The 57,671-nt window shown below is 54.7% G+C and carries 51 protein-coding genes, 1 tRNA gene, 4 pseudogenes and 1 riboswitch (1 of these 57 running past the window's edge); of the genes and pseudogenes, 30 read left to right on the forward strand and 26 right to left on the reverse strand.

The genetic code is table 11. The features are described from left to right. The first annotated feature begins 684 nt into the window (after positions 1-684). Positions 685-1,832, forward strand: a pseudogene (locus AWT75_RS21260) (THUMP domain-containing class I SAM-dependent RNA methyltransferase). A 293-nt stretch (positions 1,833-2,125) separates the two neighbouring features. Further along, the gene (locus AWT75_RS10940) at positions 2,126-2,731 is read left to right on the forward strand and encodes a MarC family protein (RefSeq protein ID WP_045846629.1); all 606 of its coding nucleotides are present in this window, start codon (positions 2,126-2,128) and stop codon (positions 2,729-2,731) included. A gap of 45 nt (positions 2,732-2,776) precedes the next feature. Here the strand turns inward: AWT75_RS10940 and AWT75_RS10945 are convergent, their stop codons facing one another. Then, positions 2,777-3,664, reverse strand: a complete 888-nt coding sequence (locus AWT75_RS10945) for a DNA-binding protein (RefSeq protein WP_062789160.1) — start codon at positions 3,662-3,664, stop codon at positions 2,777-2,779. 393 nt (positions 3,665-4,057) lie between these two features. On the opposite strand from AWT75_RS10945, the gene AWT75_RS10950 reads away from it, so the two are divergent. Then, positions 4,058-5,356, forward strand: a complete 1,299-nt coding sequence (locus AWT75_RS10950) for a dicarboxylate/amino acid:cation symporter (protein WP_045846630.1) — start codon at positions 4,058-4,060, stop codon at positions 5,354-5,356. 34 nt (positions 5,357-5,390) lie between these two features. Here the strand turns inward: AWT75_RS10950 and AWT75_RS10955 are convergent, their stop codons facing one another. Then, positions 5,391-6,308 (reverse strand): LysR family transcriptional regulator, encoded by a 918-nt coding sequence (locus AWT75_RS10955; protein WP_062789161.1) that lies wholly within the window; start codon positions 6,306-6,308, stop codon positions 5,391-5,393. A 127-nt stretch (positions 6,309-6,435) separates the two neighbouring features. Between AWT75_RS10955 and AWT75_RS10960 the strand changes: the two genes are divergently transcribed. The 4 genes from AWT75_RS10960 (at position 6,436) to ptsG (ending at position 11,635) form a co-directional block, all read left to right on the forward strand. Continuing rightward, on the forward strand, positions 6,436-6,825 hold the full coding sequence (locus AWT75_RS10960) for a DoxX family protein (protein ID WP_045846632.1): 390 nt from the start codon (positions 6,436-6,438) through the stop codon (positions 6,823-6,825). A gap of 429 nt (positions 6,826-7,254) precedes the next feature. Further along, positions 7,255-8,880 (forward strand): glucose PTS transporter subunit IIA, encoded by a 1,626-nt coding sequence (locus tag AWT75_RS22160; RefSeq protein ID WP_204376977.1) that lies wholly within the window; start codon positions 7,255-7,257, stop codon positions 8,878-8,880. Further along, positions 8,832-9,764 (forward strand): phosphoenolpyruvate--protein phosphotransferase, encoded by a 933-nt coding sequence (gene ptsP / locus AWT75_RS22165; RefSeq protein WP_204376993.1) that lies wholly within the window; start codon positions 8,832-8,834, stop codon positions 9,762-9,764. The genes AWT75_RS22160 and ptsP overlap by 49 nt, the downstream gene beginning before the upstream one ends. A gap of 137 nt (positions 9,765-9,901) precedes the next feature. Then, positions 9,902-11,635: a PTS glucose transporter subunit IIBC gene (gene ptsG / locus AWT75_RS10970; protein WP_062789162.1), complete on the forward strand. Its 1,734-nt coding sequence runs from the start codon at positions 9,902-9,904 to the stop codon at positions 11,633-11,635. 268 nt (positions 11,636-11,903) lie between these two features. Here the strand turns inward: ptsG and AWT75_RS10975 are convergent, their stop codons facing one another. The 7 genes from AWT75_RS10975 to hppD all read right to left on the reverse strand — a co-directional run bounded on the left by AWT75_RS10975 (position 11,904) and on the right by hppD (position 19,085). After that, positions 11,904-12,698, reverse strand: coding sequence for a Cof-type HAD-IIB family hydrolase (locus AWT75_RS10975; protein WP_062789190.1), 795 nt, complete (start codon positions 12,696-12,698; stop codon positions 11,904-11,906). A gap of 243 nt (positions 12,699-12,941) precedes the next feature. Next, positions 12,942-14,384 carry a hypothetical protein gene (locus tag AWT75_RS21265; RefSeq protein WP_153013301.1) on the reverse strand — a complete coding sequence of 481 codons (1,443 nt, stop codon included), beginning with the start codon at positions 14,382-14,384 and terminating at the stop codon, positions 12,942-12,944. A 506-nt stretch (positions 14,385-14,890) separates the two neighbouring features. Further along, positions 14,891-14,966: transfer RNA gene (locus AWT75_RS10980), tRNA-Phe, on the reverse strand. Between the two features lie 125 nt (positions 14,967-15,091). Continuing rightward, entirely contained in the window at positions 15,092-15,742 is a 651-nt protein-coding gene (gene maiA, locus AWT75_RS10985) for a maleylacetoacetate isomerase (RefSeq protein WP_062789163.1), read from the reverse strand. Next, entirely contained in the window at positions 15,735-16,718 is a 984-nt protein-coding gene (locus AWT75_RS10990) for a fumarylacetoacetate hydrolase family protein (protein ID WP_062789164.1), read from the reverse strand. The genes maiA and AWT75_RS10990 overlap by 8 nt, the downstream gene beginning before the upstream one ends. Before the next feature lie 58 nt (positions 16,719-16,776). Continuing rightward, entirely contained in the window at positions 16,777-17,907 is a 1,131-nt protein-coding gene (locus AWT75_RS10995; protein ID WP_062789191.1) for a homogentisate 1,2-dioxygenase, read from the reverse strand. 95 nt (positions 17,908-18,002) lie between these two features. Next, positions 18,003-19,085, reverse strand: coding sequence for a 4-hydroxyphenylpyruvate dioxygenase (gene hppD, locus AWT75_RS11000; protein ID WP_045846639.1), 1,083 nt, complete (start codon positions 19,083-19,085; stop codon positions 18,003-18,005). Positions 19,086-19,545: 460 nt separating this feature from the next. Between hppD and AWT75_RS11005 the strand changes: the two genes are divergently transcribed. The 3 genes from AWT75_RS11005 (at position 19,546) to AWT75_RS11015 (ending at position 23,060) form a co-directional block, all read left to right on the forward strand. Next, a complete protein-coding gene (locus AWT75_RS11005; RefSeq protein ID WP_045846641.1) occupies positions 19,546-20,031 on the forward strand; it encodes an Lrp/AsnC family transcriptional regulator in 486 nt (161 codons plus the stop codon). Positions 20,032-20,149: 118 nt separating this feature from the next. Further along, the gene (locus tag AWT75_RS11010) at positions 20,150-21,196 is read left to right on the forward strand and encodes an ABC transporter substrate-binding protein (RefSeq protein ID WP_062789165.1); all 1,047 of its coding nucleotides are present in this window, start codon (positions 20,150-20,152) and stop codon (positions 21,194-21,196) included. 10 nt (positions 21,197-21,206) lie between these two features. Then, complete coding sequence (locus AWT75_RS11015; protein WP_062789166.1) at positions 21,207-23,060, forward strand: diguanylate cyclase; 1,854 nt, start codon at positions 21,207-21,209, stop codon at positions 23,058-23,060. Positions 23,061-23,126: 66 nt separating this feature from the next. Here the strand turns inward: AWT75_RS11015 and metF are convergent, their stop codons facing one another. Both metF and ahcY read right to left on the reverse strand, forming a co-directional pair. Beyond that, on the reverse strand, positions 23,127-23,963 hold the full coding sequence (metF, locus tag AWT75_RS11020) for a methylenetetrahydrofolate reductase [NAD(P)H] (RefSeq protein WP_045846644.1): 837 nt from the start codon (positions 23,961-23,963) through the stop codon (positions 23,127-23,129). A gap of 136 nt (positions 23,964-24,099) precedes the next feature. Continuing rightward, positions 24,100-25,499, reverse strand: a pseudogene (ahcY, locus tag AWT75_RS11025) (adenosylhomocysteinase). A 70-nt stretch (positions 25,500-25,569) separates the two neighbouring features. After that, a riboswitch (S-adenosyl-L-homocysteine riboswitch) is annotated at positions 25,570-25,635 on the reverse strand. Positions 25,636-25,738: 103 nt separating this feature from the next. Between ahcY and AWT75_RS11030 the strand changes: the two are divergent. The 3 genes and pseudogenes from AWT75_RS11030 (at position 25,739) to AWT75_RS11035 (ending at position 27,407) form a co-directional block, all read left to right on the forward strand. Continuing rightward, the gene (locus AWT75_RS11030) at positions 25,739-26,491 is read left to right on the forward strand and encodes a histidine kinase N-terminal 7TM domain-containing protein (RefSeq protein ID WP_062789167.1); all 753 of its coding nucleotides are present in this window, start codon (positions 25,739-25,741) and stop codon (positions 26,489-26,491) included. Beyond that, a pseudogene (locus tag AWT75_RS23840) lies at positions 26,470-26,526 on the forward strand (hypothetical protein); the annotation flags it as partial. The gene AWT75_RS11030 and the pseudogene AWT75_RS23840, both read left to right, overlap by 22 nt. A gap of 140 nt (positions 26,527-26,666) precedes the next feature. Beyond that, a complete protein-coding gene (locus tag AWT75_RS11035; protein ID WP_062789168.1) occupies positions 26,667-27,407 on the forward strand; it encodes a GGDEF domain-containing protein in 741 nt (246 codons plus the stop codon). A 44-nt stretch (positions 27,408-27,451) separates the two neighbouring features. Here the strand turns inward: AWT75_RS11035 and AWT75_RS11040 are convergent, their stop codons facing one another. The 9 genes from AWT75_RS11040 to AWT75_RS11080 form a co-directional block, all read right to left on the reverse strand. Further along, entirely contained in the window at positions 27,452-27,898 is a 447-nt protein-coding gene (locus AWT75_RS11040) for a ClpXP protease specificity-enhancing factor (RefSeq protein ID WP_045846739.1), read from the reverse strand. A gap of 8 nt (positions 27,899-27,906) precedes the next feature. After that, the gene (locus AWT75_RS11045) at positions 27,907-28,509 is read right to left on the reverse strand and encodes a glutathione S-transferase N-terminal domain-containing protein (RefSeq protein ID WP_062789192.1); all 603 of its coding nucleotides are present in this window, start codon (positions 28,507-28,509) and stop codon (positions 27,907-27,909) included. 156 nt (positions 28,510-28,665) lie between these two features. Then, positions 28,666-29,427, reverse strand: a complete 762-nt coding sequence (locus AWT75_RS11050) for a cytochrome c1 (RefSeq protein ID WP_062789169.1) — start codon at positions 29,425-29,427, stop codon at positions 28,666-28,668. 17 nt (positions 29,428-29,444) lie between these two features. Then, positions 29,445-30,782, reverse strand: a complete 1,338-nt coding sequence (locus tag AWT75_RS11055) for a cytochrome b (RefSeq protein ID WP_045846649.1) — start codon at positions 30,780-30,782, stop codon at positions 29,445-29,447. Between the two features lie 14 nt (positions 30,783-30,796). After that, positions 30,797-31,381, reverse strand: coding sequence for a ubiquinol-cytochrome c reductase iron-sulfur subunit (petA, locus tag AWT75_RS11060; RefSeq protein WP_045846650.1), 585 nt, complete (start codon positions 31,379-31,381; stop codon positions 30,797-30,799). Positions 31,382-31,501: 120 nt separating this feature from the next. Next, positions 31,502-32,248 (reverse strand): Nif3-like dinuclear metal center hexameric protein, encoded by a 747-nt coding sequence (locus tag AWT75_RS11065; protein WP_062789170.1) that lies wholly within the window; start codon positions 32,246-32,248, stop codon positions 31,502-31,504. Between the two features lie 129 nt (positions 32,249-32,377). Next, positions 32,378-34,021 carry a chaperonin GroEL gene (gene groL, locus AWT75_RS11070; protein WP_045846652.1) on the reverse strand — a complete coding sequence of 548 codons (1,644 nt, stop codon included), beginning with the start codon at positions 34,019-34,021 and terminating at the stop codon, positions 32,378-32,380. A 55-nt stretch (positions 34,022-34,076) separates the two neighbouring features. Next, complete coding sequence (gene groES, locus AWT75_RS11075; RefSeq protein ID WP_045846653.1) at positions 34,077-34,364, reverse strand: co-chaperone GroES; 288 nt, start codon at positions 34,362-34,364, stop codon at positions 34,077-34,079. A 172-nt stretch (positions 34,365-34,536) separates the two neighbouring features. Beyond that, positions 34,537-35,637: an MraY family glycosyltransferase gene (locus tag AWT75_RS11080; RefSeq protein ID WP_062789171.1), complete on the reverse strand. Its 1,101-nt coding sequence runs from the start codon at positions 35,635-35,637 to the stop codon at positions 34,537-34,539. Between the two features lie 200 nt (positions 35,638-35,837). Here AWT75_RS11080 and rfbB point away from each other — a divergent pair, with 200 nt between their 5' ends. The 17 genes and pseudogenes from rfbB to AWT75_RS20880 all read left to right on the forward strand — a co-directional run bounded on the left by rfbB (position 35,838) and on the right by AWT75_RS20880 (position 52,043). Beyond that, a complete protein-coding gene (gene rfbB, locus AWT75_RS11085; RefSeq protein WP_062789172.1) occupies positions 35,838-36,902 on the forward strand; it encodes a dTDP-glucose 4,6-dehydratase in 1,065 nt (354 codons plus the stop codon). Next, the gene (gene rfbD, locus AWT75_RS11090; RefSeq protein ID WP_082696057.1) at positions 36,899-37,792 is read left to right on the forward strand and encodes a dTDP-4-dehydrorhamnose reductase; all 894 of its coding nucleotides are present in this window, start codon (positions 36,899-36,901) and stop codon (positions 37,790-37,792) included. Before rfbB ends, rfbD begins: the two co-directional genes overlap by 4 nt. A 16-nt stretch (positions 37,793-37,808) precedes the next feature. Continuing rightward, positions 37,809-38,678 (forward strand): glucose-1-phosphate thymidylyltransferase RfbA, encoded by an 870-nt coding sequence (gene rfbA, locus AWT75_RS11095; RefSeq protein WP_062789174.1) that lies wholly within the window; start codon positions 37,809-37,811, stop codon positions 38,676-38,678. A gap of 15 nt (positions 38,679-38,693) precedes the next feature. Then, a pseudogene (rfbC, locus tag AWT75_RS11100) lies at positions 38,694-39,241 on the forward strand (dTDP-4-dehydrorhamnose 3,5-epimerase). Positions 39,242-39,253: 12 nt separating this feature from the next. After that, entirely contained in the window at positions 39,254-40,027 is a 774-nt protein-coding gene (gene rfbF, locus AWT75_RS11105; RefSeq protein WP_062789175.1) for a glucose-1-phosphate cytidylyltransferase, read from the forward strand. Next, entirely contained in the window at positions 39,924-41,099 is a 1,176-nt protein-coding gene (rfbG, locus tag AWT75_RS11110) for a CDP-glucose 4,6-dehydratase (protein ID WP_239689556.1), read from the forward strand. Before rfbF ends, rfbG begins: the two co-directional genes overlap by 104 nt. After that, entirely contained in the window at positions 41,096-42,448 is a 1,353-nt protein-coding gene (rfbH, locus tag AWT75_RS11115; protein WP_062789177.1) for a lipopolysaccharide biosynthesis protein RfbH, read from the forward strand. Before rfbG ends, rfbH begins: the two co-directional genes overlap by 4 nt. A 12-nt stretch (positions 42,449-42,460) precedes the next feature. Further along, a complete protein-coding gene (locus AWT75_RS11120; RefSeq protein ID WP_062789178.1) occupies positions 42,461-43,504 on the forward strand; it encodes an NAD-dependent epimerase/dehydratase family protein in 1,044 nt (347 codons plus the stop codon). A 7-nt stretch (positions 43,505-43,511) separates the two neighbouring features. Next, on the forward strand, positions 43,512-44,330 hold the full coding sequence (locus AWT75_RS11125; protein WP_062789179.1) for a transketolase: 819 nt from the start codon (positions 43,512-43,514) through the stop codon (positions 44,328-44,330). After that, complete coding sequence (locus AWT75_RS11130) at positions 44,323-45,204, forward strand: transketolase family protein (protein WP_062789180.1); 882 nt, start codon at positions 44,323-44,325, stop codon at positions 45,202-45,204. The genes AWT75_RS11125 and AWT75_RS11130 overlap by 8 nt, the downstream gene beginning before the upstream one ends. A 74-nt stretch (positions 45,205-45,278) precedes the next feature. Further along, entirely contained in the window at positions 45,279-46,517 is a 1,239-nt protein-coding gene (locus tag AWT75_RS21270; RefSeq protein ID WP_153013303.1) for a hypothetical protein, read from the forward strand. A 32-nt stretch (positions 46,518-46,549) separates the two neighbouring features. Continuing rightward, positions 46,550-47,362, forward strand: coding sequence for a glycosyltransferase (locus AWT75_RS11135; protein ID WP_161937745.1), 813 nt, complete (start codon positions 46,550-46,552; stop codon positions 47,360-47,362). Further along, entirely contained in the window at positions 47,359-48,024 is a 666-nt protein-coding gene (locus AWT75_RS20860; RefSeq protein WP_082696058.1) for an acyltransferase, read from the forward strand. Before AWT75_RS11135 ends, AWT75_RS20860 begins: the two co-directional genes overlap by 4 nt. Positions 48,025-48,055: 31 nt before the next feature. Next, a complete protein-coding gene (locus tag AWT75_RS20865; RefSeq protein WP_082696059.1) occupies positions 48,056-49,183 on the forward strand; it encodes an NAD-dependent epimerase/dehydratase family protein in 1,128 nt (375 codons plus the stop codon). Then, positions 49,180-50,070, forward strand: coding sequence for a glycosyltransferase family 2 protein (locus tag AWT75_RS20870; protein WP_153013304.1), 891 nt, complete (start codon positions 49,180-49,182; stop codon positions 50,068-50,070). Before AWT75_RS20865 ends, AWT75_RS20870 begins: the two co-directional genes overlap by 4 nt. 88 nt (positions 50,071-50,158) lie before the next feature. Beyond that, positions 50,159-51,190, forward strand: a complete 1,032-nt coding sequence (locus AWT75_RS20875; protein WP_082696060.1) for a glycosyltransferase family 9 protein — start codon at positions 50,159-50,161, stop codon at positions 51,188-51,190. Between the two features lie 73 nt (positions 51,191-51,263). Further along, positions 51,264-52,043 (forward strand): galactosyltransferase-related protein, encoded by a 780-nt coding sequence (locus AWT75_RS20880; protein ID WP_082086424.1) that lies wholly within the window; start codon positions 51,264-51,266, stop codon positions 52,041-52,043. Here the strand turns inward: AWT75_RS20880 and AWT75_RS11140 are convergent. The 6 genes in view from AWT75_RS11140 to AWT75_RS11160 are tightly spaced (at most 39 nt apart) and all read right to left on the reverse strand, a layout consistent with a single transcriptional unit that may run on beyond the window. Beyond that, entirely contained in the window at positions 52,030-52,968 is a 939-nt protein-coding gene (locus tag AWT75_RS11140; RefSeq protein ID WP_062789182.1) for a lysylphosphatidylglycerol synthase transmembrane domain-containing protein, read from the reverse strand. The genes AWT75_RS20880 and AWT75_RS11140 overlap by 14 nt on opposite strands. A 7-nt stretch (positions 52,969-52,975) precedes the next feature. After that, complete coding sequence (locus AWT75_RS11145; RefSeq protein WP_045846665.1) at positions 52,976-53,377, reverse strand: GtrA family protein; 402 nt, start codon at positions 53,375-53,377, stop codon at positions 52,976-52,978. Then, positions 53,374-54,663, reverse strand: coding sequence for an NAD(P)/FAD-dependent oxidoreductase (locus AWT75_RS11150; RefSeq protein WP_062789183.1), 1,290 nt, complete (start codon positions 54,661-54,663; stop codon positions 53,374-53,376). Before AWT75_RS11150 ends, AWT75_RS11145 begins: the two co-directional genes overlap by 4 nt. A 2-nt stretch (positions 54,664-54,665) precedes the next feature. Then, on the reverse strand, positions 54,666-55,601 hold the full coding sequence (locus AWT75_RS11155) for an NAD-dependent epimerase/dehydratase family protein (RefSeq protein WP_062789184.1): 936 nt from the start codon (positions 55,599-55,601) through the stop codon (positions 54,666-54,668). 39 nt (positions 55,602-55,640) lie between these two features. Beyond that, on the reverse strand, positions 55,641-57,338 hold the full coding sequence (locus AWT75_RS21275) for a hypothetical protein (RefSeq protein ID WP_153013305.1): 1,698 nt from the start codon (positions 57,336-57,338) through the stop codon (positions 55,641-55,643). A gap of 28 nt (positions 57,339-57,366) precedes the next feature. Then, a protein-coding gene (locus tag AWT75_RS11160) for an SDR family NAD(P)-dependent oxidoreductase (RefSeq protein ID WP_204376988.1) crosses the window boundary here: on the reverse strand, positions 57,367-57,671 show its 3' portion. It continues 439 nt past the right edge of the window; the window shows 305 of its 744 coding nt (coding positions 440-744); its start codon lies off the right edge, out of view; its stop codon occupies positions 57,367-57,369.

Here is a 57,671-nt window from a genome sequence, read left to right on the forward strand (position 1 = left end):
TATCAGCGTGACCGCGGCCCGTCCGGCCGCAAACCGCTGAACAGCCAGCCGGATCGCCAGATCGAACACAAACCTCATGTGCCGCGTCATGTGGAACGCGACACACCAGCGGCGGCACCGACCATTCCGGCGGCAGAGCAAGGCCCGCGCAAGCTGTTCTCCAAGCCGGCCGAGCGCCGTGAAGACAGCGCGCCGCGAGATAACCGCTTCCGCCGTGACGAGCCGCCACGGGAACAGGCTCCGCGCCGTTTCGAGCGCAATGATGCCGCCCGTCACTACGATCCGGAAATCCTGCCGGCACCGACTGCTGAACGGGAAAACCGCTTCCGCCGCGACGAACCGGCGCAGGAAAACGCACCACGCAAGCTGTTCTCCAAACCGGCAGATCGCCGGGAAGACAGCGCACCGCGTGAGCGTTTCCAGCGCGAGGACCGCCCGCGTCGCGATGCCCGTCATGAACGCAGCTGGGAACCGCGCGAGCGCGGCAACTCCCCGGCCAGCCTCAAGCCCTTCGACAACAAACACCGCATGGAGCGCGACCCGCGCCAGCACGATAGCCGCCAAGCCAGAAGTACCGACAAACCGGCATGGAACGACAAGCTGGCCGCGCAAGCGGTGTATGCGCTGACCGGCCTGCGCGACAAGCAACTGGCCTTGTTCGCTCCCTGCCCGCGCGGCCTGGAAATGACGCTGGTGGCCGAACTGAACGCACTGGGTGCCAACGATGTCAGCAAGGTGGACGGCGGGGTAGCCTTCCGTGGCGACGCCGACATCATGATGAAGGCCAACCTCTACAGCCGCACCGCCAGCCGTGTGCTGTTGAAGCTGGCCGAAGGCGGTTACCAGCAAGAAAGCGATATCTACCAGTTGGCCATGCAGATCGACTGGCCGCGCTGGTTCGATGTATCGCGCAGCATCAAGGTAAAAACCGATGCCATCGGCGCACAGCTGCGCAGCCTGGATTTTGTCTCGCTCAAGGTAAAGGACGCCGTGTGCGACCGCTTCCGTCAGGCCAATGCCGGTCGCCCCAATGTGGACACCCGCACGCCGGACATGCGCATCCACGCTTTCCTCACCCGCGACCATGCCACCATTTATCTGGATACCAGCGGCGAACCGCTGTTCAAGCGCGGCTGGCGTGAAGAAACCGGTGAAGCCCCGCTGCGGGAAAACCTGGCAGCCGGCATTCTGCTGATTGCCGGTTACGATGGCAGCAGCCCTTGCTGGACCCGATGTGCGGCAGCGGCACCTTCCTGGTGGAAGCGGCCGACATCGCACTCAAACGCGCGCCGGGCCGCAACCGCCGCTTTGGTTTCCAGCGCCTGCGCGAATTTGACGCCCTGTCCTGGGAAGCACTGCTGAGCGAAGCGCGCGCGGCAGAACTGCCGGTGCGCAATCTGGCGATCAAGGGCAGCGACCGCGCCCGCAACATGCTGCCGGTAGCCCGTGCCAACCTGCAACGCGCCGGTCTGGCCGATGCCATCGAGCTGCAGGCACAAGACGTGCTGCAAGCACGCCCGTTTGCCGATAGCGGCTTCATTGTCACCAACCCGCCTTATGGCGTGCGCATGGACGAGCAGGACGCCCTGGCCGAGCTGTACCCGCAGCTGGGTGACTGGCTGAAGGCCCACTTTGCCGGCTGGACTGCCCACTTCTTTACCGGCGATTTGCGCCTGTCCGACCTGATCCACCTGTCGGTCAAACGCCGCACCCCGCTGTTCAACGGCTCGCTGCCCTGCCGTCTGTTTGCCATCCCCATGGTGGCTGGCAGCGCTCGCCGGGAAAAGCCGGCAGCAGATGATGAGGCAAACGGCGTTGCCGACGCCGAATAAACTGCGATCGCCAAATCTGACAAGCCGCTTCTCGCTTTCGCCAGTCTCAGCCATTGGCAGGGCAAGCGCGTGGGGCAGGCAAATCGATAGGAAGGTTGTGGACGAATTAACTTAGTCGAATGGCCCGGCGGTGCCGGGCCCTGCGCATTCACACCAGTGACTTTGTCAGCAGCCGGACAAGCCCGGCATTCCCGGGCTTGTTTGCTTTACTGCCCGCATCCCTTTGCAGGCAGCAACTAAAATAAAATCTGCCGCCGGCAGAATGTTTCACAGACCAACACGTCGACACCACCATGCAAACATCTTTCATTTCCGCCACGGTCTTGCTGATCCTGATTACCGATCCGCTGGGCAATATTCCGCTGTTCATCTCCGCACTCAAACAAGTCAAACCGGAGCGCCGCAAGAAAGTGGTGTACCGCGAATGCCTGATCGCTTTTCTGGTGCTGCTGACTTTCATGTTTTTCGGGCGGAATTTTCTGGACGTGATGCACCTGACCGATCAGTCCATGCAGGTGGCAGGCGGGGTAATCCTGTTCCTGATTGCGCTGAAGATGATTTTCCCCAGCGAGGGCGGCAGCGTGTTTGGCAGCGACAAGATGCACGGCGAGCCCTTCATCGTGCCGATTGCCATTCCGCTGATTGCCGGCCCTTCGGCCATGGCCACGGTATTGCTGATGTCCACCCGCGAACCGGCGCGCATGCTGGAATGGATAGGCGCGCTCACCATCTGCATGCTGGTGACTACCGTGGTGTTCCTGTTTTCCGGGCGCTTGCAAAAGCTGCTGGGGGAGCAGGCCATTACTGCACTGGAACGCCTGATGGGACTAGTGCTGACCGCGATTTCGATTGAAATGCTATTGGGCGGGGTGGCGTCTTATATTCGTCAGTTCCATTGAGTGGCAAGAAGCGCTGGTGCCACCAACGGGCACCAGTTCTTGCTCTCAGCGTGAACGGACGATCAGGTCAGCCGCACGCGAGGATGTGGCCAAGCGGCTGCTAACCGACTGACCATAGGCTGCCGCTTCGAGTTCAGTGGCTTCCTTCACATCGGCCACCGCTTCCTGCGCACTGGCGGGGGGTGCCGGGCTTCCGCCACTAGCAGATTGCAACTGCTGACGCAGACTGGCCACGGCACGATGTGCACTTTCCTTGTCGGAACGCTGTACCCGCAGCTCTTCTTGCAACTCTGCCTGCTGCTTGCGCAAGTTGTCGCACTCCTTGCGCAACTCGTCACATTGCTGACGCAGCGCGCGTACATCGTCGTAGGATTGCGCCAGCTTGTCATGGGTTTCACCCAGCTCGCGCTCCACTGCGACCAGCCGCGACTCGGTTTCCCCCAGTCGATTGGCAGACTCATCCAGCCGTGGTGCCGCCCGCTCCAGCTCCTGTTGCTGGCGGGCATTGAGTGCCAGCACCATACTCAGTTGCTGACTGGTAGCTTCCAGTTCGGCAGCCTGCCGCTCGAAGGCCTCGGCCAACTCGGCGCGCAGCGCATCCAGCTCTTCACGCTCGGTTTGCCAGCCTGCCTGGGCGGCTCGCAGATGCTGATTGGCAAATTGCTGGGCATGCTGCCAGACGGCATCAATTGCTGCCAGGCCAGCCTCTTCGACCGGCGTGGGCAGCTTGCTACCCAGTGGCGTGGGGCTGACCGGCTGAATCTTGCGCCATTCCTTGAGCACCAGACTGGCCACATTCATGTCGACATTGGCACATTTGCGAACCTCATCCAGCGCGGGCAGTGCGTGGTAGCCTGACTTGGCATACAGCTCGGTAGCAACGCGATGGATACGCTCGCGTACTTCGGCAGGAATCGTGTCGGCCTTTACCATGAAATCATCCTTTAACGGTCTGCGGACAACAGTCCACCGATAACACCAGCATTCATTCATCACGCCTGCTTGCGGCACAGTGCAGCAAGCAGGCTGTCCGCCATACCCTCGTTCCGGTAAGGCGAAATGCTGATAAAGGGAAGATTCTTTCCTGCTCACGCCAAATGAACAATCCGAAAAAGCTGTCAGAAGTGACGGCAGCATGCGCATTGGTTGCAAGAATTTTCTGAACTTCCAAACACCCTGCACATGAATCTGCATTTTCCGCTACAGCTTAGGGATATCAGCAATTAGCCAAAAACCCAGCGCTTGCTAGGATGTGCCCAACAACAGGATCCATCAGGATCCGGAACAACGCTCAACCTCTGAATATCCGAGAACAAGAGACCAGACATGCAAGCCAAAACACCGCTCCACTCGCGCCTGTATTTCCAGGTGCTGGTTGCCATCTCCATCGGCGTACTGATGGGGGCTTTCTATCCGGAAGCCGCCGCCAAGATGAAGCCGCTGGGTGATGCATTCATCAAGCTGATCAAGATGATGATCGCCCCCATCATTTTCTCCACCGTGGTGGTGGGCATTGCCAAGATGGGCGACATGAAGGAAGTGGGCCGCGTCGGCGTCAAGGCGCTGTTTTACTTTGAAGTCGTGACCACGCTTGCACTGGTGATTGGCCTGGTGGTGGTGAACCTGCTGCAGCCAGGTGCCGGCCTGAATGTGGACCCGCACACGCTGGATGCCAAGTCGGTGGCCAAGTTTGCCGCCGGTGCCAAGGACATGAATACCGTCGACTTCCTGCTGCACATCATTCCGGATACCGTGGTGGGCGCGTTTGCCACCGGTGAAATCCTGCAGGTATTGCTGTTCTCGGTATTGCTGGGCCTGGCACTCACCCGCATGGGCAGCAGCGGCAAAACTGTCATTTCCATGCTGGACGAGTTCTCACATGCGCTGTTCGGCGTGATCAACATGCTGATGAAGCTGGCCCCGATCGGTGCGTTCGGTGCCATGGCCTTCACCATCGGCAAATACGGTGTCGGTTCGCTCAAACAGCTGGGCTTCCTGATGGCATGCGTTTACCTCACCTGCTTTGCCTTCGTCTTCATCGTGCTGGGTGCCATCGCCCGCTTCAATGGCTTCAGCATCTTCAAGTTCCTGGCCTTCATCAAGGAAGAAATCGTGCTGGTGCTGGGCACGTCTTCGTCCGAATCGGCCCTACCGGGCATGATGAAAAAAATGGAACACCTGGGCTGCGCCAAACCGGTGGTGGGCATGGTGATTCCGACCGGTTACTCCTTCAACCTGGACGGTACTTCCATCTACCTGACCATGGCAGCCATCTTCATTGCCCAGGCTACCAATGTGCAGCTGAGCCTGGGTGAAGAGCTGGGCATCATCGGCGTATTGCTGCTCACTTCCAAGGGCGCAGCAGCCGTTACCGGCGGTGGTTTCATCACCCTGGCAGCCACGCTGGCCACACTGGGCGGCAAGCTGCCGGTGGAAGGCCTGGCGCTGCTGATTGGTGTGGACCGTTTCATGTCCGAAGCGCGCGCCATCACCAATCTGATCGGCAATGGCGTGGCCACCGTGGTGGTAGCCAAGTGGGAAAAGGCGCTGGATACCGACCGCATGCAGCGCGTGCTCAATGGTGAAGTGCTGCCGGAACCGGATGCAGCACCCGCCAAGCACTGATTAATGTTGTACCTCGTTCGACCTTTCAGTCAGCTTATGGCCCGTCATACGACGGGCTGTTTTTTTGCTGGGCAAAGAAGTCGACCAGAAAATCCACAAATACCCTTACCTTGCCCGGCACATGGCGACGAACCGGGTACACGGCGGATACGTCCAGGCAGGACCAGCGGTAGTCATCCAGAATGGTTTGCAGCTGTCCGGACTCCAGCGCCTGCTGGAGCAGGAATTCCGGCTGACGGGTGATACCCATGCCATGGACGGCGGCGTCGGTGAGGATGTCGCCATTATTGGCGCGCAGGCTGCCCTTGATACGCACCTTGCCCGGCTGGCCATCCGGCCCCTGGTATTCCCACAAATGGGGCTGGTTGATCAGGGTGTAGATCAGGCAGTCATGCTGGGCCAGTTCGTCCGGATGCTGCGGCACGCCGTGGCGCAACAGATAGTCCGGTGACGCGCACAGACGGTCTCGCACCTTGGCCAGTGGCCGGGCAATCAGGCTGGAATCGTCCAGATTGGACACGCGGATTGCCAGGTCAAAGCCTTCATCCACCAGATCCACCTTGCGGTCATTCAGCGACAGTTCCACCTCCACCTGCGGATGCTGGCGCTGGAAACCGGCAATCGCCCGTCCCAGAAAGCGCATGCCGAAAGAAACCGGCGCCGTCACCCGCAAGCGGCCGCTGGCCTTGCTGGCACCTTGCGATAGCAGCGCGTCCAGGTCTTCCAGTTCGGCCAGCAGTGCACCGCCTTGCGCCAGATAGGTTTCACCCGCTTCGGTCAGCGACAGGCGGCGGGTGGTACGATGCATCAGCCGCACGCCCAGCCGGGCCTCCAGTGCCGACACCAGCTTGGTTACCATGGCACGCGACAGGTCTAGCCTGTCTGCTGCAGCGGCAAAGCTGCCTTGCTCGGCCACGGTGACAAAGGCGCGGATTTCCGAGAATCTGTCCATACAATTTCCAATTAGTAAATAATTTCTTCATTTATAGCATGTTTATCAAGCGATAAGTGCATGGTCAAATACTCCCACTGCCACCGCCCATCCACACACGGGCTTTAACCGCTACAGGAGTCTTGCCATGAACACCACCTCTCCCGCACTTTCCGCCCTGATTCTGCGCGTATCCCTGGGCCTGATGTATCTGGCACATGGTGCTACCAAGCTGTTTGTCTTCGGCCCGGCCGGTACTGCACAGTTCTTCTCCAGCCTCGGCCTGCCCGGCTTTGTCGGCTATCTGTCGATGGCCGCTGAAATCGGTGGTGGCCTGCTGCTGATCCTGGGACTGAAAGCACGCTGGGTTGCCCTGGCGCTGGTGCCGCTGCTGGCCGGCACCATCGTACTGGTGCATGGTGCCAATGGCTGGATGTTCACCAATCAGGGCGGCGGCTGGGAATATTCCGCCTTCCTGATCACCAGCTCGCTGGCACTGTTCTTTTTGGGTGAACCTGCTGGCCGTCAACAGCAGTAAACCCATCTCTCCCATCCCTCACGCGGCACGCCAGCTCTGGCGTGCCGCGTTTTTGCGTTCCGGCCCGGTCACTGCGGTCTTGCCAGCCCACGCCATCCCGCTATGCTGAACGCATGGCTGCCATACTCAGCCGGACATCGCGGTTCAGGGGTGTGGCATTGCGGTTGCACTCACCCGCCATTTTGTTGACGGCCATCAAGCCAGTTTCACATCCTTGCTGTAGCTAAATTACAATATTGGCATGATGCAGACAGTTGCAAACTGCCTACACATTCAGCAGAAAACCGGGTTTAATCCTGCAATAACAACATTCTTGCGTTTAACAGGCTGATTAGGCACTTGCCTTACGCGCCGAGTTGCGGCTTAATCCTGCCCCAACAATCGCTCGTAATAAAATAACTGTTGCAATCAACTCCTGAGGAGTTTCACATGGGCTCTCCCGCGCCACGACTGGACATTCTCGCCCCCCTTTCCGGGTGGCTGGTCGCTCTGGATACCGTCCCCGACCCGGTTTTGCCGCAAATGGTGGGTGACGGCATTTCCCTGGACCCGACCTCCTGCTCGCTGCTGGCTCCGGTCAGCGGTACCGTAAGCAATATTCATACTGCGCATCATGCACTGACCATCACCTCGGACAATGGCGTCGAAGTGCTGGTGCATATCGGCATCGACACCGTCATGCTCAAGGGCGAAGGCTTTGTGCCGCTGGTGGAGCAAGGCCAGCAGGTGAAGGCCGGTCAAGCCTTGATCGACTTCGACCTCGACCTGGTCGCCTGCACCGCCCCCAGCCTGCTCACCCAGATCATCATCACCAATGGTGAAGTGGTGGAGAAGCTCACCTGCGCCAGCGGTCTGGTCGAAGCGGGCAAGAGCATCATCATGACGCTGGACCTGCAAGGCAGCGCTGAAGCCGCCAGCCAGGCCGAAGGCGAAACCCTGAGTTCGGAAACCATCACCCTGACCAACCCGGCCGGCCTGCATGCCCGTCCGGCTGCTGTATTTGCCAGCGCCGCCAAACGCTTTGCAGCGGATATCCAGCTGCAACTGGGCGAGAAGGTGGCCAATGCCAAATCCGTGGTCGGCATCATGGGCCTGGCTACCGTCAATGGCGATCAGGTGCGGGTACTGGCCACCGGGCCGGATGCCGCCGCTGCCATTGCCGAACTGTCCCAACTGCTGCTGGACCGCTGCGGCGAGAGCCTGGACGAAGCGCCGGCCGCAGCTGCCCCGGCTGCTGCCCAGCCAGTGCAACAGGACAGCGCTGGCGTACTGGCTGGCGTAGGTGCTTCGCCCGGCATCGCCATTGGCCGCATCTTCCACCACCGCCTGCAAGAGTTTGACGTGGTGGAAGCCGGTGCCGCTGGCGTGGTGGAGCAGCAAAACTTCACCCGTGCAACCGAAGAAGCTGCCGAGCAGATTGAAACCATCAAGGCCCAGCTGCAAGACCAGGCCAAGCGCGCCATCCTGTCCATGCATCAGGAGCTGCTGCAAGACCCGGACCTGCTGGCCCTGACCTATGCAGGCCTTGCCGATGGCAAATCCGCCGCCTGGGCCTGGCGTGCCGCCTTCAGCGCCTACTCTGCCCGTCTGGAAGCGCAGGACAACGCCCTGCTGCGTGAGCGTGCCAACGACATCCGCGATGTAGGCCGCCGCGTGCTGGCCTTGCTGGCTGGCGTCAAGCAAGCCGAGCTGGACGTACCGGCCGGTTCCATCCTGATTGCCGAAGACCTGGCACCGTCCGACACTGCTGCGCTGGACCCGGGCAAGGTACTGGGGTTCTGCACCCGCACCGGCGGAGCCACCAGCCATGTGGCCATTCTGGCCCGCTCGCTGGGCATTCCGGCCATTTGCGGCATCTCGCAAGCTGCGCTGGCTCTGCAAGATGGCCGTGAAGTGATTCTGGACGGCACCGCCGGTACCCTGAACATTGCCCCACCGCCACCGAGAAGGCCGAGGCGGAAGCCGCCATCGCCCGTCTGGCTGAACGTCGCGCCGCCGAACAGGCCATGTCGCAACAGCCGGGCCAGACCAGCGATGGCAGCCGTATCGAAGTAGTAGCCAATATCCGCAATGCCGCCGATGCCCGTGATGCCGTGAAAGCCGGTGCCGAAGGCGTGGGCCTGTTGCGCTCGGAATTCCTGTTCGATAACCGCGACACCGCACCATCCGAAGCCGAACAGGCTGCCGAATACTGCGCGGTGGCCCGCGAGCTGGGCAGCGATCGCCCACTGGTAGTGCGCACGCTGGACGTAGGTGGCGACAAGCCGCTGTCCTACCTGCCCCTGCCCAAGGAAGACAACCCCTTCCTCGGCCTGCGCGGCATCCGCGTCAGCCTGGACCGCCCCGACCTGCTGCGCACCCAGTTGCGTGCCATTCTGCAAGCCGCTCCGCTCACCCGCCTGCACATCATGTTCCCCATGGTGGCATCCCTGGACGAACTGCGCGCCGCCAAGGCCATTCTGGCCGAAGAGCAGGCCAGCAGCGGCCATGCCGACGTCAAGGTAGGCATCATGGTGGAAGTACCGTCTGCCGCCATCCTGGCTGCGCGTTTTGCGCCGGAAGTGGATTTCTTCTCCATCGGCACCAACGACCTCACCCAGTACGTACTGGCGATGGACCGTGGCCATCCGCAGCTGGCCAAGCAGGCCGATGCCTTGCATCCGGGCGTGCTGGCCATGATTGCCATGACTTGCGACGGCGCCCGTGCCCACGGCAAGTGGGTGGGCGTGTGCGGTGGCCTGGCGTCCGACGAACGTGCGGCCCCGGTGCTGGTAGGCCTGGGCGTGACCGAGCTGTCGGTCAGCACACCGGCCGTGGCCAGCGTCAAGGCCACACTGGCGCGCTGGAGCATGGACGAATGCCGTACGCTGGCCCAGCAGGTGCTGGCACTGGGCACGGTGGCCGAAGTGCGCGCCCATCTGGCACAACAGGCGCGCTAAGCGCGACGAACCTGCCGTCCGGCTTTGCCCGGACGGTGCTGGCTCCTCGCCTGCTGATGCAGGCGGGAGCATTACGCAGGAATCACTATCATGTTTGATCAATCCTTCGCTTTCTGCAGAAAATCGGCAAGGCACTGATGCTGCCCGTTGCCGTACTGCCGGTAGCCGGCCTGTTGCTGGGCATTGGCGCAACCGACTTCCACACCCAGAGCACCGTGCTGCTGGCCATCCTGTCGCTGATGAAAAACGCCGGTGACGTGATTTTCGGCAACCTGCCGCTGATCTTTGCCGTGGGCGTGGCGCTGGGCTTTACTGAAAACGACGGTGTGGCCGCCATTGCCGCCACCATCGGCTTCCTGGTGATGACCACCACGCTGGGCGTGATGGCCGGGCTGCTGGGCGTGAAACCCGACACCATCATGGGCATGCCGTCCATCCAGACCGGTGTGTTCGGCGGCATTCTGGCCGGTGGTCTGGCGGCTTACATGTTCAACAAGTACTACCGCATCAGCCTGCCGCAGTATCTGGGCTTCTTTGCCGGCAAGCGCTTTGTGCCTATCGTCACCGCCGTGGCTGCCATCGTGCTGGGTGCGGTACTGTCCTTCGTCTGGCCGCCCATCGGTGGTGCCATCAAGACCTTCTCGCAATGGGCAGCCGTGAGCGACCCGCGCACTGCCGCCACCGTGTACGGTTTCGTCGAGCGTCTGCTGATTCCGTTTGGCCTGCACCACATCTGGAACGTGCCCTTCTTCTTTGAAATGGGCGATTTTGTCGATGCCAGCGGCAAGCACATCCACGGCGACATCAACCGCTTCTTTGCCGGTGATCCGACCGCAGGCGTGCTGTCCGGTGCCTTCCTGTTCAAGATGTTCGGCCTGCCGGCTGCTGCCATCGCCATCTGGCATACCGCCAAGCCGGAAAACCGGGTGAAAGTGGGCGGCATCATGATTTCCGCCGCACTGACTTCCTTCCTGACCGGTATTACCGAACCCATCGAATTCGCCTTCCTGTTCGTGGCTCCGGTGCTGTATTTCATCCATGCCTGCCTGGCAGCATCGGCCCAGTTCGTGGCCAACTCGCTGGACATGCACATGGGCTTCACTTTCTCGCAAGGTGGCATCGACTTTTTGATGTTCAACCTGATCGGCAACAAATCGCACCATGCCTGGTATGTGTTCATCCTGGGGCCGATCTACGCCGTCATCTACTACAGCGTGTTCCGCTTCGTCATCCTGAAGTTCAACCTGAAAACACCGGGTCGTGAAGACGAAGACAGCAGCAGCGAAGGTGCGGTAAGCGAAGACCAGCGCGCCCGCGCCCTGGTACTGGCCTTTGGCGGCCGCAGCAACATCACCAATCTGGATGCCTGCATCACCCGTCTGCGCATTGCCGTGAAAAACCCAGCACAGGTAGACCAGGCCAAGCTCAAGGCCATGGGTGCATCCGGCGTGGTACAGGTAGGTAGCGGCATTCAAGCCATTTTCGGGCCGCAATCGGAAAACCTGAAAACCGATATGGAGATCTACCTGAAAACCGCTGGTGACGATGCCGAACTGCCTGCGGCAGCAGCAGCCAGTGCAGCCACTGCAACAGCCCATGCTCCGGCAGCAGTCAGCAGCACCCCGGCCGACCCGCAACTGGCAGCAACTGCCGCCGCCATCCTGGCCGCACTGGGTGGCCATGGCAATGTGCAGCAGGTGGAAGCCATTGCCCACACCCGCCTGCGCGTGCAGCTGAAACAGGCGGCCAGCCTGAATGAAGCAGCGGCCCGCGAAGCCGGCGTCATGGCCTGCGTGCAGACCCAGCCGGGCACCTGGCATCTGATTGTTGGTGACAAGGCCGGTGCGCTGGCGCAAGCCTTGCAGGGCTGATCAGGCTCACCAGAAACGACAAGGGCTGCCACTGGCAGCCTCAGGCTGCTGCCACAGTAATTTGGTGCGATGGTATGGGACCCGGCAAAGCCGGGCCTTTCGATTCACTGCTTGATTCCGCAGCCTTCCCATCGATTCCCAATCCCCCCGCCCTTTCCCTGAAAGGGAGCCTCGCTTTCTCGCAAGAAAGCGAGATGCCAAGTATCAACAATCAAAATGGCTGCCGATGGCAGCCATTTTTCATTGCGTGCGGAACAACGCCCGGCGGCTACAAGGCGAATAACTGGCGCAGATGCAGGGCCACGCCGGACTGTGCATTGCTGGCCACGGTTTGTGCCTGCGGCAGCTGCGATGCAAGCCTCGGGTGGGCATTGGCCATCACCCGCGGGTGGCCCACGGTTTGCAGCAGTTCGATATCGTTCTGGCCATCACCAAACGCCAGGCAATCAGCCGTATCGATAGCCAGCTCGTCCAGCACCAGTTGCAGCGCATGGCCCTTGGAGACGCCGGGTGCCATCACCTCCAGACAATTGTCCGCCGAGAAGGTGATATAGGCACGGTCGCCCAGCGCTGCATGTAGCTTGGCCTCAACCGTCAGCAAATGGGCATGGTCCGCAATGTAGAGAACCTTGGCCACCCCTGCTCCATCATGCTGATGCAAGGGCGCAATCTGGTAGTGCAGGCCGGAGTCGGCATGCAGATCCAGCAGATACTGGTAGGGTTGGTCGATCAGCCAGGCATCATCCAGATAGAAATTCAGCACCGTCCCGGCAGCAAATTCCGGCTGGGCAATCTGGTGCACGATGGCGGGGTCCAGATTGCTGCTGTGGATCAGGCGGTTGTCCGGGTCGTGCACCCGCGCGCCATTGGAGCTGATCAGGTAGGCGGCAATACCCAGCGCATCCCGGATGCCTTTTACATCCAGATAATGACGGCCGGTAGCCAGCGCAAAACGCAGGCCGCGTGCTTCCAGTTGTTGCAGGGTTTGCGCAGTCAGCGCGTTGACGCAGTGGTGTTCATCCAGCAAGGTGCCGTCCAGGTCGGAGGCAATGAAACGGTACACGGCAGGACTCCGCATGAGTGTGGGAGCAAGCGATTTTACACCCCCTGCCATGTAGCTGCAGGACTACACTGCATACGCCTACTTTGGATATGCAATTAAGGTTACTGATTTTTACCGACCCTTTAGAACAATATATCCAATACAATTAACTCACTATTTTTATCACAAACTGTCAAGGTAACATAGTTTTAAAAAGCACACATCAAGACAAATAACAGCCACAAATTAATAGCTACACTTTAACTATTTCATAGGAATTAACGAATACGATTTTTTCCCCAAAAAATAAGGACTCTCAGACGTATATAGCGAATTCGATGAACGCCCGGAAATCACTTTATACATACAAGTGCCCTGATTATTTTTTGCAAAAAAATTACCTACATGACTTTCAATATCGCCTGGATCCGTAACATGCAACATATTATTTGACACAAGAAAATTCACCATCCCCTGGGAAGCCACGCCAGTACTCCACTGGCTATATGCAATGAATACATTCGAAGACATCAACGCAATCAAAAACAGAAATGAAATAGATTTTACTTTCAACAACTCAGCATTAACAATCAAGTAAATAAATGGAAGAACAAACAGAAGATAGCGCTGAGCGGGCCTTGTAAATGACAAAACAAGTAAAAATACAATAACACCCACAACCATCAAAATCTTTGTTTTTTCGGATTCACCGATTTTTATTTGCGTATATAAAGAGAAAACCCCGGCAAAAACAAACATCGACAGAAGCCCAGAAGCAACTTGCGGTGAAAGCCATCGATCGAGAGGTCCAAAATCAAGCTCACCTGTATTTTTAAGGAAAAAATACCCACTCAAAAAGCAAATAAAACAGAATAAAATTAAAATACCATATACGCTAGCAGTTTTTTTCTTAAATGCACGCAAATTCGGTAAAAATGAAAAAGGAACTGCCAGAAGCAATAAAAACCCTGCATATCCAAAAAAATTATTCAATGGATTATTAATTGACATCCCATGAATTTGTTGATACATCGGAGGAGCCAAAAAAAACCCATACTTTTTGAAAACAAAAAATATGAAAAGAGAAACTACCGATATCGCAGAAATTGCAAATACACAGAAATAAATTAAAATTTCACGCCATTTTTTCTCACTACAAAGCAGCAAAAAAATTAATGGCATTAAAACTATTGAATGATATTTCAACGAGCATGCCAATCCAAACAACATGCCAGAGACTAATCCTCGATACCATCTTGCGCTCTGACAACAACAGATAGAAATTGAAAGCAATGCAATTGACGCTGGGAATATATCAGCAGTCGCTCGCCCAGCGTAAGTCCATACAAGCGGATTTAGCATTAACACAAGATACAATGCCAAACTCAAATTTAATTTTAAGAAAATTGCAATTTTTCTAACGGACAAAACAATCAGATACAAACCAAGCGTTGACAGCAAGCGCAAAGCATAAATCGGCTCAACATCAAGAACTTTACTAACTAAATATCCCAAATACGGAAGTGCGATTGTATTTGCTTGATACTTAAAATACTGATCCAATAACTTGCCATCACCATTAATAAAATATTTGGATGCATCAGCAAATGCAAACTCCAAATTGACCGAGGGCAAACCAAGTGTCAAAAGATGTAGCGCAGCCACACCAAAAAAAATATAAGGCAAAAAATCCACCTGCCTGTTCATGAAAATCTTCATCTGCATCTAGCGCCCCACCCTCTTATGATTTTTTACAAAAACTTACTTTTATTTCAAAGTAGCAAATTCAACGTAGGCTAAGGTTTAAAATTAGCAACTCTTCGATAAGTTCTCTGCTAAACAATTCTGACTACATACTTAGTGGGAAAATCTTGTCCGCCACCCGTTATCCAACCATACTCGAACAGTTCTTACTCTGTTTTTTATTCTTCAATACATTAATTAACTAAAATTTTTATTTGCAGCTCAAGACAACCTCTTCTCAAAATAGCATCACTGAATTTCTTCCCCTTCTTCAGGCATTCTTTGCAGCATAAAGACATCCACCGCTCCCTAGACTACAGAGCAAACTCCAAAATCTCTCTTACTTGAAATGAGCCCTCCCCCTAGTGGTAACTCACAACATATTCAGGACAACACAGATCAAACGCTAAATAGCAAAAAACCCGCTTCGAGGCGGGTTTAATAATTCTCAATATATACAGTATATGGTTTGGTGGCCAGTCGCGGAATCGAACCACGGACACGCGGATTTTCAATCCGCTGCTCTACCAACTGAGCTAACTGGCCATCGCTGCTACGCTTTCGCGTCATCAGAGCCACGCATTAAATCAGAGCAGACCAGCTGCGTCAAGACATTTTTCAAAAAGGCTGAAAAAGACGCAGGATTCCGGCAAGCCGCCCGGTTTTCAACATCAAACCGGCGGCGCATCCGCCTGCCGTGCCGGATGTGCCGCAGCAAAGGCCGGCAGGCTGGCCAAGGCGGCATCAATGTGCACGATGTGCGGATACGGCGTCAGATCCAGCCCGAAGCGCCGCGCGGCAAAGACCTGTGGCACCAGGCAGACATCCAGCAGGCCGGGGGCATCGCCGCAGGCGAAGGGCTGTGGCTTGGCCGCCAATTGCTGTTCCAGTGCCTCAAATCCAGTGGCAATCCAGTGGCGTATCCATTGCACCCGGGCGGCTTCCGGCTGCTCCAGTTCGCCTTCCAGATATTTCAGGACACGGGCATTGTGCAGCGGGTGGATGTCGGCGCAAATGCTCAAGGCCAGCGCCCGCACCCTTGCCCGTTCGTGCAAGTCGCGCGGCAGCAGCGCTGGCGTATCCGGATAGGCTTCGTCCAGATACTCGCAGATGGCCAGCGACTGGGTCAGCAACTGGCCGCCATCCAGCAAGGCCGGCACCAGCCCTTGCGGGTTGAGCGCCAGATAGGCCGGATCGCGCTGCTCACCCTTGAGCAGGTTGACCGCCTGCTGCCGGTAGGAGAGGCCCTTGAGATTCAGCGCAATGCGTACCCGGTAAGCGGCACTGGAGCGGTAGTAGCCATACAGCACGCGCTCAGTCATGGGCAGCTACCTGCTGATCGATGCAACCGAAGATGGATTGACCGGCTGCATCCAGCATCTCGATACGGATGCGGTCACCCGGCTGCATGAAGGGCGTGACGGGTGCGCCTTGCTCGATGATCTCGATCATGCGCTGCTCGGCCAGGCAGCAGGAGCCGGTGGCACGGTCATGATTGGAAATGGTGCCGGAACCGACAATGGAGCCTGCCGCCAGCGCACGGGTCTTGGCCACATGCGCCACCAGCTGGGCGAAGTTGAACTGCATTTCCACGCCGCACTGTGGCTGGCCATACAGCTTGCCGTTGTATTCCACCCGCAGCGGCAGGTGTATCTTGCTGTCCTGCCAGGCCTGGCCCAGCTCGTCCGGCGTTACCGCCACCGGCGAGAAGGCCGTGGCCGGCTTGCTCTGGAAAAAGCCGAAACCCTTGGCCAGCTCGGCCGGAATCAGGTTGCGCAGGGTGACATCGTTCACCAGCATCAGCAGACGGATATGTGCGGCGCAGTCTCCAGGCAGGGTGCCCAGCGGCACATCGTCGGTAATCACCGCCACTTCGCCTTCAAAATCCAGCCCCCAGCTGACATCGGCCAGCGGAATGTCGGCATGTGGCGGCAGGAAGGTGTCCGAGCCGCCCTGATACATCAGCGGGTCCTGGTAGAAACTGGCCGGTACTTCGGCGCCACGCGCCTTGCGTACCAGTTCCACATGGTTCAGGTAAGCACTGCCATCTGCCCACTGATAGGCACGTGGCAGCGGACTGTGGCAGGCGGACTGGTCAAAGCTGACGGCACCGTTGACCGTCCCCTGGTTCAGGGCGGCATAAATCTCCTGCAAGGCAGGCTCGCAACGGCTCCAGTCATCCAGCGCAGCCTGCAGGCTGGCGGCGATATGCGGTACGGCAAGGGCTTGGCTGAGGTCTCGGCTGACAACCATCAGCTGGCCATCGCGGGTGTGATTGCGGTAGGTGGCAAGTTTCATCGGTGTGCTTTCCTTGACGGGCGGTATGGCTCATCACGCCAGCCGCCCGGTGTCTGGTTCAGGTCTTGGGCTTCCAGCTGTCCACATAGCCCGTCCACTCCACGGCAGGCAGGCCGGGCCCCTGCTCCAGCGCGTTGCGGGTATCGATCATCACCGCCACTTCGTCGGTGAACTTTTTCGGCTCGCTCATTGCCTTGGCAAAGGCTTTGGGGTGCGGACCATGGGTGAAGCCGGCGGGGTGGAAGGTGAGCATGCCGGGCTTGATATTGTCGCGGCTGAAAAAGTCGCCTGCGTGGTAGAAGATGACTTCGTCGTAGTCGTCGTTGTTGTGATAGAACGGCACCTTGAGCGCACCGGGGTCGGATTCGATCGGACGCGGTACAAAGGTGCAGATGACAAAGCCGTCGGCCACAAAGGTGCTGTGTGCCGAGGGCGGCAGATGATAACGATGGCTCATCAGCGGCCGGATATCGCGCCAGTTGATGCGCGCCACCGCGATATTGCCATGCCAGCCGATGGCATCCAGCGGATTGAACGGGTAGGTGACGGTGGACAGCACATTGTGCCGCTTGATCACCACCTGCCATTCGTCTTCCGTCTGCTGCGCCCTGAAGGCATCGTCGATGGCCGGGACATCCAGCATGGCTTCGTCGAAAATCGCATGCGGGCCGACAATGCCCTTGTCCGGCAGCTGATATGCCCCGTTGCTGGCTTCAATCAGCAGCATGGTGGTGGTTTCGGCCGGTTCGATGCGCCAGTTGGTGGAGCGCGGAATCAGGATGTAATCGCCATCGCGGTAGCTCAGGTGGCCGTAGTCGCAAAACAGCTCGCCGCTACCGGCATGGATGAACAGCATGTCATCGCCATCACCATTGCGGTACAGCTGGGTCATGGCCTGGGAGCAGGTCCAGATGCGCAGCTGGCACTGGCTGTTGTGCAACACCAGCGGGGCGGACCAGGGAGCTGCCACGTCCTTGGGCAGTTCGTTCAGGTCGAAGGCGCGCGGCTTGAGCGGCCCTTCCCATGCCGACCAGCCAGTGGGCGGGTGCTTGTGATGCAGATGGGTGGCAGGGCCAAAAAAACCGCTGCGCCCGACTTCACGTTCATAAATGCCTTCCGCCGGCAAATCGGCGTGGGCCTGACGGGAAATTGTCCCTTCCCGGTGCGGGAATCCTATCCATTTACGCATGGGGCATTCCTTGCCTGCATGGCTGGCCGCCATGCAGGGAGAGCTGTGCACAGAGGCAGACGGTGCCACCATCTGCTCGTTTGTCCTGCTTTGCCTTAATCCGCCTTCAGCACGCCGCGGCGGATCTGGTCTTCTTCGATGGATTCAAACAAGGCACGGAAGTTGCCCTCGCCAAAGCCCTCGTTGCCCTTGCGCTGGATGATTTCGAAGAAAATCGGCCCGATGACGGTTTCGGTGAAGATCTGCAACAGGATGCCCGCGCCTTCCACCGGTGCACCGTCGATCAGGATGCTGTTCTTGCGCAGGCGGGCCAGGTCTTCGCCATGGCCGGCCACACGGCTGTCCACCTTGTCGTAATAGGTGTCCGGCGTATCCAGGAAGCGGGTGCCGGCGGCCTTCAGCGTTTCCACCGTCTGGTAGATGTCGCGGGTGGTCAGTGCAATGTGCTGGATGCCTTCGCCGTGGTATTCACGCAGGAATTCCTCGATCTGGCTCTTGTCGTCGGAGGACTCATTGATGGGAATGCGGATCTTGCCGCAAGGGCTGGTCATGGCCTTGGACACTAGGCCGGTGAGCTTGCCTTCGATGTCGAAATAGCGGATTTCGCGGAAATTGCCGATGTTTTCGTAGAAACCGGCCCACTTGGCCATATTGCCGCGGAAAACATTGTGGGTCAGGTGGTCGATCTCATACAGGCCGACACCAGCCGGGTGCTGCTCCACGCCGTCCAGCGGCAGGAAATCCACATCGTAGATATTGTGCGCCGGGCCGTAACGGTCGACAAAGTACAGTGCCGAGCCACCAATCCCCTCCACCGCCGGGATGTTCAGTTCCATCATGCCGATGGGGCGCACATAGGGTTTGGCACCGTGCGCCAGCGCATATTCATACGCCTTGGCCGCATCCTTCACCCGCCAGGCCATGGCACAGGCGGACGGGCCATGTACCTTGCCGAATTCGTTGGCCGGCTGGGTAGGTTCACCGTTGAGGATGAAGTTGATGTCACCCTGACGGTACAGGCTGACATTCTTGCTGCGATGCCGTGCCACTTCGACAAAGCCCAGCGACAGGAACAGCTGGCGCAAATCGGCAATACCTTCGGCAGTGGGGGCCGTGTATTCGACAAACTCAAAGCCGTCGGTGGCCAGCGGGTTATGCAGCGGTGTTTCCATTTTCATTTTCTCTCCTCTTTCCTTTGCACATGCCCGGTTGCTGCACATGGCAAGAAACCGGACGGTCAGACCAGGTGTGGTGGTGGCAAGCAAGGCCAGCGAACCAACGCGGTGGCAATCGGCAAAAGCAAGGGAGGGGAATGGCGCAGACAGACCCGGCAGCTACCGCGCACGGGATGCGGGTTGATGGCTGCGTGTTGCCGTACGTGCAGGCGCACACCGGATACGCAGTGTGCTGCGATCAGGGGTGGCGCTGTCTTTGCCCCGGCGGCACGATTTTGTGTGTCTCACCGGGCTTCTCCTCCATCGTTGCCGACATTATCCAGTGATCTGTTGCCACCGTGTAAAATGTCCGGGCTAGGCTTTTTATTCTAGGGAAAAGGCCGGGCAATTTTCTTGCTAACATCCCCCAGATACATAATAACTAGAAATATAATTTCAAAAATTTCAAATCAGAGGAGTTTATATGCCAAGTCTTACGCTAGATAAGACAGACTTGCGCATCCTGTCCGAGCTTCAGCTCAATGGCAGGTTGACCAATGTGGAACTTGCGGAAAGAGTAGCGCTCTCGCCATCACCTTGCCTGAGACGCTTGAAACAGCTGGAAGAATCCGGCGTGATTCGACAGTACGTCGCGCTGCTGGACCCGGCCAAAATCGGCCTCGGCTTGCAGGCCTATGTCCGTGTCGTGCTGGAGAAGCGCGGCAATACCCATGTGCAAAGTTTTATTGATGCCGTGCAACGCTGGCCGGAAGTTATCAATTGCTTTGCAATGACCGGCGAAATGGACTACCTCTTGCAAGTTTATTTTGAAGATCTGGAACATTTCTCGCGCTTTGTCATGGATGAGCTGCTGCAGCAGCAAGGCGTTGAGGATGTGAAGTCCAGCTTCGTCCTGAAAGAGATCAAGCGTACGACTTCATTGCCGCTCAGCCAGCTCAGAAGTATTTGAGCCACTTGCGCTGCAGAAGTCCTTGCCAAGTCCGATAATGAACGCAGGAGGATTGAATAAAGGCCCCGGCATGCAGGTGATCCACGCGATCCGGCTTCTTGTCCTGGTTGTTGCAATAATGTTGCACAACCAGGCAGTGGCATTTACGGTCACATTCATTTCGCCGGGGCACCAGAATGAAGCCTTCTGGCTGAGCGCGGTCCGTGCGATGCAGGCTGCTGCCGATCAGCTCGACATCCAGCTGGAAGTGCTGTCCGCCGAGCGCGACCCCGTGCAGATGGTAAAGCTGGTGCAGGCCGTCACCGAGCGTCGTCGCAAGCCGGACTACCTGCTGCTGGTCAATGAAAAACTGGCCGGACCAGCCATGCTGTCGCTGGCCGATCAGGCCGGCATCCCCTGTTTTCTCAGCTTCAACCCCTTGACTCCCGCCCAACTGCAAACCAGCGGCCTGCCACGACAACGGCTCAAATACTGGCTGGGTTCACTGACACCGGATAACGCCATGGCCGGCAGCCAGACCATGAAAGCCTTGCTGGAAGAAGCCTCCCGTCGCTTTCCGCCCGGAACGCCACTCCATGTGCTGATGATGGCGGGAGATCGCTCCACGCCAGCATCTACCTTACGGATAGAAGGCGCACGCCAGATTCTGGCCACGACACCCAATGCCACCTTGACCCAGCTGGTTTATGGCGAGTGGGAAAGCAAACGTGCCATGCAGCAAGGCATATGGTTGTTGCAGCGCTATCCGCAGATCAATCTGGTATGGGCGGCCAATGATGAAATGGCGTTCGGCATGGAAGAAGCCATCCGCCAAAGTGGCAAGCAGGCCGGAAAGACGGTATTGCTCAGTGCCATCAACAATTCGCCGCGCGCCATGCAGGAAAGACGTGACGACAAGCTTGCAGCCCTGGCCGCCGGCCATTTCATGACTGGTGCATGGAGCCTGGTGCTGCTGTACGATTACCATCACGGTCATGACTTTGCCAGCGAGGGACTACAGCTGCACCCCACCATTTTCAGCACGGTCTCCCGTCAACAAGCGCAACGCTTTTTACAGTTATTCGCCGATAATGATTACAAGGGCATCCGTTTCAGGCAATTCAGCAAATTCGCCAATCCGGCATTGCAACGCTATGCCTTTGGCTTCAGCACACTGCTGAACTAGGAGTTTGTTCATGCCCACCCGCCGACTCACCCGCCAGCTGATATGGCAGTTACTGCTGTATACCCTGCTGTTTGGCGTGGCCGTCATCACGCTCAAGGCCGTGGTGGTATGGCGCGACGGGCAGCGGGAGATGAATGCCATTCCCGACACGGTTTCCCGTCTTTACCTACCACTGCTGGGACAAAGCGCCTGGGATGTGGACATTCCGGCCATTCAGTTGCAACTGCGGCTGATTGGGCAGATTCCGGGTGTGCAAAGCGTGGAAGTGCGTACCGAACTGGGTCAGTCACTGCGCTACGATAATCCGGCCCTGCAAGACCAGTACAACCGTGAGGAATATCACCTGCCGCTGGCCTCCCCGCATGGCAAGGACAGCATTGGCACCTTGCAACTGCTGGTTTCGCGCCAACCGGTCTACCAGGCCATGTGGCATGAAGTGCTCAGTGCCACCTTGCAGTTTCTGCTGGGCTTCTTCGGCCTTGCCCTCTTGTTGTGGTGGCTGTTCAACCGCCAGTTGGTGAAGCCGCTGCAGGACATGGCGCAAACAGTACGCAATTATCAACCGGGCCAGGCATTGCCCCCCTTGCTGCCCGGCTCACCCGACCAGGTGGTGGATAATGAGCTGAGCGAACTGGCACGTGCCTTTCGCAGCATGAGCGACAATATCAACCGCCATCTGGCCGAACGCAGCGGAATTGAAAACGAGCTGGCCAGCCATCGCGACGAACTGGCAAGGCTGGTGGCCGAACGCACCCGGGAGCTGGACCAGCTACTGCGCTTTCAGCAGCTGATTGCCGGTATCTCCACCCGCTTCATCAATATCCCGTTACACGATATTGATCAGGCCACCGACATGGCGCTGGGAGAAATCGGCCAGTTCATGCAGGTGGAGCGCTGCTATCTGGTGAGCTTCTCCGACGCCTGGCTGGTCGACACCGTGCATGAATGGTGCGCCTCCGGCATTTCCCCCACTACCCACACCTTGCTGGGAGAAAGCCTGCAACAGCGCAGCTTCGCCTGGCAGCAATTGCAGCAGTTCGGCGTGCTGTCACTGGATGCCTTGTCTGCCCTTCCCGCCAGCGCCACCCTGGAACGCCATGAGCTGGAAAGCCATCAGGTGCAAAGCCTGTTCATGCTGCGCATCGACCATATGGGCCGGCCGATCGGTTTGTTCGGCTGCGATATGGTAAGCCGCCAACGCCAGTGGCAGGGCAAGGAGCAGCAGCAAGCCCGTCTACTGGGTGAAACACTGGCCAATACCATCATCCGCCGCCAGCAATTGCAAACCCTGAGCAGCACCCAGCAACAATTACGCAATGCCAATGCCGACCTGGCACGCATGGCCTTCAGTGACGGCCTCACCGGTATTGCCAACCGGCGCTATTTTGATGAGCAGTTGCTGGAGTGTTTCACCCAGGCACGCAGTCAACACCAGAGCCTGAGCGTGATGCAGATCGACATCGATTACTTCAAGCAATTCAACGACAGCTACGGGCATCTGGCGGGCGACCAGTGCCTGCGTCAGGTTGCGCAGTGCATACAGTCGCAGCTGGCTGGCACGACAGCGCTGGCCGCACGGGTGGGAGGTGAGGAATTCGGCGTCCTGTTACCCGGCTATCACGCTGCTGACAGCCTGGCACTGGCCGAGGTCCTGCGTCAGGCCATCTGGCAACTGGCCATTGCCCATCGCAACAGCTCGGTTGGCGACCGGGTCACCATCAGCATTGGCGTTGCCACCTTGCAGGACAATCACTACGCCAGCCAGCAACTGATGCGGGATGCCGACCTGGCGCTGTATCGCGCCAAGAACCTGGGTCGGAATCAGGTGGTACAAGCCCAGACGCCACCTCATATATTGGCCTGAGCCGCAGTGGACAAAAAAAGCCCGGTTATAAACCGGGCTTTTTCCGATGGTGCGACTATGCGGCCATTACAGGCCCAGACGCTGCCATACCGTGGACACCAGGCCAGCCTGGTTCAGGGTGTAGAAGTGCAGGCCCGGCGCACCATTGGCCAGCAGGCGGTCGCACAGCTCGGTCACCACATCCAGACCCAGGGCACGAATGGAGGCCGCATCATCGTAATAGGATTGCATGCGCTGACGCAGCCAGCGCGGCACTTCGGCCCCGCACATATCGGAGAAGCGGCACAGCTGACCGAAGTTGGCAATCGGCATGATGCCCGGCACGATGGGAATGTCCACACCGCGCGCCTGCGCTTCGTCGACAAAGCGGAAGTAGGCATCCGCATTGAAGAAATACTGGGTCATGGCCGAATTGGCACCGGCTTTTACCTTGCGCACGAAATTGTTCAGGTCATCCTCGGCCGACTTGGCCTGCGGGTGGAATTCCGGATAGGCAGCCACTTCAATATGAAAATGTTCGCCATGCTCGCTGCGGATGAACTCGACCAGCTCATTGGCATAGCGGAATTCACCGGCAGCCACCATGCCGGACGGCATGTCACCACGCAGCGCCACAATGTGACGGATGCCGTGATTGCGGTATTCGTTGAGGATGGCGCTGATGTTTTCCCGTGTCGAGCCGATACACGACAGGTGCGGTGCCGCGGCATGCCCTTCGCTGCGGATCTCCAGCACGGTGGACAGGGTGCCATCGCGGGTGGTGCCACCAGCACCGAAGGTCACCGAGAAAAACTGCGGCTTGAACTGGGCCAGTTGCTGGCGGGTAGTACGCAGCTTGGCCACGCCCTCGGGGGTCTTGGGCGGGAAAAACTCGAAGCTGAAGGTTTTTTTCTGTTCGTTCATGATCGTCTCTGTCCCTGCTCGGGGCGGCAGGCTTTAGTTTTTATACTGCAGCGTGTCGAAGCGGTAGTGGCCCGCAGATAGAAAAACGGACAGGTGCATCATACCCTGCCCTGTCCGTTTGCCTTACAGCCCGCTATCAATAACGATAGTGCGCCGGCTTATAAGGGCCCTGCTTCGGTACGCTGATGTAGGCGGCCTGCTCGTCGGACAGCTCGGTCAGGTTGGCACCGATACGCTTCAGGTGCAGGCGGGCCACCTTCTCGTCCAGATGCTTGGGCAGCACATACACTTCCTTGCCGTACTTTTCACCGTGCTGGAAGATTTCCATCTGCGCCAGCACCTGGTTGGTGAAGGAGTTGGACATCACGAAGCTGGGGTGGCCGGTAGCGCAGCCCAGGTTCACCAGACGGCCTTCGGCCAGCAGGATGATGCGCTTGCCATCCGGGAAGATGATGTGGTCAACCTGCGGCTTGATGTTGTCCCACTGGTACTGGCGCAGGCTGGCGACTTCGATTTCGCTGTCGAAGTGGCCGATATTGCACACGATGGCGTTATTGCGCATTTTGACCATGTGCTCATGGGTAATCACCGATACATTGCCGGTGGTGGTAACGAAGATGTCGCCCTGATCGGCCACGTCATCCATCCGCACCACGCGGTAGCCTTCCATCGCGGCTTGCAGCGCGCAGATCGGGTCTACCTCGGTTACCCATACGGTGGCACCCAGGCCACGCAGGCTTTGGGCGCAGCCCTTGCCCACGTCACCGTAGCCCAATACCACGGCGACCTTACCGGCGATCATCACGTCGGTAGCACGCTTGATGCCATCCACCAGCGATTCGCGGCAGCCGTACAGGTTGTCGAACTTGGACTTGGTCACCGAGTCGTTGACGTTGAAGGCCGGGAACGGCAGACGGCCTTCTTTTTGCATCTGGTACAGACGATGCACGCCGGTGGTGGTTTCTTCGGTCACGCCCTTGATATGCGGCAGACGCTTGGAATACCAGTGCGGGTCTACTTCCAGGTAACGGGCAATGGCAGCAAACAGCGCGGTTTCTTCTTCGTTGGACGGATGGCTGATGACGCTGCGGTCTTGCTCGGCCTTGCTGCCCAGCATCAGCAGCAAGGTGGCATCGCCACCGTCATCCAGAATCATGTTGGCTTCCTGACCTTCCGGCCATTCGAAGATCTTGTGGGAGAACTCCCAGTATTCATCCAGGCTTTCACCCTTGAAGGCAAATACCGGGATATTGGCTGCGGCAATGGCGGCAGCGGCGTGGTCTTGCGTGGAGAAGATATTGCAGGAAGCCCAGCGTACATCGGCACCCAGTTCCACCAGGGTTTCGATCAGCACGCCAGTCTGAATGGTCATGTGCAGCGAACCGGCAATGCGGGCACCGCGCAGCGCTTCTGGTGCGCGTATTCTTCACGCAGCGCCATCAGGCCGGGCATTTCGGTTTCGGCGATTGCAAGTTCCTTGCGGCCCCAGGCTGCAAGATTGATGTCAGCTACGTGAAAATCGGAGAATTCAGCCATCGTGCAAAGTCCTTTCACACGCCGGCCGGAACGCGGCTCACCCGCTATTCCGGCATCGGCACGGAGATTAGTCAGGTGAGCGCCGTTTGCAAGAAGCCCGAGCCTGGGGATTGACCTCGCAGCGCTCCTCGGGAATGCCGTAATTATACCTAGAGACACAAAAATGTGAATGAAACTTGCACAACAGGGGTTAAACTAAAACGTTGCGGTAAATATAGTCACTTTGCATAGCGGGTCTCATGTCTCTTGTTTTTACCTCCATTTCAGCCATTTCCGGGTTAGCCGCCCTCAGTGCTGCCACCATCGGCATCCTGGCTTGGGAAAGGCGCAAGGTAAGCGGAGCCCGCTATCTGGCCTGGCTGATGCTGGCTGTCACGGTCTGGGCCGGCGCGGCCACCATAGAGCTGTCCTCCACCCTGCTGCGCGACAAGATTTTCTGGTCCAAGGTGGAATACCTGGGCACCCTGAGTGTGCCGGTACTGTTTTTCCTGCTGGCCGCCGATTACAACCAGCTGGAACGCGCACTACGTCCACGCACCATCATGCAGTTATTGCTGATTCCCCTGTTCAGCCTGGCACTTGCGCTTAGCAATGAAAAGCATGGCTTGATCTGGCGCAGCTTTCAGCCTTCTCCCTCCGGACACAATCTGCTGATTTTCAATCACGGGCCTTTGTTCTGGTTACTGGTTGCCGGGTATTCCTATCTGATGATGCTGCTTGGCTCACTGCTCTTGCTGCGTACCCTGCACTTTTACTCGCCTCATTACCGCGGCCAGTCGCTCATCCTGATGCTGGGCGCCATTGTCCCGTGGATAGGCAATCTGCTGTACCTGTCAGGCAATATCAGCTGGCAAGGACTGGACCCCACACCGCTGTGCTTTGCCGCCACCGGTGCCATTTTTGCCTTCGACCTGCTTTACCTGCGCATGTTGTATGTGGTGCCCATCGCGCGCGGTACGCCTTCAATGCCATGGGTGACGGCATTGTGGTGATAGACAATGAAAAAACCATTCTGGATATCAATCCGGCAGCTGCCAACCTGTTTGGCAAACCGGCAGGTGTGCTGTGCGGACAGCAATTGCAGATTGCCGCCCTGGTTGCAGTGGCAGATCAGGATGGCTCGCATCAGGTGGAACTGAACGGGCCAGGCTCGCGTCCATTCTGGAAGTGCGCGCCTTTCCCATCCGTGAAAGCGGCGTTACCCTGGGTGGGCGCATGCTGGTGCTGCGTGATATTTCGCGGCAGCGTCTGGCGGAGGAGGCCTTGCATCAGGCCTATCTGCAACTGAAAACCCGTATCGACGAAATCGAAACCTTGCAGGACACACTGCGGGAGCAGGCCCTGCACGATCCGCTCACCGGCCTGTACAACCGTCGTTATCTGGAAGAAACCCTGGGCCGGGAAATCAGCCGGGCTGGCAGGGAACAGCGCTCGCTGACTTTTGCGCTGATTGATCTGGACAACTTCAAAAGCATCAATGACCGCTTTGGTCACATCATTGGCGACACCGTGCTGTGCGCACTGGCCGACTTGCTGCGCGCCCATTGCCGGCAGGCGGATATTGTCTGTCGCCTGGGTGGCGAGGAGTTCATCGTGGTGCTGCCTTCGGCAGACCAGCGCAATGGCTGGATGCGCATGGAGCTACTGCGACAACGCTTCTCCGAGTTACAGTTCCAGGCCGAGGAGCAGCGCTTTCAAACCAGCTTCTCTTGCGGCATTGCCTGCTTTCCGCAGGATGGCAATAATTTTGCCCGCCTGTACCAGCTGGCGGACATGGCGTTGTATCAGGCCAAGGCCAAGGGCAAGAACCAGGTTTTACTGCACGCCCCCACTCCGGCAGTCGCGGAGGACTCCAGCCCGACGGAAAACAGTCCGCACACCCCGACGCAAAACGCAGGCAGTGAATGAAAAAGGCCGGGAATATATCCCGGCCTTGTTTGACATCACACGCCTTACTTCACGATACGCAGGCTGGGACGACCACCCGCACGCGGCGGGGTTTCCGGTGCCGGGCTGTCTGCGTCGGCATCAGCCACCGGCTCAGTGGCCGCACTGACCGGCTGCAAGGCAGGTTTGCCTGGTGTCTGACCCAGTTCAACCTCGAAGCCCATTCCTTCGCCGGTTTCCCGCGCGAAAATCGACATCACATTGCCAACCGGCACCCAGATATCACGCGATACACCGGCAAAGCGGGCGGAGAACGACAACCACTCGTTGTCGATGCGCAGATTATGGGTTGCACTGGCGGCAATATTGAGCACGATTTCGTTGTTCTTCACGTATTCGCGCGGGACATCGGTATGCTCATCCACCCACACCACCACAAAGGGGGTGTGACCATTATCCGTACACCATTCATACAGTGCGCGGAGCATATATGGCTTGGTACTGGCGCTCATGGTCATCCTTACTTGCGCATGGCCTTTTCGGACGGGGTCAGCGAATCAATGAAAGACTGACGCTGGAAAATGCGTTCGGCGTATTTCAGGATGGGAGCAGCATGCTTGCCCAGGTCGATGTTGTAATGCTCCAGGCGCCACATCAGCGGAGCGATGGCCACATCGATCATGGAGAACTCTTCACCCAGCATGAACTTTTGCTTGGCAAATACCGGTGCAATGGTGGTCAGGCCATCACGGATGGCTTCACGCGCCTTGGTGGCTTCCTTGCCGGAAGCGCCGGCTTCCAGCACTTTCACGTGGCAGAACAGTTCGTTTTCGAAACGGTGCAGGAACAGGCGGGCACGCGCACGCATCACCGGGTCGGCCGGCATCAGTTGCGGGTGCGGGAAACGCTCGTCAATGTATTCATTGATGATGTTGGATTCGTGCAGGATCAGGTCACGCTCCACCAGTACCGGCACTTCGTTGTAGGGATTCATCACAGCCAGATCTTCCGGCTTGTTGTGAATGTCTACATCGATGATCTCGAAATCCATGCCCTTTTCATACAACACGATACGGCAACGTTGGCTGAAGGGGCAGGTAATTCCAGAATAAAGAGTCATCATGGCTTGCGGATATCCTTGACAGGAGCTGTCGATTTCGATCAAAGAAGGGATTTTACCATTTTCGGGATGGCAATTTCCACAACTAGATCACAACACCATGATTACAAAAGAAAAAAGGCGGAAATATCCGCCTTTTTCTTTGAACTGCACCAGTACTTAGTGCACGTCTTTCCAGTATTCCTTCTTCAGGAAGTAGGTCAGTGGCAGCAGCAGCACACCCAGGAACAGCAGCACAATGTAGCCGATCTGATGGCGCTTCACCTGAGCCGGCTCACCAATGTACACAAGGTAATTGGTCAGGTCAGCCATACGCTTGTCAAACTCGGCGGTATTGGCCTTGCCGTTTTCCAGCTTGGTGAGGGTACCGGCCTTGACCAGTTCGAGCTTGTGCTCTTCATGGCCTTCAGCATTTTTCTCGGTCTTCAGTACTTGCTCACCTTGCATTTCCCACAGCACGTGCGGCATGCCAACCTTGTCGAACACCAGATTGTTCCAGCCGGTCGGACGGGACGGATCACGGTAGAAGCCACGCAGGTAGGCGTACAGATAGTCTGCACCACGGGAACGGGCAATCAGCGAGAGGTCCGGCGGCGCCGCACCCAGCCACAGTTTGGCGTCCTTCTTGTCCATGGAAACATTCATCTGGTCGCCGATCTTGGCACCTTCCGGCAACAGGTTGGCCTTGATCTGCTCTTCAGTCAGGCCAATGTCTTCCAGACGGTTGTAGCGCATGGCGCTGGCCGAGTGGCAGGACAGGCAGTAGTTGCTGAACAGCTGGGCACCACGTTGCAGGCTTTCGGTGTCCTGAATGTCGATCGGAGCCTTTTCCAGCTTCGGCCCTTCATTGGCCAGAACCGTGCCGCTTACCGGCAACACCAGCGCCATGGCAGCGATCAGGTGGCGGATTTTGCTTTTCATATGTCCTTTCCCCTTGCTTACACGTTGGTGGCGAACAGGTAGGCCGCAATCACGGTCACTGCCACCAGCACCAGGAACTGCAGCTGACGCTTGCCATTGGTGTCCGTCACGCGGGTCGGTACCGGTACGGTGCCAACGTCGTTCTTGGTGTAGAACGGCATGCCCAGGAAGAAGGCGAAGTAGACGAACGACAGGATCTGCGAGATCAGGGTTCGACCAGCTGTCGGCGGCATGGCACCCAGGATGCCCAGGCCGATGAAGGCGATGATGAACAGCACCAGCATGAACTTGAACTTGGGACCGCGATAACGGATGGACTTGATCGGGGAACGATCCAGCCACGGCAGGAAGGCAATCACCACTACGGCAGCACCCATGCCGATCACACCCCAAACCTGGGTACCCAGGAAGGACGGAATGGCACGCAAGATGGCGTAGAACGGGGTGAAGTACCATACCGGCGCAATGTGCGGCGGGGTCTTCAGCGGGTCAGCCTGGTCGAAGTTCGGGTGTTCCAGGAAGTAGCCACCCATTTCCGGCAGGAAGAACACGATGATGGAGAACACGATCAGGAACACGGCCACACCGAAGATATCCTTCACGGTGTAGTAAGGATGGAAAGGAATGCCATCCAGCGGGATGCCCTTTTCGTCCTTCAGTTTCTTGATTTCCACGCCATCCGGGTTGTTGGAACCCACTTCGTGCAGCGCGATCAGGTGAGCCACCACCAGGGCCAGCAGCACCAGCGGCACGGCAATCACGTGCAGGGCGAAGAAGCGGTTCAGCGTGGCATCGGACACCACGAAGTCACCACGGATCCACACCGACAGGTCCGGGCCGATTACCGGGATGGAACCGAACAGGTTCACGATCACCTGCGCACCCCAGAAGGACATCTGGCCCCAAGGCAGCAGATAACCCATGAAGGCTTCAGCCATCAGGCACAGGAAAATCAGGCAACCAAACACCCATACCAGTTCGCGCGGCTGCTTGTACGAGCCGTAGATCAGGCCACGGAACATGTGCAGGTAAACCACCACGAAGAACATGGAAGCACCGGTGGAGTGCATGTAGCGGATGATCCAGCCACCTGCCACATCACGCATGATGTATTCCACCGAGGCAAACGCTACCGGGATGCCGGCTGCGTTCAGGTTGCCATCCGGCTTGTAGTTCATGGTGAGGAAGATGCCGGTCACGATCTGGATAACCAGAACCAGCATGGCCAGCGAGCCGAAGAAGTACCAGAAGTTGAAGTTCTTCGGTGCGTAATACTCGGTAACGTGCTCTTTCAGCATCGATGACAGCGGGAAGCGGTCGTCAATCCAGTTCAGCAGCTTTTGTCCTTTGCTCATTTTTCCCCCTCAGCTTATTTGTCGTCGCCAATCAGCAGGCGGGTATCGGACAGATACTTATGCGGCGGAATTTCCAGGTTCTTCGGCGCCGGCACACCCTTGAACACGCGGGCAGCCAGGTCGAACTTGGAACCGTGGCACGGGCAGTAGAAACCACCCAGCCATTCCGGACCCAGATCGGCAGGTGCCAGATCAGGACGGAAAGTCGGCGAACAGCCCAGATGGGTACAGATGCCCACGGCAACCAGCAGTTCCGGCTTGATGGAACGGCCTTCGTTCTGGCAGTACTTGGGTTGTTGCTCTACTTCGGACTTGGGGTCCACCAGCTTGGGGTCGTTCTTCGGCAGATCGGCAATCTGCTGCTTGGTGCGGGACAACAGCCATACCGGCTTGCCGCGCCATTCAACGTTGATCTTCTGGCCCGGCTCCAGCTTGCTGATATCCACCTCAACCGGTGCGCCAGCAGCTTTTGCCCGTTCAGACGGGAAGAAACTCATCAGAAACGGCGTTGCCACCCCGGCAACCGCCACACCCCCAACAGCGCTGGTTGCTACCGTCAGAAACCGACGGCGCCCCGTATCGACTTGTTGTTCACTCATTACAGTCATCCTCAAACGTGGAAACCGAGCTTAAACTTCAAACCAGACGATTTTACCTGATTAGCAGTAGGGACATGAAGCGCCTATGCAAATAAATTGACCTATGTCGGCCGGATTTGTCTAAACCGGATTGAAAAGATCGACAAATTCCACATTTATGCCGTGTAAATGAGAAATTTTCTCACCCAGCGCCTGCACTCCGTAACGCTCGGTGGCATGATGTCCGGCAGCAATGAATGCCACACCGTATTCGTTGGCCAGATGAAAACACTGCTCGGACACTTCGCCCGTCACAAAGGCCTGTACACCCAGAGCGATTGCCTCTTCAAAGAAACCCTGCGCCCCGCCGGTACACCAGGCAACCTTGCTTACTCTTTGATTTTCATCACCCAACAGCTGGGCAGGGCGCCCCAGCAGCATGCTGACATGATCGGCAAAATCCCGTGCACTACCCGCCGTGGGCCAGCTGCCATGCCACAGTAATCCCTGCTCACCACTCTGGCCGGCCACATCCAGCCCCAGCACGGCAGCCAGCCTGGCATTGTTGCCAAGCTCGGGATGAGCATCCAGCGGCAGGTGGTAAGCCAGCAGGCTGATGTCATGTTGCAGCAATTTGGCCACACGCTGCCGCTTCATGCCCACCAGCCGGGCATCTTCGCCCTTCCAGAAGTAACCATGGTGCACCAGGATGGCATCCGCCTGGCGCGCAATGGCCACATCAATCAGCGCCTGCGAAGCAGTCACGCCGCAGACAATGCGCGCTACTTCCGCCCTACCCTCCACTTGCAGGCCATTGGGCGCATAGTCCTTGTAGCGCCACGGTTCCAGCCATTGATCGATGCTGTTCAACAATTGCATTAATTGCATGGGACACCTTTGCCTGGTTCTGAATGCGCTTATTGTGCCAGAGATAAGACGCGCTACCTGTTTGCGATCCAAAAACAAAAACCCCGCACAAGTGCGGGGTTTTCAGGTTCAGCGAGAGGCCAAAGCAGCTTACATCATGCCGCCCATGCCGCCCATGCCACCCATGTCCGGCATGCCGCCAGCAGCCGGCTTGTCTTCCGGCAGTTCTGCGATCATGCAGTCGGTGGTCAGCATCAGGCCGGCAACGGAAGCAGCGTGTTGCAGGGCAGAGCGGGTTACCTTGGCCGGATCCAGCACGCCCATTTCCAGCATGTCGCCGTATTCGCCGGTAGCAGCGTTGTAACCGAAGTTACCCTTGCCTTCCAGTACCTTGTTCACCACAACGGACGGCTCGTCGCCAGCGTTCTTGACGATCTGACGCAGCGGAGCTTCGATGGCCTTCAGTACGATCTTCACGCCAGCATCCTGATCGACATTGTCAGTCTTCAGGCTGTCCAGGGTGGAGCGAGCGCGCAGCAGGGCCACGCCACCGCCAGCGACAACGCCTTCTTCCACAGCGGCGCGGGTAGCGTGCAGCGCGTCTTCAACGCGAGCCTTCTTCTCTTTCATTTCCACTTCGGTGGCAGCGCCAACCTTGATCACGGCAACACCGCCAGCCAGCTTGGCCACGCGCTCTTGCAGTTTTTCGCGGTCGTAATCGGAAGAAGCTTCTTCGATCTGGCGACGGATTTCACCAACGCGAGCCTGGATGGCATCAGCCTGACCAGCGCCGTCGATGATGATGGTGTTTTCCTTGCCCACTTCGATGCGCTTGGCTTGGCCCAGCATGTCCAGAGTGGCTTTTTCCAGGGTCAGGCCCAGTTCTTCGGCAATCACGGTACCGCCGGTCAGGATGGCGATATCCTGCAGCATGGCCTTGCGACGGTCGCCAAAGCCCGGAGCCTTGACAGCAACCACCTTCAGGATGCCGCGGATGGTGTTGACCACCAGGGTAGCCAGTGCTTCGCCTTCAACATCTTCGGCGATGATCAGCAGCGGACGACCGGATTTGGCCACTTGCTCCAGTACCGGCAGCAGGTCGCGGATGTTGGAAACCTTCTTGTCGAACAGCAGGACGAACGGATTGTCCAGAGCGGCAATCTGTTTTTCCTGGTTGTTGATGAAGTACGGGGACAGGTAGCCGCGATCGAACTGCATGCCTTCCACCACGTCCAGTTCGTTGCTCAGGCTCTTGCCGTCTTCAACGGTGATCACGCCTTCCTTGCCCACTTTTTCCATGGCGGTGGCGATGATTTCACCGATGTCGGAATCGGAGTTGGCGGAAATGGAACCAACCTGAGCGATTTCCTTGGTGGTGGCACATGGCTTGGCGATCTTGGCGATTTCACCTACCAGGGAAACCACAGCCTTGTCGATGCCGCGCTTCAGGTCCATCGGGTTCATGCCGGCGGCAACAAACTTCATGCCTTCCTGCACGATGGCCTGGGCCAGAACGGTAGCGGTAGTGGTACCGTCGCCAGCCACGTCGGAAGTCTTGGAAGCAACTTCCTTCACCATCTGTGCGCCCATGTTTTCGAACTTGTCTTTCAGTTCGATTTCCTTGGCAACGGATACACCATCCTTGGTGATGGTCGGCGCGCCAAAGGAGCGGTCCAGCACGACATTGCGGCCTTTCGGGCCCAGGGTAACCTTGACGGCGTCAGCCAGAATGTTGACACCAACCACCATCTTGGCGCGTGCGGAATCACCAAACTTTACGTCTTTTGCAGCCATGCTCAAATCTCCAGAATTCTATGTAAAGGATCGTAGAAGGGTGTATGGGTCGGAATTACTCGACGATGCCCATCACATCTTCCTCGCGCATCACGAGGACTTCTTCGCCATCAACCTTGACGGACTGGCCGGAGTACTTGCCGAAGATGACCTTGTCACCAACCTTCAGCTCCAGCGGACGACGTTCGCCATTGTCCAGAACCTTGCCGTTACCGACAGCCAGCACCTCGCCCATGTCGGGCTTTTCAGCTGCAGCGCCCGGCAGAACGATGCCGGATGCGGTTTTTTCTTCAGCCTCAAGGCGCTTGATAACAACACGATCGTGCAGCGGACGAATTGCCATTGATCTCTCCTAAATACAATTGGCTGTTGAAAGCAAAAATGATCTGCCTGGATGGCAGCACGGGGCGGGAATTAGCACTCGCCCCTGACGAGTGCTAATAATAGGGACGGCTCAAGGAGGTTTCAAGTGGGGGGGCTGCAAAAACTTTGCTGCTCACCCGGACAGGCAGGGCTCAGGAATCGTCGCGACGCAACACCAGCCAGCTGGGTACTTTAAAGCGCACGATCATGCGATACAGACGCAAATAGCCAAGCACAAACAACAGGCAGAACAGCATCAGCACCCAGGTATGGTTCCAGAACAACATGGCCGGCACCACCGAAAACGAGGTCAGCAACCACAGGTAAGGTGAGGTCATGCTGTTGCGCTGGGTCAGGTGACGTGCGTCCTTGGAGCCCACCATCCACAGCACCATGCGCTTGTAGATCATCTGATGCAGATGCAGCGCATCCGGATAGCCCACCGCCCTGCCCTGCAGGAATTTGCGCCGGTAGATGGAAAAGATGGTTTCAAAAACAGGGTAGATCACGCACAGCAAGGGAAACCAGGGCGACACTGCCGGATTGCGCGCCACCAGCAAAACCGACATTTCAGCAATCATGAAGCCAATCAGATAAGCCCCGCCATCGCCGGCAAAAATCAGCCCGCGCGGGAAGTTCCAGAACAGGAAACCCAGCACCGCGCCAACCATGGCAAAGCACACACTCATCAATACGATGTCATGCACTTTGAAGCAGACATAAATGATGGACAGGAAAATGAACACCGCTACCATGCCGGACAAACCGTTATAGCCATCAATGATGTTGACGGCATGCGCGACACCTCCGACCGCCACCATGGTGAGCAGCAAGGACAGCCACCAGTAGGAAGCCAGCAGCTGATCTACACCTGGAATGGACAGCCGGGCCAGCCCGGCACCCAGCAGGAAATAACCCAGTGCAGCAGCCACAAAGGTGGCAAGCAAGCGAGGCAAGGGGCCGATTTTCTTGGTGAGGTCTTCAATAAACCCAGCTGCAAATGCCGGAAAAGCCGACAGCAACAGCAACAACACCCATACCGATGTGTTGAGGTAGCCAGACAGCGCACAGCCGGCAATCAGGCCCAGCATGATGGGCAGGCCACCAATGCGAGGCACCGGGGTGGCATGGAATTTCTGCACGCCGGTGACGTCACCATCGGTCGAAAAGCGTGCATGCAAGTGTGCATACCGAATCAGCAACAGCCCGGTAGTGAAAGAAGCAATCAGTGCAAGCAAGAGAATCTGCAACATGGGGCATCAAGGCCTGAATGGGCGTGGAAACGGAATAATCGGGCCTGCCCGCCGCAGTCGCAAGACTGTACAACGAGAAGCCGGGCAATTTTGTCTTATAATGTCGGCCTTGCAGGCGAGCACAATGTACTTGCCCACGGTGGGCTACTTTACCATGGCCCCGCGCCAAGCAAAAACCACTTACTTATTGGAATTGTTAAATGATATTGGTGACTGGCGGTGCCGGCTTCATTGGAGCCAACTTTGTTCTGGACTGGCTGAATGGCAATGACGAAGGTGTGATCAACCTGGACAAGCTGACCTACGCTGGCAATCTGCAAACCCTCGCCAGCCTGGAAAACGACCCGCGCCATATATTTGTTCAGGGCGATATCGGTGATCGCGAGCTGGTGAGCCGACTGCTGCAACAACATCAGGTGCGCGCTGTCATCAACTTCGCGGCAGAAAGCCATGTTGATCGTTCCATCCACGGCCCGGGTGAATTCATCCAGACCAATGTGGTAGGCACCTTCAACCTGCTGGAAGCCGTGCGGGCTTACTGGAATGCCCTGGAAGGCGAAGCCAAGGCGGGCTTCCGCTTCCTGCACGTCTCCACCGACGAGGTGTACGGCACGCTGTCCGCCACTGACGCCCCGTTCAGCGAGACCAATCGTTACGAACCCAACAGTCCCTACTCGGCCAGCAAGGCCGCGTCGGACCACCTGGTGCGTGCCTGGCACCATACTTACGGCTTGCCCGTCCTCACCACCAACTGCAGCAACAACTACGGCCCCTATCATTTCCCGGAAAAACTGATTCCCCTGGTCATCCTGAATGCGCTGGCGGGCAAGCCCTTGCCCATTTACGGTGACGGCCAGCAAATCCGCGACTGGCTGTATGTGAAAGACCATTGCAGCGCCATCCGCACCGTGCTGGCCCAAGGTCGCCTGGGTGAAACATATAATGTTGGCGGCTGGAACGAAAAGGCCAATCTGGATGTGGTGCACACCATTTGCGCCATTCTGGATACACTGCGCCCCAAGGCCGATGGCACAGGCTATGCCGAGCAGATCACCTATGTGCAGGACCGCCCTGGCCATGACCGCCGCTATGCGATTGATGCACGCAAGCTGGAACGTGAGCTGGGCTGGAAACCGGCAGAAACCTTTGAGAGCGGCATCCGCAAGACCGTAGAGTGGTACCTGGACAATCAGGACTGGGTCAGCAACGTCACCAGCGGCAATTATCGCCAATGGCTGGAACAACACTACGGGAACAAGGCATGAGCCGCATCCTGATTACCGGCATCAATGGCCAGCTGGGCTTCGAGCTGCGTCGCTCGCTGGCCATGCTGGGCGAGTGCATCTGTCTGGATCGCCAGCAACTGGACCTGTCCCGCCCGACGGACATTGCCGCGGTGCTGGAACAATACCAACCAGACATCATCGTCAACCCGGCCGCCTACACCGCCGTGGACAAGGCCGAGACTGACGCCGAACTGGCCCATACCGTGAACTCAGCCGCACCGGCCGCGATGGCTGACTGGGCCGCAGCAAAAAATGCCCTGCTGCTGCACTACTCCACCGACTATGTGTTTGATGGTGACAAGACCACGCCTTATGAAGAGAGCGATGCCACCAACCCGCAGTCTATATATGGCTTGAGCAAATGCCAGGGTGAACAGGCCATCCGTGCCAGTGGTGCAGACCACATCATCCTGCGCACCAGCTGGGTGGTGGGCGCTCATGGCGGCAACTTCCTCAAGACCATCATGCGTCTGGCGCGTGAACGCGACAGCCTGAATGTGGTGGCCGACCAGATTGGCGCACCCACACCCGCTGCGCTGATTGCCGATGTGACCGCCCACATCATCAAACAATGGCAAACCAGCAAGGACAAGCAGTTGCTTGGCACCTATCACCTGACCAGCAGCGGCAGCACCAGCTGGCATGGCTACAGCCAATACCTGCTGACACTGGCGGAACGTTACGGTGTCGCACTGCAACTGAAGCCGGAAAACCTGCACGCCATTCCCGGTAGCGCCTATCCGACCCCGGCGAAACGCCCCGGCAACTCCAGGCTAAATTGCAGTAAAATCCAGGACGCGTTCGGCCTGAACATGCCAACATGGCAGAGCGGCGTGGAACAGGTGTTCCAGCAGATCTTCAATTCCTGATACAGGATGAAAGCAGATGAAACGTAAAGGCATCATCCTGGCGGGAGGCAGCGGCACCCGTCTGTACCCTGCCACACTGGCAGTCAGCAAACAATTGCTGCCCATCTACGACAAGCCGATGATCTACTACCCGCTCAGCACGCTGATGCTGGCCGGGATTCGCGACATCCTGATCATCTCCACCCCACAGGACACTCCACGCTTCGAGCAATTGCTGGGCGATGGCAGCCAGTGGGGCATCAGCCTGCAATACGCGGTACAACCCAGTCCGGATGGCCTGGCACAGGCCTTCATCATTGGCGAAGACTTCCTGGCAGGCGCACCTTCGGCACTGGTACTGGGTGACAACATCTTCCATGGCCATGATTTCCCCAAACTGCTGAAGGCGGCCAACGCCAAGCAGCAAGGCGCCAGCGTGTTTGCCTATCATGTGCAGGACCCGGAGCGCTATGGCGTGGTGGAATTCGATGCCGAGGGCAAGGCCTTGTCCATTGAGGAAAAACCGGCTGTACCGAAATCCAACTATGCTGTCACCGGCCTGTACTTCTACGACAATCAGGTTGTCGACATCGCCAAGTCCATCCGCCCCTCACCGCGCGGCGAACTGGAAATCACCGATGTCAACAACCACTACCTGCAGCAAGGCCAGCTGGATGTGCAGACCATGGGGCGTGGCTATGCCTGGCTGGATACGGGCACCCACGAATCCATGCTGGAAGCCAGCCAGTTCATTGCCACCGTGGAAAACCGCCAGGGTCTGAAAGTGGCCTGTCTGGAAGAAATTGCCTACGTGCAGCAGTGGATTGATGCAGCCAGAATGGAACAGTTGGCACAACCGCTGAAGAAAAATGCCTACGGGCAATACCTGCTGCAGCTGCTGAAGTAAGAAAGCAAGCCATTCATGAAAATCATCGATACCGCCATTGCGGACGTCAAAATCATTGAACCTGCCGTATTCGGCGACGACCGCGGGTTTTCTTCGAAAGTTTCAACCAGAAGCGCTTTGAAGAAGCCATTGGCCGCAAGGTTGAATTTGTCCAGGACAACCACAGCCGCTCCGGCAAGGGTGTGCTGCGCGGGCTTCACTACCAGTTGCCTCCGTTTGCCCAAGGCAAGCTGGTGCGCTGCTCGCTGGGCGAAGTGTATGACATTGCCGTGGATATCCGCCGCAGCTCGCCCACATTCGGTCAATGGGTGGGGGTAATGCTATCAGCAGACAACAAACGCCAGTTGTGGATTCCGGAAGGCTTTGCCCACGGTTTTGTCACTGTGTCCGAGCATGCCGAGTTTCTGTACAAGACCACCAACTACTACGCCCCGGACCATGAGCGCAGCATCATCTGGAACGATGCCGAGTTAGACATCGACTGGATGCTGGACAGCACACCTTCCCTGTCGGGCAAAGACATGCAAGCCTGCGCCTTCAACACCGCGCAGCTTTTTGATTGAACGGAACACATCATGAAAGCAGTCATTCTGGCAGGCGGGCTCGGCACACGTCTCAGCGAAGAAACCTCAGTCCGCCCAAAGCCCATGGTTGAAATCGGCGGCAAACCCATTCTGTGGCACATCATGAAAATGTACTCCCACCACGGGATCAACGATTTCATCATCTGCTGCGGCTACAAGGGTTACTTCATCAAGGAATATTTCGCCAATTACTTTCTGCACATGTCGGACATCACCTTCGACATGCAGAAAAACGAGATGCATGTCCACCAGCGACGTGCGGAACCGTGGAAGGTTACTTTGGTGGATACTGGCGACAACTCGATGACTGGCGGCAGGCTGGGACGTGTGGCCGATTACGTCAAGGATGAAGATGCGTTCTGTCTCACCTACGGTGACGGCGTCAGCGATATCGACATTGCGGCCACCATCGAATTCCACAAATCCCATGGCAAGGCAGCCACCCTGACAGCGACATACCCGCCCGCACGGTTTGGCGCGCTGGAGATCGATAACAAACACGTCAGGAGCTTTCAGGAAAAACCCAAAGGCGATGGGGCCATGATCAATGGCGGCTTCTTCGTTCTCTCACCGCAAGTTCTTCAATACATCAAGAGTGATGCCACCATCTGGGAACAAGAGCCGCTGATGCAACTGGCACAATCCGGAGAGCTGATGGCCTATGAACACCAAGGCTTCTGGCAACCAATGGACACCCTGCGCGACAAGCACCTGCTTGAAGAACTGTGGGCCACTGGCAATGCTCCTTGGAAAAAGTGGGACTGAAATGAGCAAGCAGCACCTTAGCCCTGCGTTCTGGAAAGGCAAGCGAGTCCTGCTCACTGGCCATACCGGCTTCAAGGGCAGCTGGCTGAGCCTGTGGCTGCAAGCCATGGGAAGCGAAATTCGGGGCATTGCCCTGCCGCCTCCAACAGAACCATCGCTGTTTGAGTGCGCAGATGTTGCCCGCGGCCTGGACCACCAGATCTGCGACATCCGCGATTACGACCGGCTGCACGTCCTGTTTAGCGAATTTGCTCCCGAAATCGTCATCCACATGGCGGCCCAGCCACTGGTCAGGCTTTCCTACCAGCAGCCGATGGAAACCTATGCCACCAATGTCATGGGCACGGTGCATGTGCTGGAGGCAGCCAGAAAGGCTGGAACAGTCAAGGCTATCGTCAACGTCACCACCGACAAATGCTACGAGAACCGCGAATGGCCCTGGGGCTATCGCGAAAACGAGCCGATGGGCGGGTTTGACCCCTACTCCAACAGCAAGGGCTGTGCCGAACTGGTCAGCAGCGCTTACCGCCAGTCTTTTCTGCAATCCGAAGGCATTGCCCTGGCCACTGCACGCGCAGGCAACGTGATTGGCGGTGGCGACTGGGCCGCAGACCGGCTAGTGCCGGACATTCTGCGTGCGCTGGAGCAAAACCAGCCCGTACAGATACGCAACCCTCACGCCATACGCCCTTGGCAGCACGTTCTGGAACCCTTGTCAGGTTATCTGCTTCTTGCCCAACACCTCTATGAGCATGGCCAGGTCTATGCAGAGGGCTGGAACTTCGGCCCCAGGGACGAAGATGCCAAACCAGTACAATGGATAGTCGAGCGGCTATGCCAAGCATGGGGCAATGGTGCCAGCTGGAACTTGCAGCCGGGCACCCATCCGCACGAAGCCAATTTTCTCAAACTGGATATTTCCAAGGCTCGCCAACACCTTAACTGGGCACCGCGCTGGACGCTTGCAACCGCGCTGTCCCAAATCGTGGACTGGCATCAGGCCTGGCGGCAGGGGGGCGATATGCGCGCCCACTGCCTTGATCAAATTACTCAATACCAAACAATACAATGACAACCAGCCCAATCAATTTCCAGCCCAAGCTTGATGAACTGCGCAGCCAGATCAACGAACTGGTACGCCAATATGCCGAGCTTGCCCATGCTCCCAAAGCTTTTGTTCCAGGACAAAGTGCTGTTCCTGTTTCCGGCAAAGTAATCGGCACCCGCGAACTGCAACTGATGGTGGAAGCCTCGCTGGATGGCTGGCTGACCACAGGTCGCTTCAATGCGATGTTTGAAGAAAAGCTCGCCCGTTTTCTGGGTGTAAAGCATCTGATCACCGTCAACTCCGGCTCATCAGCCAACTTGGTGGCGTTTTCCACCTTAACCAGCCCCAAACTGGGTGACAAGGCCATCAAACCCGGTGATGAAGTGATTGGCGTGGCGGCAGGCTTTCCTACCACGGTTAACCCCATCCTGCAGTTTGGTGCAGTCCCGGTTTTTGTCGATGTCGATCTGGCGACTCACAATATTGATGCCAGCAAGATTGAAGCTGCCATCAGCCCCAAGACCAAGGCCATCATGCTGGCGCACAGCCTGGGCAATCCTTTCAATCTGGAAATCGTCACCGGCCTGTGCAAAAAGTACAATCTGTGGCTGGTAGAAGATTGCTGCGATGCCTTGGGTGCAACCTACAACGGCCAGTTAGTTGGTACATTTGGTGATATTGCCACCCTCAGTTTCTACCCTGCCCATCACATCACCATGGGTGAAGGCGGCGCGGTTTTCACTAATGACAGCGAGCTGAAAAAAATCGCCGAATCCTTCCGCGACTGGGGACGTGACTGCTACTGCCCGCCCGGCAAAGACAATACCTGCAACAACCGTTTCTGCTGGACCAAGAAACAGCTGGGTGGGGACCTGCCAGATGGCTACGATCACAAATACACCTACAGCCATCTGGGCTACAACCTGAAAATTACCGACATGCAGGCCGCCTGTGCGTTGGCACAACTGGACCGGCTGGAGGAATTCATTGCAAAACGCCGAGCCAATTTCGCCTATCTCAAGGCTCGTCTGGCAAGCGTTGAGGAATACCTGCATCTGCCGGAAGCCACCCCCAATTCAGAACCAAGCTGGTTCGGCTTTCCACTCATTCTCAAGGAAAGCGCCGGAGTACAGCGCGGAGTGCTAATTGACTACCTGGAGCAAAACAAAATTGGTACCCGCCTGCTGTTTGCCGGCAATCTGACCAAGCAACCCTATATGGCAGGGCGCAACTTCCGCGTGAGCGGAGAATTGACCAATACGGACGTAGTAATGAATCAGACCTTCTGGCTTGGCACATTCCCAGGACTGGGTAAAGAACAACTGGACTACATTGCCGACAAGCTTGAAGCGTTTTTTGGGGTTAACTTCTAAGTGGAAAACCCCATGCTTGCCCCGCTAAAGCTGCCGCAAGAGGATCTGGATCATATCCTCCGCGCTGTTGGACCCCATTGGGAGCAACTGCGCGGTCAACGCATCCTGCTCACGGGTGGAACCGGCTTCATCGGCAAATGGTTGCTGGGCAGTTTTATTCATGCCAACAACCAATTGGGGCTGGATGCACAGATTCGAGTACTCAGCCGTTCACCGGAGAGTTTTATCGACTCTTTTCCGGCACTGCGGCAAAGCACCGGGGTGGAGTGGCTAAAAGGCGACGTCCGTAATTTGTCCACAGACGCAGCAAGCGACTGTCGCTTCGCCATTCATGCAGCCACCGATGTGGTTGCCACCAGCACGCCAGCCGACATACTGGACACCTGCATCCGTGGCACACAGAGGATAGTGGATGCCATGTCGATCGGGACACAGGCACGACGCCTCCTGCTGCTCAGTTCCGGAGCCATTTATGGCAGGACAAATGGCAACACCATAACTGAAGAATGCACCACAGCACCGGATCCCCTGGCATCGGCATCCACGTACGGCGAAGGCAAACGCGTCAGCGAAATGCTTTGCAGCATGGCCGCTGCAGCACGCCCCGGACTGGAAGTCTCCATTGCCCGGTGTTTTGCCTTTGTTGGACCCCATTTGCCTCTTGACAAGCACTTCGCCATTGGCAATTTCATACAGGCAGCCATACAGGATGCCGACATCCAGATTCTGGGCGACGGAACACCACTGCGCAGCTATCTGTATGCGGCAGACCTTGCAATCTGGCTGTGGACCATGCTGTTCACTGCGCCGAATAATCGGGCATTCAATATCGGTGGACAAGAGGCCATTTCGATTGGCGACCTGGCTCACCGGGTCAATCAAGTACTGAATGCCAAGGGCAAGGTCTGTATTGCGCAAACACCGGCCCCGGGTGCGAAACCCCAAGCCTATGTTCCCTCCGTGGAACGCATTGCCAGCGAACTGGGTCTGGTTGTCACAACCAGCCTGGATGATGCCATCCGGCGTACTGCGAAATGGGCACGCCTGATATCCTGAGAACGAAATGAACAGTCTCGAACTAGACAGCTACGATCTGGCCCGCAGAATGCGGATCCAGGCTCTGCAAATGGTACATCGTGCCCGTGCTTCCCATATCGGTTCAGCACTTTCAATCTGCGATATCGTTGCAACACTCTACGGCCAGGTAATGCACCTGCAGCCGGACCAGCCTGCTGCGACGCAGCGCGATCGTTTCATTCTGAGCAAGGGGCATGCATGCGTTGCCGTGTATGCAGCACTGGCTGAAACCGGCTTCTTCCCCAAAGAAAACCTGTTTCGCTACGGTCAGGATCACTCCGAACTGATGAACCACATCAGCCACAAGGTGCCAGGAGTCGAATTCTCCACGGGCTCACTGGGACATGGTCTGCCATTTGGCACGGGTAAAGCATTAGCCGCAAAAATGCAGGCACAAAACTGGCGCACCTTTGTATTGCTCAGTGATGGAGAATTGGGCGAAGGCTCCAATTGGGAAGCCATGATGTTTGCCGCACATCATCAGTTGGATAATCTGGTAGCGATTGTCGACTACAACAAGCTGCAAAGCCTGACTACAGTAGACCAGACACTACGTATCGAACCCCTAGCCGACAAAGCCCACGCCTTTGGCTGGGCAGTACGGGAGGTGGACGGCCATGACCATGTCAAACTGGCGGAACTGCTGGGCACATTGCCATGGGAAGCCGGAAAGCCCTCCTTCCTGATTGCCCACACCACCAAAGGTAAAGGGGTGAGCTTTATGGAAAATAAAGTGGAATGGCACTACAAATCGCCATCACAGGAACAACTAGATCAGGCACTGGAAGAACTGAATCATGCGTAACGCCTTCATTCAAGAACTGGTTGCCTTGGCGCGTCAGCACCCCCACATTGCTCTGATCGTGGGAGACTTGGGCTATTCGGTCATAGAACCATTTGCCGAGGAGTTTCCCGACCGCTTTATCAACGCTGGCGTAGCTGAACAGAACATGACCGGTCTGGCTGCTGGCATGGCATCAGAGGGCTATCATGTATTTACCTACTCGATTGCCAATTTCCCGACCTTCCGTTGTGCCGAGCAAATCCGTAATGATGTTGCTTATCACAAGCTGCCGGTAACTGTAGTCGCAGTTGGAGGGGGCTTGGCGTATGGTGCGCTGGGATACTCCCACCATGCGGTACAGGATTACGCATTGATGCGCACCATGCCCAATATGCAGATTGCCGCTCCTGGCGATCCGATGGAAACCCGGGCATGCATGCGCTATCTGGTTGAGCATCCCGGCCCTTCATATCTCCGCCTGGGCAAGGCAGGCGAACCCTGTTTTCATGAAGTACCGCCAGAAGTTAACCCTGGCCAGTGGCTAAAAATCCGGGAAGGAGATGAGGAACACGTCCTGCTTAGTACCGGTGCTTGTCTGCAAATGGCAATGGAGTGGGCAAATGAAGGCAAGCTGGGTAATCGTTCCATCTATTCTTTGCCACTCTGGTCCATGAAAGACAAAGATATCCAGATAAAAAATCTGCAGTCCAGAAAGGAAGTAACCACACTGGAAGACCATCTGCAGGATGCTGGTTTTGGTTCATGGTTGCTAGAAGCGAGAGTTCAGGACCCTAAAATTGCATGCACTATAAATCTTATGGCACTAAATCATACGGTATGCGGCACAGTAGGATCACAAACAACTCTTAATAGAATTGGCGGACTAACAATTTGAAATGGTTTTAAATTTTCATATCTATAATCTTTCACAAAACATTTATGACCAATCCATCTCGGCATGACAATAAAATGATGGATTTGATTAGAAATACCATTCAACAGAATATGTGGCGCGCAGGAGCGATTGCCATATTACGTTTAATTTCAGTCGCACTGGGTCTCCTTTATGTAAAATACTATACATCGACTCTATCAATCGAGGAAGTCGGTAAATTTTTCTACCTTGGTACGATGAGTTATATATTGAATGCGTTGGTGTTCGTTCCAGTAGATTCATACATGCAAGCCAGGCTATCAAGCTTGAAGTCGTTGCCATGGCCGGCATTACGACGCTTGGTAACAGCTACACTGCTAATAGCATTAATAGCATGTATCATACTGAGCACACCATTTATATCAATGAATTTACTATCGCGCCAAGATATTCCGCTCTTATACGGGCTGGCCTCCATGCTATACCTATGCAGCAGCATACGTAATCTACTTAATATTAGAGGGCAGGCTAACTTTTCTGCCAGTATGGTTGTTTTGGAGTCAGGTGCACGGTTATTGGCCTTTGTACTGGCTTCCTTGATGTGGAAAGCAACTGCTCAGACCTTATTGTCATCATCAATTGTAGCATTGGCCGTAGAATTCGCGATATTGATATGGCAGGCCCGTCGAAGCTTGCCGTTTACGCAAGAGGTTGCCCCACTTGACAACTCATTTCATATTATAAGGACAAGTGCGGCACTCGCTGGTGGTGCGGCATCCAATACCGTACAGTTACAAGGCTACCGGGTACTATTCCCAGCACTTGGGCATTCAAATACATCTGCGGTATTAGGTGTAACAGCGAATATCGGCGCTGTCGCGATGAGTGCATGCGCACAAGTTTTTTCTCAGCTTTATTTGCCACGGCTGTATCAGAGTCAAGGAAGATCAATCCAGCAGTATGCATTATTGGCAACTGCCATGATTGGTATATTACTTATATTGGCGATGCCAATATCAACATTTCTAGTTAAGCATTTAACACACTCAGAATACATACCATACGCCCCGGCTATTGGGATTGGAATTTTAATTGAAGGATGCAACTTACTTATTGGAGCGTATTCCATCTTTCTCACGTTGCGACAAAAAGTAGGAGTCTTGTTTCGTACCCAATTACTAGGCGCTGCGTTATCATTAACTGCTTGTCTGATATTAGTAAAATTTAACCCACAAACTCCCCTATTACTTGGAATGGGAATTGCGCTGTCACAGCTACTAGCAACAGCACTACTAGGCATTTATGTTTATCGCCTAAAAAAACTGGAATATTGATGCGATCCAATCTTATTACTTTTGTGCTTTTCATGTTCAACGAGGAAAAGCGCATTGAGCGTGCCGTTCGGAATTTCCTCCCCTACGGGCAAGTTCTTGTTGTCGATAATTATAGCAGTGACAGAACTGTCGAAATAGCCAAGGCATTAGGTGCCGATGTATTACAACACAAAAATCCTGGTTGGGTTGAAGATGAGAATACCACATCCGTTGTAAAAGAATATGTGAAGACGCCTTGGATTTATTGGGGATTTTCCGATGAAATAGTCGATGCACCGACAATGGAAGCCATGTTTGAGGCGATTGAAAGTGGCACTTGCTCAATCGTGAATATTGCCCGAAAAAATTATTACTATGGCAAATTCACACATGATGCATATCAGAACATACAAAGCCGTGCATTTATAAAAGAAGCTATCGATTTCCGGGAAAACAAAATACATCATTTTGGCAAGCATACCGTTCCTGCATCTGAAGTAACAACATTAAACCCAAAAAAATATTACATTCATCACTTCATTTCAAATACAGCAAAATCATACCTCTCATCAATTGATAGATATACAGACATTGAATCGAGACACACCAAGCCGCAGCACCCGTTAAAGATGATATTAAGCATAACAAAAAGCTTTATACTTCACTACTTTATCAGAGGTGGAATCAGAGCCGGGCGTGCAGGATTTTACCTGGAAATTCAAATGGCCTTTTATCATGCACTACTTACAATGAAAGCATTTGAAATATCCAGTAATTTAAATAGTGATGCGATAGAGAATATCAACAATAAATCAAGAGATAAAATTCTCTTTGGAATTGAAAAAAAAATGGAATATAAAAAATGAAATCCGTAAGATATTATTTAGAAAAAATAAAAATCATGGATTTCCATGACTACCTAAACCACCTTCAGTGTTTTTTAGCAAAAATTAAAGGATTACTTTTTTACAGCTTTATTTTTGGAAAATTTGGAAGAGGAAGCTGGATAAAAAAACCAGATCAAATATTTGGCGCAACACAAATATTTATTGATGAAAATGTCCGAATTGAAAAAGGAGCAGTCCTCTACTCAATACGAAAGTATGCTGAGAATAAATACAGTGGCACGATAAAAATCGGAAAACGAACATTCATAAATCGATATTTCAATGCAAGTTCTGCCATAGGTATTTATATCGGAGAAGGAGTAGCATTTGGTAGCAATGTATTTTTGTGTGACTTTGATCACAGCTACAAGGATCCACTAATCAGTCGAATAGATACTCCACTTACAACAAAAGGGCCTATTAACATCCATGATTATTGCTGGCTTGGGGCAAACGTATATGTAACAAGCGGGGTTACTCTTGGAAAAGGTTGTGTGGTTGGTGCAAATAGCGTCGTGACCTCGAGTTTTCCACCATACACAATGATTGCCGGCATACCAGCACGGGCGATCAAGCGTTATGATTTCTCTAGAAATCAATGGGTTCGCATCAGGGAAGCCAAACCCACTACTGAATGCTGATAAGCAATTCTAAAATTAGGTTAAAACTACTATGAAAATCCTTATCACAGGTGGCGCAGGTTTCATCGGTGCCAATCTTGTAACACGACTGCATAAAGATGGCCATAATATCCGCGTACTCGATACGCTATCGCCGCAAATTCATGGCAGTGACCCATCCCAATCGCCTTTACGTCAGCAAATTGAAGGGAAATGTGAGTTTATTCATGGCGATGTAACGGATGCCGCTACTGTTTCACGTGCAATTGACGGTTGCGATGCTGTTGTTCACCTTGCAGCAGAAACCGGCACTGGACAATCCATGTATGAGGTTGCTCGCTACAGCCATACCAATGTGCAAGGCACTGCCGTGCTGCTGGAAGCCATTGCAGAACGGAAAGACTCGATTCACCGAGTAGTGGTTGCTTCTTCGCGTGCGATTTATGGTGAGGGACGCTATGAGATTGATGGTAAATATGTTTACCCGGTGACACGCCATCAAGAGGATCTGGCCAATGGAAAATTTGAGCCACTATGCCCCGATACAGGTCGACCACTAAAAGTAGTCGCCACAGATGAGAACTCCAGAATTCAGCCAAATTCGATCTATGGTCTGACCAAGTACACACAAGAACACATGACCTTGTTGAATTGCAATGCTCTGGATATTCCAGCTGTAGCATTACGCTTTCAGAATGTTTATGGACCAGGGCAATCACTGTCCAACCCTTACACAGGCATCCTTTCCATCTTCTCCACCCGAATTCGTCACGGTCATGGAATTGATATTTACGAGGATGGAGAAGAAAGTCGCGACTTTGTCTATATCGATGATGTTGTTGAATCGCTAGTACTTTCGCTCACCAACCCAAATGCTGCTGGCCACGCATTTGGCATTGGCACAGGTATTGGAACTAGCGTGATGGATGTAGCTAAAACACTTGTTGACCTATATGGAATTTCTGTTCCACTCACAGTAACAGGTGCATACCGTGTGGGTGATATCCGTCACAATTTTGCAGATACGACAAAAGCAAGCAATTTACTTGGATTCACTTCCAAAGTTACGTTCCGAGAAGGAATTGAGCATTTTGTCAAATGGGTATTAGAACAACCTATACAAGCAGATACCTATGCAGAAAGTGTAGAGTCATTAAAAAAACGAGGGCTTTTCAAATGAAAATGCCTGCCGACCAAATTATTGGAATTGTAACAGTTTTATATAATAGCAATGACGTTCTACCGGGTTTCTTCTCAAGTCTTGGATCTCAACAGGGTATTAACTACCGCCTATATGTAATTGACAATAGCCCAAATGATAGTGGCACTCGTATTAGCGAAGAAGCTGCAAAATTGTTGAAAATTAATGCCGTTTGCATTTTTAATAATGAAAATGTTGGCGTTGCAAAAGGAAATAACCAAGGCATTGAACTTGCCCTCAAAGATGGCTGCTCACATATTTTATTAGCCAATAATGATACAGAGTTCGCCCCTACTACCATTTTTAAACTGTGGGAAGACATGGTGAAAAATGGTGAATACGCCTCAACACCGAAATTAATGTATTACGACACGCCTGATATTATCTGGTATGCGGGTGGCCATATTAATCCATGGACAATGCGGACACCACACTACGGATTGAATGAGAAAGATAATGGTCAGTTCGACATGAAATGTCACGTAAACTATGCACCGACCTGCTTTATGTTGGTGGATTCTACGGTATTTGAAAAAGTCGGGCGTATGGATGAACGCTATTTTGTGTATAGTGATGATACCGACTTTGTCTGGCGCATGAATATATTAGGCATGAATATATCTTATAATCCAGAGGCAGTGGTTCTGCACAAAGTGAGCACATCAACGGGAGGAGCCTCATCTCCATTTACCCAGTACTATTCAAATAGAAATAGAATTTTCTTTATCCGGAAAAATTTACACGGGTTGCAAAAAGCAATTGCATTGATTTATGTTCTCACAACCAGAATACTGCGCTTAGGCATCGTAAAAACCAACAAGAGCGGCTGGAAAGGTATACGAGACGGTTTATCCATGCAAGTTTAAAAAGCCGTAATTAATATCAATATAGTTCGCACTAGAAATAACAAGAAGCACACCTAATAATCTAACTTTAGGCAATTACCGAATAAACATGCAAACAATCTGTATAATTTCCGCTAGAAATCTGGGTGATGCAGCAATGCATGCCCTCCAGCTAAAACAGATTGAGTCATGCAATCCACACATACAACTCATCATCTGGACTTTCCCACAGGCCGCATTTCTATTTGACGATTTACCCAATAGTGAAACTATCTGCTCAGACTTCCCAATGGGCGCCAGCTTGACTAGTTTCATCAAAGGCGGATGGCGTGGTTTTTTCTCTGCGGCCAGAAAGATTCGTAGAAAAAGGCCAACAATGGCTATCGACTTTATTGGCGACATACGTGAACTATTAGTATTGAAAATGACAGGTGCTTCCAAGTTGTACTATCCAGTATGGTTGGATGGTCATCCGTTCCGCATGCACATCCGAACATTAGGCATCCGTTGCCCGCAGCACATAAAAATACCTAACACCGTCATTAATATCTATCACGCACAAAAAAAAGTGCTTGAAGCAACTCAATTACGGCTCAAGTGCTCTACACATTCAGCCTCATCCAACGGTCAGTCAGGACCATTTCACTTTGGGATTCATCCATCAGCATCACTACCATTTAAGCTATGGCCATCACAAAACTGGAGTGAACTGATTACCCAATTGCATTCAAGGTACCCAGACTCATTTTTTACAATATTTGGTTCACCAAGTGAGATGGAAACCCTTGAGTCGATTTCCAGAAAAATTGGTTGCCCACACAAAATTTTCGCATCATCATTATCCGGCTTCAGAGAATACCTAAGTGATATAGACTTTCTAATTGGCCTGGACAGTTTCTCAGTTCATCTTGCTCATAGTCTAGAAGTTCCTAGTGCTGTACTGGTTGGGGCCAATAACCCCCAAGTGTTTACACCACCGTCTGCTGTTGCCATCACGCACCCTGGACGATGCCCAGATCAGCCTTGTGGAGGAAAACCAAAATGTATTGGCACTACACATCAATATAGCTGCATGCTTGATATCACACCTCAAGAGGTGATCAGTGTGGTTGAACAATCACTCCATAGAGTGATTCATTAAAAAATGATGAGTCAAAATACTGAACTGTAAACAACATCATCAGACAAATTCTTATCCAAGAATGTAGAAACCAATGAGCGCAGATATTTGTTTTTCCGTAATCAGCCATGGGCACGGGCAGCTGCTCGATAGACTACTTTGCCAGTTAAACAGTCAGCCTCAGCTGAAGGGTATTAAAATTATCACTACGCTAAACTTGTTTGATGAAATTTTTGATGAAACGCGTTATGAAAATTTGAATCTGCTTGTCATCCGTAATCATACCCCAAAGGGTTTTGGAGCAAATCATAATGCGGCCTTCAAGCATTGCACAGCAACGTGGTTTTGCATTCTGAATCCCGATCTGATGCTATTAGATGATGAGCCGTTTACTCAAATGATAGATAGGGCTAAGAGCTCGTACGAAGCTGACTTCTCCAAAATTGCGATAATTGCACCCCGTGTGGTTGCAACAGATCTTTCTTTGGAAGACTCGGTACGAGAAAATCTCACACCATGGTCACTTCTGCGAAGAATACTGGGACGACGTAAACCACTGCATGTGAGTATAGATGCCCAACTCGGCTTCCCGTTTTATTGGCTTGCCGGCATGTGCTTATTGGTCAAAGCAGAGTTTTTTCAAAAAATAAATGGATTTGATGAGCGCTTCTTCCTTTATTGCGAAGATTATGATTTGTGCGCACGGCTCTATAATGCAGGGGGAATACTTCGCCTAGATCAACAAGCACAAATTATTCACGAAGCACAACGAGATAGCCACCGCAGCCGGCGTCATCTGGCCATGCATTTAACCAGTCTTTTCAAAGTTTGGTCCTCAAGCGCATTCTGGCGCATAACACTCAAATCGCATTAGTGCTTGTCCGGTATTCGATCAGTATTATTGCCACCATCCCCAGCAAGACGGCAAACCACATGGTGGCAAAGCGGATGCCCACGGCAGCCAGGACAGCTGTCGGCATCGAAGCACCTTGCCACAGCAGGCTGGCCACAATGACCGATTCGGTGGAGCCAATGCCACCAGGCAACATGGAGGCAGCGCCTGCCAGCATGGCCAGTGGATAACTGGAGAATAGCGGCCACCAGGCCATGCTGGGGGATAAGGACTGCACCAGCCAGACAAAGGCCGTGGCAGTGAGTGACCAGGCCGCCAGGCCGGCTACGGCGGCAACGAGCATGTCTTGCCAGCCCAACCAGCGTAATCCACCGCGCATGCCACGCTGCAGCAAGCGCATAAGCCGGTACAGCCTGCGGCATCGATACAGGCGCAACCTTGCATGCAAGCGTCCCAGCCAGCGCGGTTGCCGCATCAGGATGGCCAGCACCAGCAACACTGCACCAACAAACAGGGCCAGTAGCGGAAACAGTGGTGCAGCCAGCATGCCTGGCATGGCCAGCAGCAACACCACCAGTAAATCCCAGCCACGTTCGTAGATGAAGGCCGACAGCACCTGCTCGTGCGCAATGCCTAGTCGCTGCAGGTAGCGAATGCGGATCAGCTCCCCTACTTTGCCGGGCGTTGCGGTATAAGCGAAGCCGGACAGGTAAATGCAAAAACCCAGGCCAAATGGCTGCCCATGCCCGGTACGCCGCAGCAGGTAATACCAGCGCAGATAGCGCAGGAAAAAAGACAGGAAGGCCATGCCCATCAGCGCAGGCATGATACTGGCCAGTGCAGGCAATCGGGCAAACATGTCATGCCGGGCATCCGAAATCAGCAAGGCTGCCAGATAACAGGCAGTCAGTGCGGCAAATGCCAGTAGAGGTCGATTCAGCTTCATGCCTGTGTCAGCGGAAGGACCAGCGTTTGTGTCCCAGATAACTGGTGAAAACCGGGGCTGCCACGCCGATGGCGTGGGCGATCTCCCGGCTGAAGTGCGTCACGCCGAGCATGGGCAACAGGTAAAGTGCCAGACCCATGCTGATCAGCCAGGTCTGTATCACCGCAACCAGGTTGACCAGGGTGAAATACAGCGCTGAGCGGTGCATGGACTGGCTGCTTTGTTTGAAAACAAACATTCTGGCCAGCACAAAGGCGGTCACCATCCCGGTGAGATAAGCCAGAATCACGGCGGTGGAGAAGTCACACCACTGGTTGTAGACAATGCGTGAGCCAAAGTTGACCGCAGCCGCCAATCCCCCGGTCAGCAGGAACACCAGAAACTGGCGCGACATGAAATGACGGATCATCCCACCGCCTTTTGCGCCAGTGCACGGCCGTAGCCGATACTCTCGGAAATACCACGGTCTTCCGGGTAGTAATACGAGGTATCCGCCACCCACAGGCCCTGAACCGGCAATGCTGCCGGCGGCAGCTGCTCCAGATAACCCGGATCGCAGATCGGCTGTGCATGACGATAACGGCTGGCCCGCATGGCGATGAAGTCGTCGTCCTGCAGCGCCGGATTAATCTTCTTGAGATAGCGCTTCACTTTGCCCAGGAACACTTCATCCGGCTCGGCATACTTGGCATGCTCGCCCGGCATGTAAAACGGCACATAAACAATATGCTGGTCTAGCGGGCGCAAATTGCTGTATTCCACCAGACCGGGAATATCCATTTCATTATCATTGGTGTTGAGCCAGAAATTTTCCGTTACCGGCTTTTTCAGCTTGGCGATGACACAGACGACGGCAATGTTCTTGATCTGCTGGAACTTCTGCAGCACATCTGCGGGCAAGTCCGGCATGATTCTGGGGATAAATGGCAGCGGGACCGTGCTGATGACCTTGTCAAAGGTTTCGATCCCGGAGGCGGTTTCCACGCCTCGCACTTTGCCTTCGGCCATCACCACCCGCTTGACCGGCGTGCTCAGACGGATTTCACCGCCATGTGCGGTGATATCGTCACGCATGCCTTGCAGCAAGGTTGCCGAGCCCCCCTCCAGATAGCCCAGCTTTTCGCGGAACAGGCTGTAGCGCGAGCGACCGATACGGCGGATGCGGCTCCAGATCCAGGCCGCAGACAGGTTGGAGCTGTAGTCGTAAAACTTGTAATCAAACAGGCGACGCCACAGCACTTCATAAGCCTCTTCGCCTACCCAGCGGCGGATCCAGCCAGTCGCCTCGACATGATCCAGCGGCTTCCAGTCGTCACGCTTGGTTGAGAGAAAGGCATGTAGGCCGTAACGGAATTTGGCCACCAGCCCCAGCCCCTTGAACCGCAGCAGCGCCAGGGGATTGCCCCACGGTTGCAAACGGTTCTGGTACCAGTAGCCCATTTTGGTTTCCACCCATTTCATCTTGCTGCCCAAGTTCAACTCTTCCAGCATCTGCAGGAAGGCATGGTCGGAGATGCAATGAAAATGGTAATAGCGTTCGATATCCATGCCATCAAAATCAAAAGTGGCGGTCATGCCACCCACCCGGTCATCTGCTTCGAACAGGACCGGCTCATGTCCATCCCGCGCCAGCTGATAGGCCACGGCCAGCCCCATGGGCCCGGCACCCAGTACTGCAATGCGTTGTTTGTTCATGCTCAGAAATCCAGTACTACCCGGCTGTATTGCGGGTCGTTGAAAGTTGCGTCTACAGCCTTGCTGAAAGGCGTTGGTGTCACCTGGAAAATGTCTGGCCAGTCAATGACCTCGAATTCGTCATGCGCCACCAGTGCCTTGAGTTGATCTGCCGTAAAGGGAGGATTGCGGTCAAACAGGGCCCAGATTTTGAGCAGGACATAAAACAGGCCATAAGGAATGTGCAGCAGCATGGTCTTGGCTGCGACAGCCTGGCGGATGGCGCGAATGATATCCACGTAGTCGATCTTTTCCCGGCCACTGATATTGAAAACCTGACCGTGGATACCCGACTTCAGGCAGCTGACGATAATGCTGGCAAAATCGCCAACATACAGCGGCTGACGCATATAGCGGCCATCACCGGGAATGGGGAACACCGGCACCTTCTGCATGAAGCGCGACAACCAGCCCAGATGCTTGCGGTCAAACCAGCCAAACATCAGGGTCGGGCGCAGCACCACGCAATTGATGCCACTGGCCAGCACCATTTCTTCCTGCTCTTTCTTGGTGTTGGTGTAATCATCATTCGCCACCGACTCCACTACCGATGAACTGATATGTACGGTGTAAGGAATGTTGTAGCGCTTGATGGCTGCCAGTACATGCTTGGTGGAGGTGATGTTGTTGCGGACAAAGGGCTCCAGCGTGGGGGCACCGATTTGTGCCTGTAACATCACCAGCGCGGCTGCACCTTCAAAATGGCGTTCCCATTCACCAGGTTCTGCCAGATCGGCATATTCAACAGTAATGTCCGGATGCAGGCTGCGCAGGATCTCCAGATTGGTCTTGTGCTTGTCCAGCACCACCAGATTGGTATAGCCCGCTCTTTTCAGGTGAACCACCAGATTCTGACCGACCAGACCGGCACCGCCGGGCAATACTATTTTTTCTTGCATATCAACTAGACCAGAATATAAAATATTTTTCTTAATATACTATTTAAGCTTAAGCAAACATGGAGGATTACTTCCTAAAGCAATCATGGAATCAGTCAACAAACTTCTTTTAATATACCCACCAAAACCAGAATACTGAGCACTCTCGCCATACTGCAAAGCAACATCATCACGTCGCCTCCCAACCTCCAAATAGCCAGAGACAATATTTTTCGAATTCACAACAGTAACTAATAAAGGAGATTTTTTATCTACTGCGTAATAAATCCACCCATCCACTCTGATATAGTCAGGATCATCACGAATCAAAGATACATGATCCACAGCACCAATACACATACCCTTAACGACCGTATCAACAGGTCTTCCCAAACTATTCTTCATACCGACTAACGGAGGCTGAGAAAAAATTGTTATCCCATTTACTTCTGCCTGCCTTGCATAGTTCATCGTATACTCGACATCTGAAAACAAACTATGAATATAGTCAGAATCCTTGACATTCAACGCCAGTGCCAATGCAGCCTGATTCCTAACAAACATTTCATCTCGCACAGACTTCAATGCTTTAATTTGAAAACCAAACATCAATACGGTTAAAATAACAACTGCACAACTCAAAGCAGAACTGGCTGTTCTATTTTTATTGACATATACATCTCTGACAGAAATAGCCAGCGCAGCCCATGCCATAATAGAAGGAGTTGTGTACCTAGAAGATAAAGCCTGCTCCACTCCAAATACAACACGCCCCCCAGCAGTTCCAATAGCAGTAGCTATAATATAACCAACAAAAAAGAGAAGGGCCATCACATAAGGCGACCTTGTTGATTTAGTGAATTCTTTTAATAGAAGATATGACCACAAGACAACAAAAAAAGCACCAAACAGAATAGCCGCCTGATTACCAAAAACACCCTTACCAAGCAGATAATGGAATGGACTGCCCAAGTACATTAGCACATAGCAAAGATACTGCCGAGGCATTCCAATCAATGAAGAAATGACATGACCATGCCCTTCCGGCACATGGAAATCATAAAAATAAATCAAGGGAAAAAAAACTGATGCAAAAAGCAAAGATCCAACCTTTAAAAGACCGGATCTAAATATAAGCACATAAGCAAACATTACAGGAAAGCAAAGAACTCCATTAGCCATTGCACCAACAGAGAAAACCCCAAAAATAAATGCAAAAACAAAATATTTACAATCATCGATATCAATTGATTTAGCCAGTGCATACAAACCCACAAGCGGCAACATTTGTGCAAAAATAAACTGCGATTGAAATGCCCAATGCAAATTCTCCGACTGCACCCACAAGAATACCCATGAAATTAACGTAAATATGAAAATATAATACTTACGGCACCCAACAACCTCCCTATAGTTTAATGCATTCATAAATAAAACAAGAACAACACCAGTCAACGCAACCAAAACATAATTTACAAAAACTGAAAAATAGTTCAATCCATTAAAAAATTTACTATCAATATAAAAAACAATCCGCGCAAGAACAATTCTATGCTCATTAAAGAGACTCCACCATATGGAATGGTCTCCTTCTTTAACTTTCAAAAGAAAACCAACAACACCCCCCCACATATCCCAGTATGGGATTGCAGAATAGTTCCTGACACCACCGACAATTGCAAAAACAATCATCAAAGCCGCCACCACACCTGACGCAACAACAGGAACGGAGCAGGAATTTTTTCCAAATTTAATCAAAAAATATCTCCTGAAGTTAACTCTAAGGTCAGATATCAAGTTTATTAAAAACAAAACCCGGCAAATGCCGGATGATAAGCATGATCAACTGCCACTTGGCCGGTGCATAAATCACGGACTTGCCACGTGACACACCGGATACGATATTGCCGGCCACCTGCTCCACGCTCGCCAGTTTTGCTCCGCTGCTCTTGAGGTGAGCGGTCATCGGGGTATCGGTGGGGCCTGGCTTGACCAGCACTACTTGAATCCGGCTGCCGGCAAAGCGATGCTGCAGGCCTTGTGCATAACGCGTCACCAGGCCTTTGGCGGCGCCATACACATAGTTGGACT

Origin of the sequence: Aquitalea pelogenes, assembly GCF_001515305.1 — a bacterium.
Lineage (GTDB): Bacteria > Pseudomonadota > Gammaproteobacteria > Burkholderiales > Chromobacteriaceae > Aquitalea > Aquitalea pelogenes.

Excerpts from the sequence above, each read along its gene's own strand:
- AWT75_RS20870 (WP_153013304.1), top strand. The coding sequence starts at position 49,180 with ATGAAAATGCCTGCCGACCAAATTATTGGAATTGTAACAGTTTTATAT.
- AWT75_RS11145 (WP_045846665.1), bottom strand. The coding sequence starts at position 53,377 with ATGATCCGTCATTTCATGTCGCGCCAGTTTCTGGTGTTCCTGCTGACC.
- AWT75_RS10995 (WP_062789191.1), bottom strand. The coding sequence starts at position 17,907 with ATGCGTAAATGGATAGGATTCCCGCACCGGGAAGGGACAATTTCCCGT.
- maiA (WP_062789163.1), bottom strand. The coding sequence starts at position 15,742 with ATGACTGAGCGCGTGCTGTATGGCTACTACCGCTCCAGTGCCGCTTAC.
- AWT75_RS11015 (WP_062789166.1), top strand. The coding sequence starts at position 21,207 with ATGCCCACCCGCCGACTCACCCGCCAGCTGATATGGCAGTTACTGCTG.
- AWT75_RS10940 (WP_045846629.1), top strand. The coding sequence starts at position 2,126 with ATGCAAACATCTTTCATTTCCGCCACGGTCTTGCTGATCCTGATTACC.
- AWT75_RS10955 (WP_062789161.1), bottom strand. The coding sequence starts at position 6,308 with ATGGACAGATTCTCGGAAATCCGCGCCTTTGTCACCGTGGCCGAGCAA.
- AWT75_RS11120 (WP_062789178.1), top strand. The coding sequence starts at position 42,461 with ATGCTTGCCCCGCTAAAGCTGCCGCAAGAGGATCTGGATCATATCCTC.
- ptsP (WP_204376993.1), top strand. The coding sequence starts at position 8,832 with ATGTCGCAACAGCCGGGCCAGACCAGCGATGGCAGCCGTATCGAAGTA.
- rfbD (WP_082696057.1), top strand. The coding sequence starts at position 36,899 with ATGAGCCGCATCCTGATTACCGGCATCAATGGCCAGCTGGGCTTCGAG.
- AWT75_RS22160 (WP_204376977.1), top strand. The coding sequence starts at position 7,255 with ATGGGCTCTCCCGCGCCACGACTGGACATTCTCGCCCCCCTTTCCGGG.
- AWT75_RS11030 (WP_062789167.1), top strand. The coding sequence starts at position 25,739 with ATGTCTCTTGTTTTTACCTCCATTTCAGCCATTTCCGGGTTAGCCGCC.
- AWT75_RS11150 (WP_062789183.1), bottom strand. The coding sequence starts at position 54,663 with ATGAACAAACAACGCATTGCAGTACTGGGTGCCGGGCCCATGGGGCTG.
- rfbF (WP_062789175.1), top strand. The coding sequence starts at position 39,254 with ATGAAAGCAGTCATTCTGGCAGGCGGGCTCGGCACACGTCTCAGCGAA.
- AWT75_RS21265 (WP_153013301.1), bottom strand. The coding sequence starts at position 14,384 with ATGAACAGGCAGGTGGATTTTTTGCCTTATATTTTTTTTGGTGTGGCT.
- AWT75_RS11130 (WP_062789180.1), top strand. The coding sequence starts at position 44,323 with ATGCGTAACGCCTTCATTCAAGAACTGGTTGCCTTGGCGCGTCAGCAC.
- AWT75_RS20880 (WP_082086424.1), top strand. The coding sequence starts at position 51,264 with ATGAGCGCAGATATTTGTTTTTCCGTAATCAGCCATGGGCACGGGCAG.
- AWT75_RS11005 (WP_045846641.1), top strand. The coding sequence starts at position 19,546 with ATGCCAAGTCTTACGCTAGATAAGACAGACTTGCGCATCCTGTCCGAG.
- AWT75_RS10990 (WP_062789164.1), bottom strand. The coding sequence starts at position 16,718 with ATGAAACTTGCCACCTACCGCAATCACACCCGCGATGGCCAGCTGATG.
- AWT75_RS11155 (WP_062789184.1), bottom strand. The coding sequence starts at position 55,601 with ATGCAAGAAAAAATAGTATTGCCCGGCGGTGCCGGTCTGGTCGGTCAG.
- AWT75_RS11080 (WP_062789171.1), bottom strand. The coding sequence starts at position 35,637 with ATGTTGCAGATTCTCTTGCTTGCACTGATTGCTTCTTTCACTACCGGG.
- groES (WP_045846653.1), bottom strand. The coding sequence starts at position 34,364 with ATGGCAATTCGTCCGCTGCACGATCGTGTTGTTATCAAGCGCCTTGAG.
- AWT75_RS11050 (WP_062789169.1), bottom strand. The coding sequence starts at position 29,427 with ATGAAAAGCAAAATCCGCCACCTGATCGCTGCCATGGCGCTGGTGTTG.
- ptsG (WP_062789162.1), top strand. The coding sequence starts at position 9,902 with ATGCTGCCCGTTGCCGTACTGCCGGTAGCCGGCCTGTTGCTGGGCATT.
- AWT75_RS11140 (WP_062789182.1), bottom strand. The coding sequence starts at position 52,968 with ATGAAGCTGAATCGACCTCTACTGGCATTTGCCGCACTGACTGCCTGT.
- AWT75_RS11055 (WP_045846649.1), bottom strand. The coding sequence starts at position 30,782 with ATGAGCAAAGGACAAAAGCTGCTGAACTGGATTGACGACCGCTTCCCG.
- AWT75_RS20860 (WP_082696058.1), top strand. The coding sequence starts at position 47,359 with ATGAAATCCGTAAGATATTATTTAGAAAAAATAAAAATCATGGATTTC.
- hppD (WP_045846639.1), bottom strand. The coding sequence starts at position 19,085 with ATGAAAATGGAAACACCGCTGCATAACCCGCTGGCCACCGACGGCTTT.
- AWT75_RS10960 (WP_045846632.1), top strand. The coding sequence starts at position 6,436 with ATGAACACCACCTCTCCCGCACTTTCCGCCCTGATTCTGCGCGTATCC.
- AWT75_RS10945 (WP_062789160.1), bottom strand. The coding sequence starts at position 3,664 with ATGGTAAAGGCCGACACGATTCCTGCCGAAGTACGCGAGCGTATCCAT.
- AWT75_RS11045 (WP_062789192.1), bottom strand. The coding sequence starts at position 28,509 with ATGATGACTCTTTATTCTGGAATTACCTGCCCCTTCAGCCAACGTTGC.
- AWT75_RS11065 (WP_062789170.1), bottom strand. The coding sequence starts at position 32,248 with ATGCAATTAATGCAATTGTTGAACAGCATCGATCAATGGCTGGAACCG.
- rfbB (WP_062789172.1), top strand. The coding sequence starts at position 35,838 with ATGATATTGGTGACTGGCGGTGCCGGCTTCATTGGAGCCAACTTTGTT.
- AWT75_RS20875 (WP_082696060.1), top strand. The coding sequence starts at position 50,159 with ATGCAAACAATCTGTATAATTTCCGCTAGAAATCTGGGTGATGCAGCA.
- AWT75_RS11040 (WP_045846739.1), bottom strand. The coding sequence starts at position 27,898 with ATGAGCGCCAGTACCAAGCCATATATGCTCCGCGCACTGTATGAATGG.
- rfbG (WP_239689556.1), top strand. The coding sequence starts at position 39,924 with ATGAACACCAAGGCTTCTGGCAACCAATGGACACCCTGCGCGACAAGC.
- rfbH (WP_062789177.1), top strand. The coding sequence starts at position 41,096 with ATGACAACCAGCCCAATCAATTTCCAGCCCAAGCTTGATGAACTGCGC.
- groL (WP_045846652.1), bottom strand. The coding sequence starts at position 34,021 with ATGGCTGCAAAAGACGTAAAGTTTGGTGATTCCGCACGCGCCAAGATG.
- AWT75_RS20865 (WP_082696059.1), top strand. The coding sequence starts at position 48,056 with ATGAAAATCCTTATCACAGGTGGCGCAGGTTTCATCGGTGCCAATCTT.
- petA (WP_045846650.1), bottom strand. The coding sequence starts at position 31,381 with ATGAGTGAACAACAAGTCGATACGGGGCGCCGTCGGTTTCTGACGGTA.
- AWT75_RS21270 (WP_153013303.1), top strand. The coding sequence starts at position 45,279 with ATGATGGATTTGATTAGAAATACCATTCAACAGAATATGTGGCGCGCA.
- AWT75_RS11125 (WP_062789179.1), top strand. The coding sequence starts at position 43,512 with ATGAACAGTCTCGAACTAGACAGCTACGATCTGGCCCGCAGAATGCGG.
- AWT75_RS11135 (WP_161937745.1), top strand. The coding sequence starts at position 46,550 with ATGTTCAACGAGGAAAAGCGCATTGAGCGTGCCGTTCGGAATTTCCTC.
- AWT75_RS11010 (WP_062789165.1), top strand. The coding sequence starts at position 20,150 with ATGTTGCACAACCAGGCAGTGGCATTTACGGTCACATTCATTTCGCCG.
- metF (WP_045846644.1), bottom strand. The coding sequence starts at position 23,963 with ATGAACGAACAGAAAAAAACCTTCAGCTTCGAGTTTTTCCCGCCCAAG.
- rfbA (WP_062789174.1), top strand. The coding sequence starts at position 37,809 with ATGAAACGTAAAGGCATCATCCTGGCGGGAGGCAGCGGCACCCGTCTG.
- AWT75_RS10950 (WP_045846630.1), top strand. The coding sequence starts at position 4,058 with ATGCAAGCCAAAACACCGCTCCACTCGCGCCTGTATTTCCAGGTGCTG.